The sequence below is a fragment of the Streptomyces sp. NPDC099050 genome (assembly GCF_044759865.1).
Lineage (GTDB): Bacteria > Actinomycetota > Actinomycetes > Streptomycetales > Streptomycetaceae > Streptomyces.
Window position 1 is genome coordinate 1 of the sequence record NZ_JBIWAE010000014.1, and the last position, 57,008, is coordinate 57,008.

Genomic DNA, 57,008 nt, shown 5'->3' on the forward strand with positions numbered 1-57,008 from the left:
GGCCGCCGCGATCTGGCACAACCACAAGACCCGCCAGCCGGTCACACGATCACTGATCGCCTACGACCACTGATCATTCGGAATGACTCGTCTAGGCTGGCGGGTAGGGGCTGGCCTTGAGCTGGCGGGCGAGGTGGGCGGTGTTGGCGGCCAGGGTCTTGGTGGTCGTGGCGGTCTTCTCGGGGGTCTTGTCGAGGTCCTGATAGTCGGTCTTCTGCATGGCTTCGCCGACCCAGTAGGTAACGGCGTTGGGAGCGAGGGAGAACCCGGCGTCGTTCAGCCCCTGGTAGAGGTCGGCGCTGACCTTGTGGGCGCCGTCCTCGTTGCCGACGACGCAGACCGCGGCGACCTTCCCGTAGGTGAGCATGCGGCCTTCCTCGTCGGTTTCGGAGATCTCCGCGTTGAGCCGCTCCATGACCTTCTGGGCGATGCTGGAGGGGTGTCCGAGCCAGATCGGTGTCGACAGGACGAGGATGTCGGCGCCCAGGATCGTGTCGCGGATCCCGGGCCAGGCGTCGCCGTCGCCGAGGTCGGTGCTGATTCCGGTCTTCACGTCGTGGTCGGCGATCCGGATGGTGTCGCCCACGACTCCGTGTTCGGCGAGCGCGGTCATGGTCTGCTCGGCCAGCAGCTGGGCGCTAGACGGCTTCGGCGACGGGGACAGGGTGCAGACGAGGGCGACAGCCCGCAGGGGTGTGTTGTTCATGTATGCCCGGCTACCCCGTCCCCCGAGGGTGATATCAGCCCAGCTCCGAATTGGTCCTTTCAGGTGTCTTGCCAGGTCTGGGCGCTGCCCAGAGGCCTGAGGAGCGTGGCGGGGGGAATACGGCGATGCCGAATGAGCCCGGGATCCGCCGGGCAGGAGCATGTGCCGTCGGTGCGGGGGTACGCGTGCGGCATGCACGGACATCATGCGCGTCCCACGAGCACCTTGTTCCGTACGACTCAGTCCCGCGAGGAGCCCCCGGCGGGCGCGGGTCGGCACGCGGGCGGGGGAGGGATACTCCGCCGGCTGCGCCGCCGTATCCTCGCCTACCAGCACGTCGAGTTGCTGTCCTCACGCATCCCCGGGGACACCGGCACCGGCGACGAGGTCCTGCTCCTCGTCCACATCCGCAAGGTCGTCGGGGAGGTCCACTACCGGATGTGCCTCACGTGCGCCAAGGCCGTGATCGCCGCAGTCGACATCGACCCGCGCTTCCTCGGCACGGGCCTGGACACCCGAGCCCTGTCGCACCTGCGGGTGCGGCATCCGGGCCTCGCCTGGCACAGCACCCTGAACCTGCGCGGCACCCGCGACCTCCTGCGCCGATCACGCATCCTCGACGGCAGTGGGGTGTGCCACCACCTGCACGACGTCCAGACGGTCCAGACTCAACTGGCCTCCTGACCGCAGCGAACCAGGGACTGCAAGCTGCGGTGTCCCCAGCCAGCCACCGGCCCGACTGCCGCCGAGCTGAGGGCACGCACGCATCAGGCGTTCAGGTGATCAGGTGGGGTCCTTCTTGACGGAGCTGCGCACCGGCCTTCGTCCGTCGGACCTGCCATGTGCGTGGGCGACCATCGTCTCGATGTCGAACTGGTCCGGTCCGCTCGCCTGCTGGTCGGGCCGGTCCCTGGGTATCGGGTGGGCTTTCGCATGGGCTGATCGCCGGCTGGTCACTACAAGCTCCCTTCTTGGAGATGTTGCCAACGCTTCTGCCCCGAACGGTCAGAGCCAACGGCCCAGATGTTTTCCGGTGCTCGAATCATCGACGGACGTCCCGGATCAAGTTCGTACGCATGGTCAGGCGCTGGGTGGGCATGCGATGTCTCGGAGGTTGATAAATATGGTTCCCCTGCTTCTTGTTCTTCTGCTGATTCTGATTCTTGCCGGTGCGGGATTCGCGATCAAGATTCTCTGGTGGGTCGCGATCGCGCTACTCGTACTGTGGCTGATCGGATTCGTCGCTCGCCCGAAGAGCGGCAGCGGCCGGTGGTATCGCTGGTAGTCGCTCTGTAGCGGCGCAGTTCAGATGTGGTGGCGGTGGCCCGCCTCCCCCGACCGGGGGAGGCGGGCCACCGCCACGTCGGTGCGCGGGGGCTGTGGTTTTGCGTTGCCGGATGAAATCGGATATCGCGGGTAATCGTGGTGGTGCCGGGACGGTCGCCGTGACGCAGCAGGGGACCTGCTCACCTCCAAGGATCGACGGCCGTCTCGGTCCGAATGCGGCCGAGTGTGTGTGGATGAAAATCCGGGGCATGCGATGGTCAGGAACGGAACGGGAGTTCCGTTGTGTACGCGGCATGGAAAATGGAGGGTCGACGGGGAATTGGTTTCCCTTCCGCCTCCTGTGGACCGAAGGAGTTGTTTCGCATGACTGAGAATGTATGGGGTTACCGTGAGACGTCCGGCCGTCTGTCCGGCGCCGATCTGACGGGGTACAAGGTCGAGGCGACGGACGGTTCCATCGGCAAGGTCGACAAGCACTCCGATGAGGTCGGGTCCTCCTACATCGTGGTCGACACCGGTCCGTGGATCTTCGGCAAGGAAGTCCTGCTGCCCGCAGGCACGATCAGCCGCATCGACGCGAGCGACGAAAAGATCTACGTGGACCGGACGAAGGAGCAGATCAAGAACGCTCCCGAGTTCGACAAGGACAAGCACCTCGGCGACGCCGACTACCACCGTCAGGTCGGCGGCTACTACGACGGGCCGCACCGTCTGTGACCCGAGCGGAAACAGATGCGCGAGGCGGGGCGGCAACCAGTTGGTTGCCGCCCCGCTTTTGTCGCGTCCCGATCCCTCGTTCACCTCGGCGGCGGGCATCAAGCTGTGGCCTGAGCCGTGGCAGAAATCCGATGCCCAAAGGTGGTGCCCGGTAGGTTTGGAGCGGGTGCCGTTGGGCGTGGACGGGGTCCGCGTCATCGTGTGAGTGGGCGACTCCGGTCGGGAATCACTGCACCTCCTCAGAGCAGCTGACGACGACCTCGGTGTACGCCGGATCGTCCTCGACGTCAGCCGGGCGACCTTCGCCGACTCGACCATGCTGATCCTGCTGCGCACCGGCCGCCTGGTCCTAGCGGGCCCCGTGCCGCCCCGGCAGGGCCGGGTCTTGGGCCTGGCCCAGGCCTGAGATGTCTTTCACGTCGCAGATGGCGTAGAGGCCGCACGCACACTGCAGACGGGTGGCGAAGCCGTGGTTCTCCCCGCGATGTACGAAGCCCCTGCGATGCTTTGAGCACTCTAATAGTGCTCAGTTACCTGGATTTTGAGGGTTCCTAGAGTCCTCAAGGGTTTCGTTGGCTCGCGTGACCAGGAATTTCCACGGGGACTCGGCGACCTAGTGGGTGCGGACGCCTCGTGCTGAACGACGCGAGGCCGAGCGGCGTGGGCTGCCGGCGTCGCAACGGCTTGTGCCACCGACCGGACCACCGCATTCCTTTCGGTGTTCCGGTCGGCGCCCCTCTTGGTTCGGAATTGCAAGGCGAAGGGAATTCTCGGGCATGACCAGAACTCTCATTACCGGCGGCCTTGTCATTACGGCTTCCGACGAGTTGCATGCGGATGTTCTGATCGAGGACGGCCGTGTCGTGGCGATGGCGACAGCGGGCAGCCAGCAGTGGACTGCGGACCGGGTGATCGACGCCTCGCGGAAATACGTGATCCCGGGCGGTGTCGATGCGCACACGCATATGGAGCTGCCGTTCGGTGGCACCTTCGCGTCGGACACGTTCGAGACCGGGACCCGAGCCGCAGCCTGGGGCGGCACGACGACAATCGTCGACTTCGCGTTGCAGACACCCGGGCGCTCCCTCCGAGAGGGCTTGGACACCTGGTACGCGAAGGCCGACGGGCAATGCGCGATCGACTATGCATTCCACATGATCGTGTCCGACGTCAATGAACACTCCCTCAAGGAAATGGATGGACTCGTCGAAGAGGGCGTAAGTTCGTTCAAATTGTTTATGGCGTATCCGGGAGTCTTCTATTCGGACGACGGGCAGATCCTGCGCGCGATGCAGCGGGCTTCGGGCAACGGCGGGCTGATCATGATGCACGCCGAGAACGGCATCGCGATCGACGTCCTCGTCGAACAGGCCCTGGCCCGGGGGGAGACGGACCCGCGCCACCACGGCGAGGTCCGGAAGGTGCTCCTGGAGGCGGAGGCCACGCACCGGGCGATCCAGCTCGCCCGGGTCGCGGGCTCCCCCCTCTACGTGGTCCACGTCTCGGCGGAGGAGGCGGTCGCGGAGCTGGCGGCGGCCCGGGACAAGGGCCTGCCGGTCTTCGGCGAGACCTGCCCGCAGTACCTGTTCCTGTCCACGGACAACCTGGAGGAGCCGGACTTCCAGGGTGCGAAGTACGTCTGCTCCACCCCGCTGCGGCCCCGCGAGCACCAGGCGGCGCTGTGGCGGGGCCTGCGTACGAACGACCTCCAGGTGGTCTCCACCGACCACTGCCCCTTCTGCTTCCGCGGCCAGAAGGAGCTGGGCCGCGGCGACTTCTCGAAGATCCAGAACGGGCTGCCGGGGGTGGAGAACCGCATGGACCTCCTCCACCAGGCGGTCCTGGACGGGCACATCAGCCGCCGCCGCTGGATCGAGATCGCGTGCGCGACCCCGGCCCGGATGTTCGGCCTCTACCCCAAGAAGGGCACCATCGCGCCGGGCTCCGACGCCGACATCGTCCTCTACGATCCGCACGCCGAGCAGGTCATCTCCGCCGAGACGCACCACATGAACGTGGACTACTCGGCGTACGAGGGCAGGCGGATCACCGGACGCGTCGACACGGTCCTCTCGCGCGGCGAACTCGTCATCGACCGCCGGGAGTTCACCGGGCGGTCCGGTCACGGGGCCTTCGTCCACCGCTCCACCTGCCAGTACCTGTAAGCAAGCCGCAACTTCGCACGCAGCAGCAAGGAGCCATGCATGGACTTCGGCCTCGTCCTGCAAACCGACCCGCCGGCCTCCCAGGTCGTCAGCCTCATGAAGCGCGGCGAGCGCAACGGTTTCCGCTACGGCTGGACCTTCGATTCGGCCGTGCTGTGGCAGGAGCCGTTCGTCATCTACAGCCAGATCCTGGCCAACACGCAGCGGATGCACGTGGGTCCGATGGTCACCAACCCGGGCACCCGCACTTGGGAGGTGACCGCCTCCACCTTCGCGACGCTGAACGACATGTACGGCAACCGCACGGTGTGCGGGATCGGCCGCGGGGACTCGGCGATGCGGGTCGCCGGCCGGGCGCCGAACACGCTGGCCCGCCTGGGCGAGGCCATCGACGTCATCCGGGACCTGGCAGAGGGTCGCGAGGCCGACGTCGACGGCAATGCGATCCGGATCCCCTGGATCAAGGACGGGAAGTTGCCCGTCTGGATGGCGGCGTACGGGCCGAAGGCCCTGGCCCTGGCCGGGCAGAAGGCGGACGGGTTCATCCTGCAGCTCGCCGACCTCTACCTCACGGAGTGGATGATCAAGGCAGTCCGGCAGGCGGCGGTCGAGGCCGGCCGGGATCCGTCCGCGATCACCATCTGCGTGGCGGCCCCGGCGTACGTCACGGCCGACGGCTCGGCACAGGCACTGGCCCACGCCCGCGACCAGTGCCGCTGGTTCGGCGGCATGGTCGGCAACCACGTAGCCGACCTGGTCTCCCGCTACGGCGAGCACTCCTCGATGGTTCCCGAGGAGCTGACCGAGTACGTCAAGTCCCGGCAGGGCTACGACTACAGCCACCACGGCCGCGCCGGGAACCCGTCCACCGAATTCGTCCCCGACGAGATCGTCGACCGCTTCTGCCTCCTGGGCCCGGCCGAGGCCCACATCGAGAAGCTCCGCGCCCTGCGCGACCTCGGCGTCGACCAGTTCGCGCTCTACAACATGCATGACGCCCGGGAAGCGACCATCGACGCGTACGGCTCCGACGTCATCCCGTTGTTCAGCTGACTCCTGCGCGTGACGCGGGGCCGACCGGCAGGCGGGCCCCGTCATCGCCGCCTGTACACGCCCGCCAGCTTCTCCTCGAAGGGCGTGACGTCCTCGAATTCGTCGGCCGTTGCCCGCTTGTGCCCGCGGCCCCCGGCGAGCTGGTCGGCGAGTTCTCCGGCGGCGCGCTCGATCCGGGGCACGAGGCCGTCGGTGTTGCCCCAGTCCTCGGAAGCGGCGTACACGGCGGTCGGGACGACGAACGCGCGCAGGTAGGCGAACAGGGGGCGCAGCGCGTGTTCCAGGGCGAGGGAATGGCGGGCGGTCCCGCCGGTCGCGGCGATGACGACGGGTGTGCCGGCGAGGGCGTCTTTGTCGAGGATGTCGAAGAACGACTTGAACAGCCCGCTGTAGGACGCGGTGAAGACCGGGGTCACGGCTATCAGACCGTCGGCCCGGGCGACCGCGTCCAGGGTTGCCCGTAGGCGTCCGGCGGGGAAGCCGGTGGTCATGGCGGTGGCGATGTCGACGGCGAGGTCGCGCAGTTCGACCGTCTCCACCTCCGCCGTCACGCCGCGCTCCGCAAGGAGTCGTTTCGTGGATCCGGCCAGGCGGTCGGTCAGTAGACGGGTCGAGGAGGGTCGGCTCAAGCCGGCGGTGATCGCGACCAGTCGCAGCGTGCTCATGGGGTTTGCTTTCCTGGGACGGGGGACGGGGGGCGGGAGATCAGCGTGTGACGGGAGCCTTGGCGTCGCGCGCCGCGACGAGGGAGGCGTGCGTGGGCGCATCCGGCGCACTGGCGGGCCGGCCGATCGCGAACTCCTTGCGCAGGACCGGTACGACCTGTTCGCCGAGGATGTCGATCTGCTCCAGTACGGTCTTCAGCGGCAGACCGGCGTGGTCCACGAGGAAGAGCTGACGCTGGTAGTCACCCGCGTAGTCGCGGAAGGACAGCGTCCGCTCGATGACCTGCTGGGGCGATCCGACGGTGAGCGGCGTTTCGCGCGAGAAGTCCTCCAGCGACGGCCCGTTGCCGTAGACCGGGGCCCGGTCGAAGTACGGGCGGAACTCGCGTACCGCGTCCTGGCTGTTGGCGCGCATGAACACGTGGCCGCCGAGGCCGACGATCGCCTGTTCCTCTGTGCCGTGGCCGTAGTGGGCGTAGCGGCGGCGGTAGAGCCGGACCATCTTCTCGGTGTGCTCCTTGGGCCAGAAGATGTTGTTGTGGAAGAACCCGTCTCCGTAGAACGCGGCCTGCTCGGCGATCTCCGGGGAACGGATGGAGCCGTGCCAGACGAAGGGCGGTACGCCGTCCAGCGGGCGCGGGGTCGAGGTGAACGACTGGAGCGGCGTACGGAACTTGCCTTCCCAGTCCACCGAGTCCCGGCGCCACAGCTGATGCAGCAGCTCGTAGTTCTCCAGCGCCAGGTCGATGCCGTCGCGGATGTCCTTGCCGAACCACGGGTACACCGGTCCGGTGTTGCCGCGCCCCATCATCAGGTCCACACGGCCGTCGGCCAGGTGCTGGAGCATCGCGTAGTCCTCGGCGATCTTCACCGGGTCATTGGTGGTGATCAGGGTCGTGGACGTCGACAGCAGGAGCTTGTGGGTCCGGGCCGCGATCCACCCGAGCATCGTGGTCGGTGAGGAGGGGACGAACGGCGGGTTGTGGTGCTCACCGGTGGCGAACACGTCCAGGCCGGCCTGCTCCGCGTGGAGGGCGATGGTGACCATGGCCTTGATGCGGTCGCGCTCGGTTTCCGTCGTGCCCGTCGTGGGGTCCTCGGTCAGGTCGCCCACGGTGAAGATGCCGAACTGCATCCCGCTCATTCTTCCCACTCCCAGACTGGTTGACTGTTGAACTATGCGTGCTAACCGAGGACCCCACGGCTAAATTCCCGGGGTCAGGAGGAGACGAAGACCTCGTCCTGCCGGTCGACGTACGGCTGGAAGAGTTCCGCGGGCCAGTTGGGGTCGATGTCCGAGATCCGGTCGATCACCTTCCACGCGCCCGCACGCCGCTCGAACCGGTCTCGGTAGGTGCCCGTCGACACCACCCCCTGGTTGCCTTCCTTCCAGTGGACGAGCCAGCGCCAGGACACGACGGCCGTGTCGCCCCCGCCGTCGATCTCGAACCAGCCGACGTCGTGGAACCACTTGTCCAGGGGGAACACGCTGTGCGCGTAGTCGTAGAGGCTCTTGAGCCCCTCGGGTCCGGTGAAGGTCTGTGTCCTCAGATCATGAACGGTGAAGGTGGCCTCCGGCCAGTAGAGGCCGACGTACCTGTCGGCTGAAGCGCGGCTCGCGTCGTTGTCGATGTACCGCTGGTGACGCACGAGCTGCTCGTAGATCTCGAACCGGTCCGCTGTCGTGAGGGGAGCGAGGGCGGCGAGCGCCTCGGTCCGGTTCGCTGCCTTGCCCAGCGCGCCGAACTCGTGGAGATCACCGAAGACCTCGATGCGGATCGACTGGTCGAGGCCGCCGATCCGGACGGGGTCGAAGCCGGCCGCGGCGATCAGCCGGGCGACCACGTCACCCGCGGCCGTGTCGTCCGCGGCGTAGAAGCCGACCGCGGGCTCCGGGGTCCTGCGGGACGCGGCGGACAGGGTGTCGGCGGAGAGGGTGCCGAACGCCTTCACGAGCGTGGTGCCGACGGGGGTGAGGGCGGCCAGGAGCCGGCCGGAGGATTCCTCGGCGCCGATCGTCTTGACGAAGCCGCCGTTGCCGTCCGGGGCGATCGGGTTGGACGGGTCCACCAGGATCTTGCCCGAGAGCCTGTCGCCGTACTGGGCGAGGAACTCCTTGGCCGCGTCGAGCCAGATGGCGAGGACGATCACGTCCGCCTTCGCGACGGCCTCGTCGACCGTCACTGCCGTCGCGTGGTCCCCCAGCGAGTCGGCGAGGGACGTCGCGCTTTCGAGATCACGGCCGGCGAGCAGGACCGGCACCCCGCCCGCGACCAGGTCGGCCGCCAGGCGTCCGCCGATGTTTCCGGTTCCGACGATGGCTGTGGTCGTGGCCGTGCCGGTTGATGCAGTGGCTGTTGTGCTCATGGAATTCTCTTTCTACTGCAGGAGGACGGGGGCACTTGGGCTGAGCCAGCGGCGCAGGATCCGGGTGACGAGGGGCATCGCGATGTACGTCATCAGTACGCTGAACAGCGCGGCGAAGACGGCTGTCCGCGCCACCTGGGGCAACGCCGTCAGATGGGGTGTGAGGAGCGCGCTGCCGAGGAGCGAGACCGGAAAGATTCCGATGGCGGAACTCACCGCCGTCTTCCAGCGCGGCGGGGTGGCGGCCGTGCTGCCCGGATCGGCGAACCAGCCTTCCAGACCTGACAGTTCACGTCGTGCGACCTCGGCGTGGCGATGCCCCTCGTGAGGGGCGAAGAACTTCGCACGCTGTGGGGATCCGATCCACCCCTGGAGTGTCCCGTGGTCGCGGAAGCGGTGTACGAAGATCCACGGAGCGCCGTCCACGGCCGGATGGAAGAGGCCGCCCCCCAAGTTGCCGGGGGCCGCGGCAGCCGCGGCCAGAATGTCCCGCGCCCACTGCTGGAACGGCTCCTCGTGGCCCGGTTCGACCACACGCGCCGCGATCAGTGCCACGTCGGCCCGCCCGGCGCGGACGATACCGGGAGAGTCGCCGGAGGCGAGGCGCGACCGGTCAGGCACGCGGCGCGGCGTGGACGTAGTGCTTGGTCTCCTGGAACTCCTCCAGGCCGCGCATCCCGTTCAGCCGGCCCATGCCGGACTGCTTGAAGCCTCCCTCCTCGAACATGTCGTGGACGATGGCCCAGGTGTTGGTCCACACCGTTCCGGCCTGGATCTCGCGCCCGACGCGCAGCGGACGGTCGACGTCACGGGTCCAGACCGACGCGGCCAGGCCGAACTCGGTGGCATTCGCGCGGGCGACCGCCTCGGCCTCGGTCTCGAAGACCTCGAAGGTGGCGACCGGGCCGAACACCTCCAGCTGCACGATCGGCGAGTCGACGTCCTCGACCTCGATCAACGACGGGTGCAGGAACGCGCCGTCGCGCCTGCCCTGGACGAGCAGCTTCGCGTACGCGGCCGCATCGGCGACGACGCCCTCGACGCGCCGGGCGTTGCGCTCGTCGATCAGCGGGCCCATTTCGCTGGCCGGATCGTCGCCGGGGCCGACCTTCACGGCCTCCAGCGCGGCGGTCATCCGGCGGCGGAACTCGTCCGCGACACCGCTCTGGACCAGGATGCGGCTGCCGGTCATGCAGAACTGGCCGGTGAAGGTGGTGATGGCCTTGGTGAGGACGGGTACGGCGAGGTCCAGGTCCGCGTCGTCGAAGACGATCATCGGGCTCTTGCCGCCGAGCTCCAGGGAGAGCGCCTTGAGGGTCGGAGCGGCGTTCGCCGCGATGGTCCGGCCGACCACGGTCGAGCCGGTGTAACTGATGACGTCCACATCCGGCGAGGTGATGAGCAGCGGGGCGCCGTCGTTGCCCGATTCGGTGAATACGTTCATCACGCCGGCCGGGAGGCTCTTTGTCTGCGCGACCAGTTCGCTGAGCAGGCCGTTGACCAGGCCGGTCTGGCCCGGGAGCTTCATGGCGACGGTGCAGCCGGCGGCGAGGGCCGGGGCGAAGGACCGGACGGCCAGGACGACCGGGGAGTTCCACGGCGCGATGACGGCGGCGACGCCCGCGCCCTCGCGGAGCGTCATGGAGTACAGGCCGGGGCGGACCTCGCCCGAGCTGCCGTGGTCACTGAGGGCCAGTGCGGCGTAGTAGCGCAGCTTGGGAACGGTGAGGTCGATCTCGAAGGCCGCCTCACCGAGGATCTTGCCGTTCTCCCGGGCGAGCAGGCTGACGAACTCGTCGCGCCGCGCCTCCAGGTGGTCGGCCATCTCGAACAGTGCCCGGGCGCGCAGATTGCGGTCACGCGCCCAGTCGGTGGTGTCGAAGGCACGGCGAGCGGCGGCGATCGCGGCCGCGGCCTCCACCGCTCCGGCGTCGGCGAAGGTGCCGAGGACCTCACCGGTGGACGGGTTGAGGGACTCGGTCCTCTTGACGGAGTCGACCCACTGGCCGTCGATGAAGTTGCGGGCGTGCTGCATCGCTGTAAGTCCTTAAGTGGTGGGAAGAGGGGGGCTGGGACGGGGGATTTCGCAGGAGTTCGGGAGTCAGAGCTGGCGGGCGATGTGCTCGGCCGCCGCTATGACGGTGAGGTTGGTCGCGGCCGACGGGACGTCCGGGAAGATCGAGGCGTCGACCACGCGCAGTCCTGGCACCCCGCGCACCGCGCCGAGCCGGTCGGTCACGGCCGTCGGGTCGTCGTCCGCGCCCATCGGAGCGGTAGAGGTGGGGTGGTGGTAGGTGTCCAGGGTGGCGAGCATCGAGGCCTCGATCTCGGCATCGGTCCGCGTCTGCGGGCCCGGGTTGAGTTCACGCTCGACGAGGGCGGCCAGTGGCTGGGTGGCACCGAGCCGACGGGCGAGCTTGATGCCCTCGGTCAATCGGCGGCGGTCGCCCGGCTCGGCGAGGAAGTTGAGGTCGATGCGGGGTGCGTCCTGCGGATCCCGGCTGACGAGGGTCAGCGTGCCCTGCGACTCGGGGCGGACCAAGGCGACCGCCAGGACGAAGCCGACACCGGTGGGGCTGTTGGCGTGGTCGAAGAGGTGGGTGGCGGTGATGTGCAGGTCCAGCTCCCCCTCGGCGGCTTCGGAACTGGCGGTCCACACCTTCGCGCCGATCACCGGGGTCTGTTCGCCCACCCGGTCGGGGTGGGCGGCGTACGCGTTGTAGTAGAAGGGGTGGTCCTGGAGCCGAAGCCCGACGGGGAGGTCGGCGACGACCGGGATGTCCAGGGCTTCTAGGTCCTCGGCCGGGCCGATGCCCGAGCGCAGCAGGATCGCCGCACTGCCGTAGGCACCCGCGCTGAGGATCACTTCACTGGCGGGGACCTCGGTGCCGTCGGCGAGGACGACACCCACGGCCCGCCCGTTTTCGAAGGCCACCCGGTCGACGAGGACCTCGGGTCGGATGCTCAGGTTGGGCCGGGCACGAACCGCCCCGGTCAGGTAGGCCATGCCCGTGTTGACCCGTACGCCGTCCCGCACGTTCATGGGATACGGGCCCACCCCCTCGGGGTCGGCGCCGTTGAAGTCGTCCACCGCGCGGATGCCGTCCGCGAGTGCCGCGTCCACGAAGGCCCGCTCCATGGTGCTGATGTCGTCGCGGGTCAGCTGGACCACGGGGAGCGGGCCGGTGCGGCCGTGCAGGTCGTCGTCGCCGGTCCCGGTGGACTCCAGCGCCCTGAACGCGGGCAGGAGGTCCTCGTACGACCAGCCCTTCAGCCCGCGCTCGGACCAGCGGGCGAAGTCGGAGGGCAGGGCGCGGACCGCGACCGAGCCGTTGACGGCCGAGCTGCCGCCGAGGACCTTGCCCCGGTAGGCGGCGACGGCGTGACCGATGTGACCGGGCTCCGAGAGGTAGCCCCAGTCGTGGCCGGTGTAACCGCCGAGCACGCTGCTGCTCGCGACCTCCGCGGGGTACGCGTCCGGTTCGTACGCGGGGCCCGCCTCCAGGAGAAGTACCTGGCGGTCGGGGTCCTCGCTGAGGCGAGCGGCGAGCACGGCCCCGGCCGAGCCGCCCCCGACGACGAGGGTGGGGAGGGAAGGTGTCCCGGGCTTCGGATCGTTGTTCATGGGGGCCACGCTAGGAAATTCCGGTCGCCTTGGAATCGGTCACGGTATGGGTCATCGCCCAGGTCACCGGCCTGTCGTTGCCCGGAAGGTCAGCCGAGCAGCCGCAGTCCGTTGTCGAAGTCCACCCGGGTCAGTTCGGCGCGCGCCACGATTCCCAGCTTCGGGAAGACATTGGACAGGTGGTGGCCCACCGTCCGGGGACTGATCAGGAGCTGGGCGGCCACCTCGCGGTTGGTGAGACCGTCGGCGGCGAGTCTGGCCACCCGGAGCTCCTGCGGGGTGAGGAGAGGTTCCGCACTGCTGCCGTACGGCTCGGTGCGACGCAGTCGCTGGCCCGTCAGTTCCTGTTCGTGCAGGCTCCGTTCGAGCAACGGGGTGGCGCCGAGCCGCTGGAAGACCTCCGCCGCCTCGGCCAGCTGAACCCTGGCGTCGGTCCGTCGGCGGGCCCGACGCAGCCACTCCCCGTAGAGGAGCCGCGTCCGCGCATGGGCGAAGGGATGATCCGCCGCGCCCGGAACCGACAGGGCTCCCAGGAAGAGCTCCTCCGCGCCCTCCTCCGCCAACAGCGCCTCGCCGCGCAGCGCCGCCGCCACGGCCCAGGCGGCCCCGGTTCCCCGCGCCCACTCCTTCAAACGGCGCAGTGCGTCCGCGCCCTCCTCGGGCCGGCCGGCGCTGCTCGCGGCCTCCACGGTGTCGGGTGCCGCGAGCAGCGCGAACGTCGCGTGCGCCGCACGGTGTCCGGGCTCGGCCAGCCGTACGAGGACCCCCAGGGCCTCCTGCGCGCGCCCGGCGAACAGGGCCGCCATGCCCCGGTTCCAGTAGGCGGCGGCCGTCAGCGCGTGCACCCCCCGCGGTTCCGACAACTCCAGTGTCCGGGAGGTGAGTTCGGTGACGCTGCCCTCGTCGCCCCGCAGGGCGGCGAGCCAGGCGAGGGAATTGCGGCACTGCGAGGCCGCATGGTCGGCGCCGATCTCCTCGGCCACCCGCAGCGTGTCCGCCGCGTTGGCGGCCGCCTCCGTCCACCGCCCGCGGACGATGTCGATCGTCGCCGTCTGCGGAACGGTCAGCACCAGGGGGCTGACCGCTCCCGTCCGGCGCAGCGCCTCCAGCTCGCGCTCGTACGCCCGGATCAGCGGCTGCTCCGCACCCCATGCCACGGCCAGCGGCGCGGGCGGCATCAGGTGCCAGGACGCGCTGCCGATCCGTGCGAAGTCTTCGTCCGCGCGGGGCGGCGTACCCGTGCCCGGCCCGGTGCCCCACCACTGCTTGATCATGGGAAGCAGCCCGGTGCCGGTGCAGTCGGCGCCGACCGCCAGCTCCTCCAGCCGCTGCACTGCCTCGGCCTGCCGGTCGGCGGACCCGCCGGACCAACCGGCCCGAACGGCCAGGCACGCCAGTTGCACGGCTTTCTCCGGCTCGGCCACCGACCGGGAGGCGTGCAGCAGCAGCCGGTGCGCCTGCTCCTGGTCCCCGTGCGCGAACTCGATGATGCCCCGCAGCCCTTCGCTCTCACGGACCACCGTCTCCACGTCCGACAGTCGGTCCGCCCGGTCGAGCAGCTCCCGCGCCGTGTTCACCTGTCCGTTGCCCCATGCGGCCTGCGCCCCCAGCGCGAGCCGGCGGGCCGCGTCCGCCGGTACGGGCGACAGCTCGGCCGCCCGGCGCAGCGCCCGCGCCGCCGACGCGTACCCCCCTCGGGTCCAGCCGCTCTGCGCGCTGTGTTCGAGGAGTGCGGCCACCTCCTCGTCGGCCGTGTCGGCCGCCGCCGCCAGATGCCAGGCCCGCAGGTCGCTGCCGTCCACGCCGTGCAGGGCTTGCGCCAGTGCGCGGTGCACCGACTGCCGCTGCGTGAAAAGAGCCTCCTCGTACACGACGGCAGCGATCAATGCCGTGCGGAACCGTATCCGTCCCTCCGCGATCGTGATCAGCCCGGAACGCAGGGCTTCGTCCCAGGCCGCGGTGCCGGCTCCGAGCGCGATTGCCGCCTCGCGCACCGTGTGGTGGTCCCCGAGGTCCTCGGCCGCCGCGACGAGGAGCACCATCTGCGCGAGGTGCGAGAGCCGGGAGGTCCGAGCGCCGAAGGCGCGACGCAGCAAGGGGCCGACGGGGATGCGTTCCGTGCTCTCGCCGGACTCGCCGCCCGCCTCGCCGACGGAGGGAAGCTCGCGGAGCGCCAGCGGGTTTCCGGCGGCCAGACGGACCGTGCGGTGCACGTTCTCCGCGTCCGCCCCGGGCATGGCATGGCGTACGAGGTCACTCGCATCGGTGTCGGACAGCGGGGTGACCTCCAGGCCGGGCAGCAACTCCCAGAGGCCGTCGGTCGCCGGATCACTGTGCCCGGTGAGCAGGAGCGCGACCGGTTCGGTGCGCAGCCTGCGGACCACGAAGGCCAGGCACTCGGCAGTCGGCTCGTCGATGAGGTCGGCGTTGTCCACGGTGATGAGCACCGGCTTCCCGCAGGCGAGTTCGGAGAGCAGCGTGAGGGTGGCCACCCCGATGAGGAAACGGTCCGCCGCATCCCCGCTGTGCCCGAGCGCCCCCCGCAGCGCGGCCGCCTGAGGCGCGGGCAGCGCGTCGATCCGGTCCGCGGCCGGCCAGAGCAGCTCGTGCAGCGCGGCGAAGGCCAGCCCGGACTCCATCCGGGTACCGCGGCAGCTCAGGACCGTGAAGTCGGCCGCTGCGGCGGTCGCGTAGTCCAGCAGCGCGGTCTTTCCGATGCCCGGATCCCCCCAGAGCATCAACGCCGAGCCCGCGCCCTTCCGTGCCCCGTGAAGGACACCTTCGATCTCCGCCTTTTCCACGCCTCGACCAAAAAGAATCATTTCTCGCCATCCGTGCACATCATCCGTACAACATCATTTCGCGTGCTTTTCGGCGACCGATACGGTGACCGATGCGCCGGCCGGAGTCCTGTCCCTACGGTCGTTGTCATGAACAGCAATACGCAGGCCGAAGGCACCCACCTCGTGGAACAACTGGCAGCGGCCGCCGGCGAGGAGCCCGGGCGGAGGCTTCTGCACGCCCGTGGCGTCTGGGTGAAAGGTGCCTTCACCCCGTCCCCCCACGCCGCCGGAATCAGCACGGCCGGGGTCTTCTCCGCCCCCCGCACGCCGGTGACGGCCCGCTTCTCCACCACGCTGGGCGGCTCCGGCGGGCACGACGGCGACCCGGGTGACCAGGGCCTCGCGATCCGTGTCGGGGACCTGGACCTCGTCACCTTCACGCTGCCGGTCTTCTTCGTCCGGACCGGACCGGACCTGATCGACTTCTTCCGGGCCACCCGGTCCGATGACCCGGCCGTCTTTCCTGCGTTCCTGCGCGGCCACCCGGAGGCCGCCACCGCGCTGGGCCTCGCGGGGAAGGCCCGGCCCGCCGCGAGTTTCACCGGAGTCACGTACCACGCGGTGCACGCCTTCGGGCTGGTGGACACGGCGGGCACCACCCGCTGGGCACGGCTGAGCCTGCGCCCGCTGCGCCCGCTGCCGTCCCTGGACCCGGCGCTGGCCCGGACCCTGCCGGGCGACTACCTCACGCGGGACCTCACCGACCGCCTTCCGGCCGGTTTCGAGCTGACGGCCCACCTCCCGGGCGCGGCGGACGAGGTTCATGACCCGACCCGGCTGTGGACCGGTACCGAGACGGTCTCGCTCGGCACTCTCACCCTCACGCGGTCCCACGTACCCTCCACGGAACCGGAGTTCGACCCACTGAGGCTGCCGCAGGGCATCGAGGCCCCGCAGGACCAGTTGTCGAAGGACCGCAGCACGGCATACGAGGCGGCGCGTCGGCGTCGGGCCTCCTAGAACCGCGTCGGCGGCCGCATTACGTTCCCCCGTGGCCGGTGGAGATCCCACGGATCTCCACCGGCCTTCGCCGTGCAGACGGCCGTACGCGCTCAGCGCCGCCTCGCGCGCGCTACAGGGGCCGTGGACGGGGCGGCGAAGACGGTCGCCCAGACGAGGACTGCGCAGGCAAAGGCGGCGGCGGCGAACACCAGTGGGCGTCCCAGGGCGTCGTCGCGGGAGCCGGCCAGCAGCGCACCGGCCGCGGCGACGGCCAGCGGGACCAGAGCGCGCGGCCGCGAGGCTTCCGGCACGCTCGCGGGATTCAGGAGACGGACCGCGATGCCGTAGCAGGCACAAGCGAGGAGCGTCGCGCCGAGCACGTCGCTGGGCCGGTGCCAGTAGAGCGACTGAACACCACCCGCGATGACCGCGGTCCACAGGGCGCCGACGGCGGCGACGTACGGGCGGGAGCGTGCGGAGGAGACGAGGGCGCAACCGAGTGACAGTGCCGCGACGATGGCGACGTGACCGCTGGGAAAGCTCGGCGCGAGCAGCGGTTGCGGTGCGGAGACGAGATCGGGGCGGATGAGGACGACCTTGCTCAGGAACTCCGTGACGGCGAGCGCGACCAGCACCGTGGTGAGAGCCGCGCATCCCTCCCGTGGGCGTCGGTGCACCGCGGCGACCACGGCGATCAGCGCCGTGCCCGCGATCAGGGTCGCCCATTCCCCCGTGAGGGGAGGCGGGCCCCAGGACCAGGCCAGCGCGGAGATCCGGGCACCGTCGGCGTAGCCGCGCACGAGTGAGTTCTCCGCTGCCTGACCGATGGGTGTCCACACGGCGGTGAGATGGATGACGGCGAACGCGATGAGGAACGTGCCCGGAGAGGCGCGGTGCAGCCCACGCAGCTCAACCCTCCGTCGGAGAGGGGCGGTAGCAGGTGGTTCGACGGGGGCCGGGCTGTCGGCCACGGCGTCCGGTGTAGTGTGGCGGGCTGGTTGCGGCACGGCGGTTTCCGTTTCCTCGGGTTCACGAAGGGGTCAGCGAGCGGGCCCGCTCGGCGCGCTCGGCCAGGACGCCGGCCCGGTTGTCGCGCATCTGCGACAGGGACCGCTCCCTCTCCTCGGGCGCGAGCCGGTCGAGGTACAGGACGCCGTCGGTGTGGTCGGTTTCGTGCTGGAGACAGCGGGCGAAGAGGCCGGTGCCGGACACGGTGACGGGCTTCCCCCGCCAGTCCTGGCCGTGCACGGTGACGCTCGCCGGACGGGTCAGCTCCCGGGCGGCGCCGGGGACGGACAGGCACCCTTCGCGGCGGGTGATCCGGTCTTCTCCGGTGACGTGGAGCTCGGGATTGAGGATGTGCCCGATGTGGCGCTCGCCGCGCCCGCCGGGGCAGTCGTAGACGAACAGCCTCAGGTCCAGGCCGATTTGGTTCGCGGCCAGTCCGACGCCGTGGGCCACGTGCATCGTGAAGAACATGTCCTTGAGGAGCTGGGCCAGTTCCTTGGTACCGAAGTCGGTGACGTCGGCGCAGCGCTGGTGGAGTACAGGGCTGCCGAACTCGGTGATCTCGCGGCAGAACCCGCCTGAAGCCTCTGACGGCAACGTACGCTCGACGGCGCTGTGAGGTGGTGTCTGGGGCATGGGAGCGAGGCCTTCCATACGGTCGGTGGTCGTCGGATTTCCCGGACGGGCTTTCACCTGGGCGCGCGAGCGCCCCTCGCCCGGCGTCCGCCAGGTGAGGGGGACGCCGGGCGAGGGGCGGGGAGCCGGGGCGGGTCTGTCGTTCAGCGGCCGGGGCCGCCGATTCAGCGGGTGCCCTGGTCCGCCTGCTTGATGATGCGGCTCACGGCGTCGGGGTTGCTGACCATGACGGCGTGGGAACCCCGGACCTCGGTGATCCGGGCACCGGCCCGCTTGGCCATGAAGCGTTCCAGGCTCGCGCCGATGGCCTGGTCCTGAGTGGCGACCAGGGCCCAAGAGGGCAGGTTCTTCCACGCGGCCTGCTTGGTGGGCTGGCCGAAGGCCTCCACGGAGATGGGACGCTGGGAGGCGGCCATGAGGGCGGCCTCCTCGGCGGGTACGTCGGCGGCGAAGGCCGACCGGAATTTCGCCGGGTCGAGGAAGACGTCGGTCCCGGTGGTCGAGTCGGGACGGGTGTAGGAGAAGGTCTGCCTCGGCAGGGGCGGGATGGTGGAGTCCGGGTGCTGCTCCATCAGCGCGCCGAGTGCCTCGTCCTTGTCGGGGATGAAGGCGGCGATGTAGACAAGTGCCCTGACGTCGGGCACGCCCGCGGCGGCGTTGGTGATGACGGCGCCGCCGTAGGAGTGGCCGACCACGATCTTGGGGCCCTTGACCGCCTTGAGCTGGCTCGCGATGTAGGCGGCGTCGTAGTCGAGGCCGCGCAGTGGGTTCGCGAGAGCCACCACCGGGTACCCGGCGCAGCGCAGGCGGGTGACGGTGGCGTTCCAGCCAGAGGCGTCGGCGAAGGCGCCGTGGACGAGAACGACGGTCGGCTTGGCGCCGGCCTGCGCCGCGGGGCCCTGCTGGGGTGCCGCCGCCGCGGAGGGGGCGAGTACGCCCAGGGTGGCTGCCGCGGCGAGTGCTGTGGCGCGGAGGGCGGCGGGGCGGGGGATTTTCGGGTGCGTCATGGAACTGCTCCGTAAGAAGTGGCGCGTTGAGGTGGAGACGTACGGGTGCACATGGGCGCACCCGAGGGGCCGCCAGTGGGCGGGCCAAGGGCCTTGGTTCCACCGCTGGCGGCTTGCGGGTCCCGAGCACGCAGGGTGCGGGAGAACCACTCGGTGGGGGAGTCCGCGCGGAGGCGGACGCCGTTCACGCGTCGTGGGTGAGGACGGCCTTCACGGTGCGGCCCGCCCTGACGTCCGCGACGGCGCGGTTGATGTCGGCCAACGGGTACGTGGTGACCAGACGGTCCAGGGGGAAGCGGCCCTGGTGGTGGAGGTCCAGCAGGCGTGGGATCAGGACGCCGGGGGCCTGGTGGCCCATGACGGATCCGGTGACGCTGCGGCCCTTGAGCAGTTCGAAGGCGTTGGCCTTGAGCTCCGCATCGAGCCCCGCGACGCCGAGAACGGCTGCCGATCCGAGCGGGGCGAGGACGCCTATGGCCGTGTTCATCACGGGAACGGCGCCGGTGGACTCGACGCTGTGGTCCACCCCGCGTCCCCCGGTCAGCTCCATGACGGCCCGCGCCGTGTCGACGGCCGAGGCGTCGACCACATCGGTGGCGCCCAGTTCCCCGGCGAGACCGAGGCGTCCGGGCACGCGGTCGACCGCGATGATCCGGGTCGCACCGGAGGCGGCGGCGGCCATGACGGCCGCCAGACCCACGGCGCCGAGGCCGAAGACCGCCACGGTGCTGCCCGCCCGTACCGCGAGGGAGTTGAGCACGGCGCCGGCGCCGGTGATGATGCCGCAGCCGAGGGGCGCCAGCGTGGTCGGCGGCAGATCGTCAGGGACCTTGACCAGGCCACGAGGATGCGCGAGGCCGTGTGAGGCGAAGGAGGACTGGCCGAAGAAGTGGTCGTGGACCCCCTTCCCGGCCGTGTCCCGCAGACCGACCGAGCCGTCCGTCCGGCTGGAGGCGAAGTTGAGCGGGATGTGCTGCTCGCAGTACGCGGGCTGCCCGGCCAGGCAGCTACGGCAGGCGCCGCACGAATCCAGGCTGAGGACGACGCGGTCGCCCGGCGCGAATCCGGTGACCGCAGAGCCGACGGCCTCGACGGTGCCGGAGCCCTCGTGGCCGAGGACCACCGGGAGCGGGGTGGGCAGGCGTCCGGCGGCCGCCTCCAGGTCCGTGTGGCACAGTCCGACGGCCGTGTAGCGGACCAGGACCTCGTCCGGGCGTGGGTCGTCGAGTTCCAGTACTTCGATCCGGAACTCCCCGTCGGCCGCGCGAGAGACGGCGGCGGTGACTGAGGTGGGCATGTGGTGGTTTCCGTTCGTGGCGGTGGGAGGACTACGACGCGCTGCCGAGGCCGAGCAGGAGGTCGGAGGCCTTCTCGCCGATCATGATGCTCGGGGCGTTGGTGTTGCCGCTGGTCTCGTGGGGCATGACCGAGGCGTCGGCGACGCGCAGGTTGGCGATCCCGTGCACCCTCAGCTCGGGGTCGACGACGGCCATGGCATCCATGCCCATGCGCGCGGTACCGATCTGGTGGTGCCCGGAGACCACGGTGGCGCGTACGTGGTCGCGCAGCTGAGCGCGGGTGGCGGTACCCGGTCCGGGCAGGGCTTCGCCGTCGTTCCACGCCTTGAGGGCACTCTGCGCGGCGATGTCGCGCAGGGCTTCCAGGTTGTCGACCAGGGTCTCCAGGTCGCGGGGGTCGGAGAACGCCTTCGGGTCCAGGACCAGCGGCGCGGTCGGGTCGGTGGAGCGCAATCGCACTTCGCCGCGGCTGAAGGGGTGCAGCAACTGGCCCACCGCGGAGAAGCCGTGCTCCGGCAGGTCCGCGCCCGGGACGGGGTAGACGAACGACAGGAAGAGGGGCTGGACGTCCGGGGCGACCAGACCGGGCCGGCTGGTGGCGAAGTACTGAGCCTCCAGACCCTGCGCGGCCCAAGCGGGGAGCGGCCGTGCGGACTTCCAGACCAGCGGGGCCGACCAGTGGTCCTGCAGGTTCTGTCCGACCCCCGGCAGGTCGGCGCGGACGCGCAGGCCGTGCGAGCGCAGGTGGTCGGCAGGGCCGATCCCCGACAGGAGCAGCAGCTGAGGGGTGCCGAAGACACCGCCGGACAGCACGATGTCCGCTCCGCTGCGGGCCACTGTCTCCTGCCCGTCCAACTGGTAGGCGACGCCGACCGCACGCTCGCCCTCCAGGACGATCCGGGTGACCAGAGCGCCGGTGACGACGGTGAGCAGCGGGTTGTCCTGGACTTCCCGCCCGTACGCGACCCAGGTCGACTGCCTGCGGCGGTCCTTGATGGTGTGCTGCGTGTAGCTCACGCCCAGCTGGTCGCCGCTGTTGTAGTCCTCGTTGTACGGCAGGCCGTACTCCTGTCCGGCCTCCACCCACGCCCGGACCAGGTCGTCCGGGCCCGGGTTGCGCTGGACGTGCAGCGGGCCACCGACGCCGCGCCCGCCCGTGGCGCCACCGTCGAAGTCCTCCATCCGCCGGAAGTAGGGTTCGACGTCCTTCCAGGCCCAGCCCGCCGCGCCCTGGTAGGCCCACGCGTCGTAGTCGGCCGCGGCCCCGCGCACGTAGATCATGCCGTTGAAGGAACTCGAACCGCCCAACGTCCTGCCGCGCGGCCACGGCAGTCGCCGACCGTCGGCGTGCGTCTGCGGCTCGGTCTGGAAGGCCCAGTCCCAGGCACTGTTCCACAGCCGGACGGAGCCCGTCGGGTCGTGGATCGCCTCGGTGTCGTCCACCGGCCCGGCCTCCAGGAGCAGGACGCTGCGACCGGCGTCCACCAGCCGCCGGGCGATCACCGCCCCCGCGGAGCCGGCGCCGACGACTATGTGGTCGTAACTCATCTTTTCCACAGGTTCACTCCGAAGAATTGCCGGTCAGGAAGCGGCGAGGCCGATTTTCAGGGCGGACGCGATTTCGACCGCGCGACGGGTCTGGAATGAGATGGCGGAGAGCTGGGTTTCGCCGGGCGGAATTTTTCCGTTGTCCGAAATGTGGCTGGTCCCGTACGGGTTTCCGGATATGTGCTGCACGGGGTCGGCGTAGCCGGGCGCGACGATGATCGACCCCCAGTGGTAGAACGTGTTGTTCATTGCCAGGATCGTGGTCTCCTGGCCGCCGTGTGCCGAACCGGTCGACGTGAACGACGAGGTGACCTTGTTGACCAGGCCGCCGCGGGCCCACAGTCCACCCGCGGTGTCGATGAACTGCTTCAACTGGGCGGCCGGGAGGCCGAAGCGGGTCGGGCTTCCCAGGAGGATCACATCGGCCCAGTCCAGGTCGTCGACGGCGGCCTCGATGACGTGCCCGGTCTCGGCGTGGTGCGCCGACCACTGGCTGTTGGACGCGATCGCCTGCTGCGGAGCCAATTCCCGCACCTTGCGCAATCGGACGCGCGCACCGAGCTGTTCCGCGGTATCGGCGGCGGCCGCCGCGAGCTTGTGAATGCTGCCGGTGGCCGAGTAATAGATGACCGCGACATTGATGTCAAGACTCATTTAATTCCTACATGAATAACGGATGGGCGTGAGCGGGATTGATGTGCGGGGGAATGCGGAGAGGTCGGGCAGGAATAAGCCGCACGGTGCGGTCGTTCCGGATGCTGACGTCGGCCGGGACCGGGTGGAGAGGTGTGCGCCCTGCCGCCGGTGCTGGTGATCAGCGCCGCTGTGGGTGCTGCGTACGTCACCGCTCCTTGTCGCAGCGGAAGGGAGCCGCACTCCGCTTGTGTTGACCACTTTGGTCGGCTCGTACAACGAACGTGCAACAGGGGGTAAATGCTCATGACATACCATGCCGGGGCAGACATGTCCGGTTCTGCGTCACGGGACAACACGGGGATAAACGGGATGTCTGCTGGCAATTCGCATCATGTGGTGCAGTTCGCGCTGCTCAACGGCGTGACGGCAACCCGTGGCGAGCACGCCATAGCGCTCGGCCCTCCCCAGCGACGGGCTCTGCTGTGCGCTCTGGCCCTCCGTCGCCGCCAGTGGGTGTCCATGAACACCCTGGTCGACGCGTTGTACGAGGAGGACGCCCCGGCCGGCGCGACCAAGGTGATCCAGACCCACGTATCCGCGCTGCGGGGCGTGCTGGAACCTCCCCGTCCCGCCGGAGCCCCACCCGTCTTCCTGCTGTACGGCCATGGCGGCTACCAGCTCCGCATCGCCGACGAACAGCTCGACCTCGCCGTGTTCGACCGTCTGGTCGGTGACGCGGAACGGGCCCGGGCCCGTCAGCAGTGGCAGGCCGCCGACGCGTCCTACACGCGAGCCCTCGCGCTGTTCTCCAGTGAGCCCCTGGCCGGGGTTCCGGGCCCCTACGCCGAACACCAGCGCACCGCCCTGCTCGCACGCCGACTGGTGGTGGTCGAGGACGCACTCGAGGCCGCGGTCATGGGTGGACGCGCCGGGCAGGTGATCGACCAGCTCAGGACGTTCACCGCCGAACATCCCCTGCGGGAGCGCTTGCACGCGTTGCTGATGCAGGCGCTCCATGCCGGTGGTCGGCCATCCGAAGCGCTCCAGGCGTACACCCGGGCCAGGGAAATCCTGGTGGACGAGCTGGGTGTGGAACCCGGCAGCGAACTCCGCGCCTTGCACGCCCGTGTACTCGCCGGTGAGCCCCCGTCGACCCCGCTCGGCCCGCTACCGGCCGCCCTGGCTCCCGCCGCCGAGCTGCCCGTCCCCGTCGCATCCGCTCCGGGGCACGTCGTCGGCTTCCCGATGGTGGGCAGGGAAAGGGAACTCCACCAGATCACCGGACTTGCCGGAGAGCTGTCGTCCGGGCAGGGCGGACTCGTGGTTATCTCGGGAGGTCCTGGCATGGGCAAGTCGCTGCTGCTGCGCGAGGTGGGCCGTCAACTGCCCTCCAGCCGAAGGCTGCCGCTGACAGGCGGAGTCGAACCTGCCCTCGTCAGCGGTCTGCGCGAGGCACTGGGGTCCTTCTCGCAGCCCGCCCCGGCGTCCGAGGCCGACGCCCGCACCCTGGCCGACTGGGCCTGCCGCGAGCTGGCCGACGCCGGCCGCCCGCTCGTCCTGCTCGCCGACGACGCGGGCGACGCCGACGACGGCTCCCGGCAGGCGCTGGTGATCCTGGCCCAGCGCCTGCGACACCAGCCGGTCCTGTGGGTACAGGTCGCGCCCGGAACCCATCACGATGCTTCCACGGCCGAATGGCACGCCGAGCTGGAAGCCCGCTCCGCACTTGCCGTCTCACTGGGACCGCTCGACGTGCCGGCGATCGTCGCACTCGCCGGGCGGGTTCTGGCCGCGCCGGATTCCGTACCGCTGGCCACCGTTGTCCATCAGGTCACTGGTGGCGTTCCGGTGCTGGTGCACGCCCTGCTCGCAGACCTCAAGGGGCTCCACCACCAGGACGGCCTGCCCGGGGACCTCATACCCGACCACTTCACGCGCGCGCTGTCCTGTCTGCTGCACCGCCAAGATCCGGTGGACGCGCGACTCGTCAGGGCGCTGGCCGTCCTCGCCGAGCACGCCCCGTCGGCCGTTCTGCTGGCGGCGGTCTGCGCGCAGCCGGTCGAGGAGACGCGCCGACGCTGTGCCGATCTGACCCGTCGCGGCATCCTGGCCTCGGCGGAGCCTCCACGGCTGCGACACCCGCTCATCGCTTCGGCGCTCTTCAACGGCTGTTCGTCCGTGGAGAAGACCTCCATCAGGGTCGCGGCGGCGGAGTGTGCCCAGATGGCGCTGCGGCCGGTCCGCGAAGTAGCCGATCACCTGGGCGAACTGGCCGGGGCGCAATGGGCGCGCTGGGCGACCGTCCTCATCGACGCGGCGAACGAATGCCTGCGCGAAGGAGCCGCCGCACCGGCGATCGGCTACCTGGAGGCCGCCTTGCGCGTCACCGAACCAGACGAACGCGCCGCCGTGCTCCTGCGCCTCGGGCAGGCCGAACTGCAGACCAACCCGAACGCGGCTTGCATCCACCTCCAAGAGGCGCTGCGGCTCCAGCGAGACCTCGGACAGGCACCGACCGCGGTGGTTCCCCTGGCCTGGGTGCTGGTGTCCCAGGGACGGACGACCGCCGCCATCTCACTCATGGACACGGTGGTCGCCGAGACCGAAGCCGTCGATCCGGGCGCCGCGCGAGCCGTCCGCGCGGCCGGGTGGATGATCTTCTCCCTTACGCCGGGCACGTGGCACACGCTGATCCGAAAGGTCGCCGCGACCCCGCCCACGTGCGCGGCCGACGAGGTGGTGGCCAAGGCTCTGGTGCTCTACGACGACGCGATCAGGTTGCGCTACAGCGCGAAGGAGGCACTCGAACGATGCCCCACCGCCCGAAGCGTCTCCGACTCCGCGCAGCTGCCCCGTCAACTGGTCGGTATGCGGGCCGCCCTGGCGGTGTGGTGCGATGACTACACCCTGGTGGAGCACTTGTGTGACCAGCCGAACGACCACGACTTCGCCGCCGTCGATCTCAGCAGGGTGATGAACCGGGCGGAAGTCGCCCTGCGCCGGGGCGACTACCGACTGGCCCTGGCCGAGTGCCGACTGCTGACGTCGGTACCACTCGACCAGAACGTACGGCGTCCCGCCGCGATGGTGGGCCTCTACGCGCACGCCCTGATCGGCCTGGGCCGCACCGACGAGGCCGAGCAGTGGCTGGACAGCACGCACCAGCACGCGGAGCCGGAGACCTGGCCGTGGATCACCGTGCTGTACGTACGCGGCCTGCTGCGTTCCGCGCAGGGGAACGCGCAACAAGCGGCCGCGCACTTCCTGGACTGCGGCCGTCGGTTGGCCGCCTGGAACATCGAAACCCCGGGCTTCCAGCCGTGGCGCAGCTCGGCTGCGCTGGAGCTGGCCGCGCTCGGCCAGCAGGACGGGGCCCGGGCGCTGGCCGAGGAGGCATTGGACGTAGCCACGCGATGGGGAGCGCCACGGCCTCTGGGCATGGCCTGGCGGGCGATGGCGGCATGCCTTCCCGCCCGGCAGCGGGTGGCTCCCCTGGAAAGAGCCGTGGTCCTCCTTGAGGAGGGCGAAGCCAGGACCGAGCTGGCGGCGGCGTTGACCGACTTGGCGGTGGCCTACTCCGCGGCCGGTGATCCCCGGCATGCCCAGACCCTCTTCCAGCGGGCGCGCGACCTGGCCGAGGAGTCGGAGGCCGTACTGCTCGTCCGGCGCATCGACGACTGCGTACGCCGTGAGTCTGCCGACCGCGAAGAGGCGGAGGCTCGGGAGCGGAGCGACCGTGAGGATGCGGCTGGCCTGGGACCTGCCAGGATCTGACCATCCTGAGCGCTGCCTCCAGTACGAACTCGTAGCTGAGCCTTCTGACGAAGGGGGACCTGGAGAGCGTCCCGCCGCCGAGCGGCGGTCATCGCGCCCGCCCCTGCTCTGCCGTCTCGTAACACCCAACTGCACGGCTTTTTAGGGTTCTCCATTCAGTCAAGCTGTTCATGGCCTACCCGGGGGTCTTCTACAGCGACGACGGCCAGATCCTGCGCGCGATGCAGCGGGCCTCGGGCAACGGCGGGCTGATCATGATGCACGCCGAGAACTGCATCGCGATCGATGTCCTGGTCGACAGGCCCTGGCGCCGATCACCGGACGCGTCGACACGGTCCTCTCGCGCGGCGAACTCGTCATCGATCGGTGGGAGTTCACCGGCCGCGCCGGTCACGGTTCCTTCATCCCCCGCTCCACCTGCCAGTACCTGTAAGCACCGCACGCAGCAAGGAGCAGCCAGCCATGGACTTCGGCCTCGTCCTGCAAACCGATCCGCCCGCCTCCCAGGTCGTCAGCCTCATGAAGCGCGGCGAGCGCAACGGATTCCGCTACGGCTGGACCTTCGACTCCGCAGTGCTCTGGCAGGAGCCGTTCGTCATCTACAGCCAGATCCTGGCCAACACCCAGCGGATGCACGGAAAGTTGCCGGTGTGGATGGCTGCCTACGGCCCGAAGGCGCTGGCCCTGGCCGGGCAGAAGGCGGACGGGTCCATCCTCCAGCTCGCCGACCTCTACCTCACCGAGTGGATGATCAAGGCGGTCCGCCAGGCCGCCGTGGAGGCCGGCCGCGACCCCGGCTCGATCACCATCTGCGTGGCGGCCCCGGCGTACGTGGGGGACGACCTGGCGCACGCCCGGGACCAGTGCCGCTGGTTCGGCGGGATGGTCGGCAACCACGTCGCCGACCTGGTCTCCCGCTACGGCGAGCACTCCTCGATGGTCCCGGACGAGCTGACCGAGTACGTCAAGTCCCGCCAGGGCTACGACTACAGCCACCACGGCCGCAGCGGCAACCCCTCCGCCGACTTCGTCCCGGACGAGATCGTCGACCGCTTCTGCCTGCTCGGCCCGGCCGAGGCCCACATCGAGAAGCTCCGCGACCTGCGCGACCTGGGCGTGGACCAGTTCGCGCTCTACAACATGCACGATGCCCGGGAGGCCGTCATCGACGCCTACGGACAGCAGGTCATCCCGGCGCTCGACGGCTGACCGGCACTCGCCGGCCGTAGGCCCCGGTCCGGAGCGATTCACGATCAGGGCAGGAACTCCCAGAACGGCCGGTCAGGTGCGAGGTTGCGAGAACACAGCGTCACGTCTCTGCCCCCGAGATAAGCCAGCAGCCACTCGCTGAACGTCATCTCGTAGAGAGTCCACGACGGACTGTCCATCTCTTGCACCAGGACGCGCCACGGCGACGATGTTTCATCAGGAACACGAAGGAAGATCATTTCCCCCGTCGTGGCCGTCGCCACCGGCATCAGCTCGCCGGGGTTCGCCCCCACCGGACCGGGCAGGAACTCGGCCATGTCCTCCTCGCTCCAGAACTCGAGATCCAGCCTGATGCTCCTTCCCAGGTTGTGCAGAAGATGGCCGGCGGGGTGCTTCAGATACAGCTGCCCGTTGATCGAGACCGAACCGTAGGCGTCCACGATCTCGCGGAAGTCCGCAGGGAACTCGATGCCGAGTTCCCGCTCCAGTTCGATCCATGGTGCCGGTTCGGGCCAGGTGAACTTCGGTTCACCCAGCAGGGCTTGTATCTCTGAAAGCGCCGCCACCAGTAGGTCCCCTTCTTGGAACGTCATTCCGCTGCCGGGGGCGGATCGCGGTGCCCGTCCCCCCGATCGCCTGAGCGTATCGGGCGCGTGTGGGGCCGGCCCGGTGCTGGGAAACAGCGGGCCGAGGCGCGGCCGGCGTGCGCCAGGGGAGGTTTGAAACCGCGGATTGTGTCAAGGGTGACCTGCATGGCCGTTTCGGCACACGAAACAGAGGCGGAACCACGATGACCGAGGACCCGGCGAACGAGCCGCACACCCCCTCCGACGCGGAGCGTGCGGCTCGCGCCGACGTACGGGAGCGGGCCACCGGCCTTGCCCACCACGACGCCGAGTCGGCGCTCGAAGCCGCGGAGGCGGCCGCCGCCGAGGGGGCCGGGGGTGATCTGGAGCTCGCCGACGCCGCCACCCGCGCCGCCGTCGCGGAATGGCGGCGCATCACGGAGCTGCTCTTCGACCACGGCGGCCCGTACTCGCCCGGTACGGACGCGTTCGTCCAGGGCCAGCTGGCGGCGCGCGAGGCCCACGCCGACTCCGGGCAGGACCCGGTCGGGTCGTGAGGGTGCGAAGGTCCCCGGTCCGCAACCCCCGTCAGAACAGGGAGTTGTTGCCGTGCAGCCGACGTCGCAGGAAGGTGGCGAAGGTCTGCTCCTCGAGGTGCGTCAGGGAGCTGCCGTCCGGTTCGATGTAGGCGATGCGCCAGTCCTGGGGGTCGCTCTTCATGGTGAGCCAGCCGATGAGCCTGCCCTCCACCTCGCCCCACTGCAGGAACTGACGCTCCTCGTCCAGCCAGATGGTCCCCGCGACGGGGAACACCCGGGCGCCCGCGATGATCCCGCCGGGGAATTCGCTCATGATCGCCAGGTAGTCCTCCGGGAGGGCGGTGGGCGACTCGTTCCGAGCCCGGTCCACCAGCTCCCTCGCGTACTGCCGGATGCCCGGGACGCCGAGGCTCCGCAGCTTGACGAGGACTTCGTCCAACGCGGCGATGTCCCGGTCCGCCAGGGCCCTGGCCGTCGCCCGCTTGGCGTCCTTGAGCCTGTGCCACGAACCTGCCCTGTATTGCGCGTCCGTCTCGAACGCGGGAGTCCCCTCGGCGCGCCCCGTCACTTCTCGTGCGATGAACTCCGATGTGGTGAAGGGGAGTTCCAGCCAGAACTGGAAATCGGAATCCGTGAGGACGGTCGTCCATTCCGCGGTGCCGGGGGCGGTGGTGTCCCAGAGCAGCACGCCGTCATCTGCGGTGCTGCCCCACGGGACCAGTCCGCCGGGCTCGGGGAAGAGGGACTGCGGAAGCTTTTGTTCGCGCGAGCGCAGGTAATACCGGATGTCCCCGAGGCGCAGCGCCGCATCCGAGGCGAACTCCGTCAGGGAACGCACGGGAAGTTCGGAGTGAGTGAGCCTTGCGGAACCCGCGATCACGCCCCGCGGCAGGGCGTTGACCAGCAGCTCGAAGTCCTCGGGCACGACCTGCCCGTATCCATCGCCCGCCGGAGGCTCGGGAGTGGGTGAGCCGAGCAGCCGGAGGACATCGAGATGGTTCATGGGTTCCTCTCCGAAGGGTGGCGGCGGTGGGGTGGATCAGCCCCTCGGGGCCCGGGCGTGTGCGGGGCTCCCGAACGGCGTTTCATGGCCCGCCGTGTTGAACGCACCCTAAGGGCCGCCACCGACAACACCGGAGGTCACCCGGCTCCCCGCACCTCCACCGCCCCGCTCCACGCGGCATCGCCGGCCGAGCGGCCGACATGGATGTCGAAGGTCCCGGGTTCCGTGCGCCAGGCACCCTCGGTCCGCGACCAGTGCCGTAGGGCCCGCGCCGGGATCTCCACGACGGCGGTGGCCGAGGTGCCGGGCTCCGCGTGGACCGCGGCGTAGCCGGCGAACCAGCGGACGGGCCGCTCGACGGTGGAGTCCGGACGGGCGAGGTACACCTGCACGACCTCGCGGCCGGGCCGGGTGCCCGTGTTGCGGACGGGGACGCGGACCGTGAACGGGGACCCTTCCGCCACATCGGCCGGGGCCCGGACCGTCCCGTACTCCCAGGTGGTGTACCCCAGGCCGTGGCCGAACCAGTAGGCGGGCTCCCGGCCGGTGAGCAGCCAGGCCCGGTGGCCGATGTGCACGCCTTCGTCGTACGCGAGCCTGCCGTCGTCCGGCTGCGCGTGGGTGACGGGTGCGTCGGTCAGCGCGGCGGCCCAGGTGGTGGGGAGGCGGCCGCCCGGCTCGGCGTCCCCGAAGAGGAGGTCGGCGAGCCCGGTTCCGGCCTCCTGTCCGGGGAACCAGGTGAGGAGAGCGGCGCCCACCTCGTCGCGCCAGGGCAGTTCGACCGGGCCGCCGCTGTTGACCACGGCGATCGTGCGCCGGTTGACGGCCGCCACGGCGCGGACCAGCGCGTCCTGGTGGCCGCCCAGGGAGAGCCCGCCCCGGTCGTGGCCCTCGGTCTCGGTGTGTTCGGTGGTGCCGACGACCACGACGACGGCGTCCGCGTCGCGGGCCGCCCGAACCGCTTCGGCGAGCGCGGCCGCCGCCTCGGGCTCCGGCGGCGCCGCCGCGACGATCGTGGCGCGCCCGGCTCCGGGGACCAGTTCGCGCCGGGCCGTCAGGAGAACGGGCCGCGTCGTGTCCAGGGCCGCCCGCACCGTGTGCAGGGGCGGGTTCACATGGACGATGGCCGGGTCGTCGGTGGTGCACGGGAACGCGCCCTCCAGAACGGTCCGTTCGCCGAGGGTGAGGCTCATGCGGCCGAAGCCGGCGATGCCGAAGGTCCATTCGCCGGTCGTCGGCGGCCGCAGGAGCGCGCTGATCTCCACGGTCCGCGCCTCGGGACCCACGGGTGGCTCCAACTGGGTCCCGGAGAACCGGTGTTCCGCGTGGAGTTCACGTCCGGCTTCGTCCAGGACGCGCAGCAGTACGCCCGGCTCTCCCGATCGCGGGTCGGCGCACCAGTCGGCGGCGAGGGGCGCCGGGGGAACGCCCAGTCCCGGACCCGGTACGTGCACGACCTCGACCAGGCCGTCCAGCCGGGCGCGGATCCCGTCGAGGGGGGTGACCACGCGCGAGGGGAAGACCCCCGCGCTGCCTCCGCCCTGCACCCGCGGGGAGGCGGCGTGCACGCCGATGACGGCGACCTTCGCCAGGGATCCCGGGTCGAGCGGGAGCACCTCGCGGTTGGTGAGCAGGACGCATCCGGCGGCCACGGTGCGGCGCAGCAGCGTCCGCGTGTCGTCCGGCCCGTACGCCGCGGTGCGCGGGCGCCGGCCCGGTTCGAGCGCCCCCACGCGTCCGGCCAGCCGCAGCAGGCGCCGCACCTTCTCGTCCACGGCCGCCTCGGGGACGTGGCCGTCCCGCACGGCCCGGACGAGGGAGGCCTCCCAGGGGCCCTGTGGTCCCGGCATCGCCAGGTCGAGCGCGGCGAGAGCCGGCTCCCGGGCCGAACGCAGGGCGCCCCAGTCGGAGACCACCACCCCGTCGAAGCCCCAGTCGCCCTTGAGGGGCTGCGCGAGCAGCGGACTGGCGGTCATGGTGGCGCCGTTCACGCCGTTGTAGCCGGCCATCACCAGCCAGACGCCCGCCTCGACGGCCGCCTCGAACGGAGCCAGGTACACCTCGTGCAGCACCCGCTCGGACACCCGTACGTCCACGTGCATCCGTCCGGTCTCGGAGTCGTTCGCCACGTAGTGCTTGGCCGTGGCCGCCACCCCCGCCCCCTGGATGCCCCGGATCAGGGCCGCTCCCGTACGGCCCGTCAGGACGGGATCCTCCGAGAAGCACTCGAAGTGCCGGCCGCCCAGCGGAGTGCGGTGCAGGTTCAGCGTGGGTGCCAGGACGACGTCCACGCCCTTGCGGACCGCCTCCGAGGCGAGCAGACCCCCCAGCCGCTCGACGAGGTCCTCGTCCCACAGCGCGCCGATCGCGGAAGCCGAGGGCAGCAGCGCGGAGGTGAGCCGCTCGTCCCAGGCCTCTCCCCGCACCCCGGCGGGGCCGTCCGAGGTCACCATCTCGCGCAGGCCGACGGCCTGTTCGCCGGCCGTGCGCCAGGTCGTGGCCCCCGACAGCAGTCGTACCTTCTGCACCAGATCGAGCTTCTCCAGCAGTCGATCGAGCGTGTCCTCGCTGATCCCCACCCCGTCCTCGCGCATCCCCACCCCGTCCTCGCGCATCCCCACCCCGTCCTCGGCCATCCCCACCCCATTCAGGTCGTCCGACCCCCCCGCTTAGGGAGAGCGCTCTCCAAGCTTTGGTGCACACCGCGTGCACCGTCAAGTCCCCCCGGTCCCCGTCCCCGGCAAAAGGAGAAGACCCGGCCCTCCCCGTTGTTCAGGCGGGGAGGGCCGGGCCCGTACGGAGGGCCGACCGGGTCAGGGCGGCCGGTACTCCGCGTTCAGTGCCGCGCCGTCATCGGGTCAGCTGTAGACGCCGAACTCGTGGAGGGAGTAACCCCAGGCGGTGCCGCGCGCGGTCAGGTTCAGTCGCACGTGGCGGGCGTTCGCCGACACGTTGATCGTGTCGATGTCACCGTTGCCGGTCGTGGTGGTGTGCACGGTGCGCCAGTTGGTGCCGTCGTCGGAGAGCTGCACCTCGTAGGACTTGGCGTAGGCGGGGTTCCACACCAGCTGCAGGGTGCGGATCGCCTTGGAGGCTCCGAGGTCGACACCGATCCACTGGGGGTCGCTCCAGTCGCTGGCCCAGCGGGTGCCGGTGTTGCCGTCGGTGGCGTTGCCGGCCGGGCAGGGGCAGTCGCCGTAGGAGGCCTGCGAGGAGGAGGCGGTGGTGGGCTTGTTGAGCGCCAGGTTCGTACCGCTCACGGGCGGGGCGACCACCTTGACGGACTCGGTCTCGATGCCCGCGTTGCCGCGGCCGTCCTCGGCCTGGACGTACACCTTCCACACGCCCAGCTTCTCGGGAGCGGTGACGGCGAAGGTTCCGTTGCCCGTCGCGCGCCACTGCGCCTCGACCAGGCGCTTGTCGCCGTTCGCGTAGTTGCCGCTGAGGAAGACCTTGTACGTCAGGGGGTCGTTCTGCGGGTCCGTGATGTTGGCGCGGACGGTGAACTCACCGCCGGCCGGGGCGTTGGAGGCCTTGTCGACGACCATGTTGCTGATGACCGGCGGCGTGTTGTCGCCCGCGGTCGACCCGGTGTACGCCTTCTTCACCGCGTAGTACGAGAGCCTCTTGAGCCCGTCGGGCAGCAGGTTGAACCAGATGCCGCCGAAGTCGTGCTCGATGCCGTAGTGGAACATCGTGGCACCCAGCGCCACGCCCTGGTGACCGGTGATGCAGTTCCAAGCCGTGGTGTAGCCCTCGGCGGTCTGGACATCGGTCTTCTGGTCGGGGATGCCGTTCGCGTCGTTCGGCACCTCCCACTCGCCGGCCGGGCCCGTCTCGGTGATGATGTAGGGCTTGTTGTAGCCGCCGGACACCCAGTCCTGCTTCACCCCGCAGATGTCTCCGTAGGAGTTCATCGAATACAGGTCGAGGTCCGGGGAGTTGCGCTTGTAGTACGGCCACGCGCCCGTCCAGGCGTCGGTCGAGGTGACCGGGTGGTCCGGGTCGATGGTGTGGATCTTCTTGGCGACGTCGTTCACGAACGTGGCGTAGGCGTTGCGCTGCGCCTCCAGTTCGGTGCCGCTGTAGCAGTTCTGCAGGCCGAGGACGGACTCGTTGCCGACGTTCCACATCAGCGTGGCCGGGTGCGACTTGTAGGTGTCCACCCACTTCGCGAACTCGGTCAGCATGGTGCTCTTGTACGCGGCGTCGGTCACGTAGTTGACGCAGCCGCCCGAGCCGGGGCCGCCGCCGGGCTGCAGCCAGAACCCGTTGATGACCCGGACGCCGTTCGCCGCGGCCGTGTCGAGCAGCGGCTTGCTCGACGCGTCCGTGCCCCAGGTGCGGATGGTGTTGACGCCCATGGACTTCACGTCGGGCATGTACTTCGGGGCGTCCGCGAAGGACGGGCCCCAGGTGAGGCCCTTGACCGTGTACGGCTGTCCGCCGACGGTCAGCTGCCAGTTGCCCTGGGAGCCGGCCACGCGCACGGCGCCCTGGGGCGGGGGCTCCACCGAGGTGGTGCCGTAGACCTGGAACTCCCAGAGGGAGTAGCCGTAACCGCCGGAGCGGACCAGGCCGTTCATCCGTACGTAGCGGCCGCTGCCGGAGATGGCGATCTCGTCGGTGCCGCCGTCGCTGCCGGTGACGGACTTGGCGGTGCGCCAGTTCGTCCCGTCGTCCGAGACCTGGATCTCGTAGTTCTTGCCGAACGCGCCCTCCCACGTGAGGACCACCCGGCTGAGGCTGCGGCTCGCCCCGAGGTCGACCTGGATCCACTCGGCGTCGCGCCACTGGCTGGCCCAGCGGGTGCCGGTGAGGTTCCCGTCGAACGCGGCGGCCGCGGAATAGCCCTCGCCCTCCTGGGAGGAGGCGGTGGCCGGCTTGCCCTGGGAGAGCAGGGTTTCCGCCGCGACCGCGGTGGGGGCGCCGGCCAGGGTGAGCGAGGACGCGAAGAGTGCGCCCAAGGTGACGAGGGCGGCCGCGCCGCGCGTGCGGCGGGGACTGCTTCTGATGGTGGGAGGGGGGAACATGGCGGCTCCTGGTGTCAATTGCGGGGGAGTGCCCCTGGGCCGGGGCGCGGAGGGCGGTTCACCCGGCCCAGGGGAGTTCAGCGCGGCTCCGGCGGGTCGGCGGAGACCGGTCGAGCGGGTGGTGCCCCCGGGCCGCGGCGGCAGGGCGGAAACCGGGCCCGGGGTGTTGTGGGCCGGTTCCGTCGGGTGGGTGGAACCGGCGGGGAGGCAGGGGGGCTCAGGGGTACGAGACCACCGTCGAGGGAACCGTCGAGGTGCCTGCCGGGACCGTGGACGCCCCGGTGTCGTTGATGACGTGCGCGTAGTGGCCGTTGCCGCCGAGCGACACCGTCAGGAGGCTGTGGAACTTGACCCCCGGCTTGACGGGGGCCTTGAAGCCGTGGTCCTGGATGATCGTCGGATCGACGTTGTAGTTGCTGTAGGAGCCCAGGCCCCAGGCTTCGTGGGTGTTGACGGAGTCGTCGACCCGGTAGGCGGCGTAGCCGCGGGTGCTGCCGTTCTGGATGGCTGCCTGGTTGGGGGCGTCGTAGGCCTTCTCGTTCTGGTAGAAGACCGTCTTCCCGCGCTCGCCGAACCACTCCACGTCGTACTTGTTGAAGTGCTCGACGAACAGGCCCGTGGCCAGGACGTCGTCACCGTTCACCCGCACCCCGTAGTCGGCGCGGTTGGTCTCCCAGCCCACGCCCTCGCCGTGGTCGGCGCGCCACACCCAGGTGTGGTCGACGATGGCGTCGTCGCTGTTGACGACCACGCTGGTGGTCGCCTTGCCGGCGCCCGCTCCGCCCACGCGGACGTAGACGTCCTGCACGGTGGTGGGGTTGGCGGCGTGGTCGGCGGAGGAGTTCTGCGGTCCGAGCTCCAGCAGGGTCGGCGAGTTGACCGGTCCGGCATCGATCAGGAAGCCGGCGAGACGGACGCCGTCCACGTCGGCGACCTTCATCGCGGTCACCCCGTTGTCCGGGATGATCGTGGCGAGGCCGAGGCCGAGCACGATGGTGTTCGCGCGGTTCACGTTGATGGTCTGGTCGACGTGGTAAATGCCGGGCGTGAACAGCAGGTGCAGGCCCTGGGTCAGCGCCCGGTTGATCGTGGCGGCCGTGGTGCCGGGCTTGACCACGTAGAACCGGCTGAGCGGGACGGACTCGCCCTGCGGGGTGCCGTTGGCCCAGCTGGTGCCGCGCGCGTTGGTGCGCTTGGCCGGTGCGAACACCTTGTACTCGGCGCCGTCGACGTAGAGGTAGGGCTTCTCGCGGGAGACGGGCGTGGTGTCGAGCGTGGTGTAACGGGGCTCGGGGAATCCGTTGGCCGGAGCGCCCTCGACGCCGGAGAAGGTCTGGTTCCACACGCTGTTGGACCAGCCGCCGATGGAGCTGTCCCGGGTGTACCACTGCTGCTGGGAGTAGTTGCCGACCTGGCCGTCGACCTTGGAGTCGGCGATGTAGCCGCCGCTGGCCCAGCCGTAGCCGTTCGGCGCCAGGTTGAGCGCGCCCTTGACGTGCATGCGGCGGAAGGAGGACGCCTGCGAGACCGCCCATCGGTTGGTGCCGCTGACCGGGTTGAGGGTCAGGCCCTCCGCACCGCGCCAGAAGTTCTGGGTCGCGTTGCCGTTGAACCAGCCCGCGTCGACCGTCACGTCACCGTTGATGGTGGTGTCGCCCGGGCGCAGGCCGAGGCCGGCGATCTGGGTGTAGAAGCCGATCTGGGCGTTGATGTTGTTGTACGTGCCCGGCTTGAGGAGGAAGGCGTGCCGGCCGGTGCCGAACTGCGCCGACTCCTGCTCCTGGAAGACCTGGTCCAGCTTGGCCTGGATGCCGGGCGTGGAGGGGTCGACGATGTGTACGTTCGGCCCCAGGTCGCCGCCGCCCGGGAGGGTCGGGCCGCCGCCGTCGCCGCCGGTGCCTGCGAACACCTTGAACTCCCAGAGCGAGTAGCCGTAGCCGGTGGCCCTGGTGACGCCCTGCATGCGGACGTAGCGGGCGGTCCCGGTGATGTTCACGGTTTCGGTGCCGCCGGCGCCGGTGGTCGTGGAGTGGGCGGTGGACCAGTCGGTGCCGTTGACCGAGAGCTCGATCCGGTAGGCCTTGGCGTAGGCGGCCTCCCACTGCAGGACGACCTTGCTCAGCTCGGTCGCGGCGCCGAGGTCCACCTGCAGCCACTGGGCGTCGGAGGCGGCGCTGGACCAGCGCGAGCCGTCGTTGCCGTCCACGGCGTCGGCCGCGGGGGTGCCGTAGTGCTCCTGGCTGGAGGCCGTGACCGCCTTGCCCTGGGAGACCGGGGCCGGCTCGGCCGAGGCGGCGGGGGACGAGGGTGCCAGCGCGAGCAGGCTGCCGAAGAGGGCGGTCGTGACCGCCCCGGCGATCCCCCTCCGGGGGGAGACGGGACGTCGTCTGCGGGGCGACGCGTCGACAGGTATGCCGGTAGCAGGCATTGGTGCTCCTTTAACGAACATGAAACGGGAGAGCGCTCTCCAGACCTTGCCCGTAACGCGATCGAGCGGTCAAGGAGGTTGACGCCTTTTCTTTCGTCTTTCATTAAGTGCAGAGGTGGGGAGGGGTGGGCGTCGGGGCGGGCGCGTGGGCCGCGAGCGGCGGATGCTTGGTGGCATGGCCGACCAGATACAGGTCACCGTCCACCCCGTCGCCCCCGGCGGCGGCCGGCGGGTGACCGCACGCGTCCACGGCACCGATTCGACGCTCGGCGTGGCCCACGGCATGTCCGACGTGGTCGAGTTCCTGCGGCGGGCCGGCTGGCCCGACGAGGAGGACTGGCCGCCGGTCCTGTGGCGCGGCGGCGGGCCGGCGGTGTGGGCAGACGCGCCGGACGGCGAAGCGTGAGGGCGGGGCCGCGCCGGGGCGCGGCAGGGGCGTGGAGTCCCGGTCGGCGTTGACGCCGGTGCGTGGGGCGCCGGTGCGCGGAGTCGCGTTCACCGTGGCGGGGCCGGACGCGTAGGGGCCCTGCGGGGGCCGGCCCGCGCGCGGACGCACGGCAGCCCTCCCGTGGGGAGCCGGGAGGGCGCTGGGCCCGGGATGGTCCGGAGCCACACCATAAGCACCGGAACGTGCGGGCCGGTAGGCATATGACAGCGGCCGTTCCGGATGCTTCATCCGCTGCGCAGGGGGCGCCTGGGACGCCTGGGCCGCCTGGGGCGGTCCGGGGGCGATGGGCCTCCCGCTGGACGCAGTGCCGGGAATCCGGCCGTCGACGGCACTCGCCACCGTGCGCGCCCCTTGAAGTGATCGCCGGGGAGCGGGGTGGACGGGCGTACGTCCGGGACGGCCGGACGCCCGGCTGGGTTGTGCCGACCGGGCGTTCTGCGGGGGCGGGGGACCGCCGATTGGCCTGCGGGGCTTGCCGGGCCTGCGGGGGTACGAGGCCTGCGGGGCTTGCCGGTCCTGCCGGTCCTGCCGGTCCTGCCGGTCCTGCCGGTCCTGCCGGTCCTGCCGGTCCTGCGGGTCCTGCCGGTCCTGCGGGTCCTGCCGGTCCTGCGGGTCCTGCCGGTCCTGCGGGTCCTGCCGGTCCTGCGGGTCCTGCCGGTCCTGCCGGACCTGCCGGTCCTGCCGGTCCTGCCGGTCCTGCCGGTCCTGCCGGACCTGCCGGTCCTGCCGGACCTGCCGGTCCTGCCGGACCTGCCGGTCCTGCCGGACCTGCCGGTCCTGCCGGACCTGCGGGGCCCGCCAGGCCTGCCGAACCCGCGGGGCCTGCCAGGCCCGCGGACCTGCGGGGCTCGCCGGGCCTACGAGGCCTGCCGGACCTGGCGGACCTGCCGGGCCTACGAGGCCTGCCGGACCTGCGGGGCCCGCCAGGCCTGCCGAACCTGCGGGGCCTGCGGGGCCCGCCAGGCCTGCCGAACCTGCGGGGCCTGCCGGGCCTGCCGGGCCTGCCGGGCCTACGAGTCCTGCCGGGTCTGCCGGGCCTGCCGGGAACGGGATGGTGGCCGGGCCGGCCGTTGGGTTAGGCGTGGAGGCGGCCGTGGTCGCGGACGATGTCCGCGTAGCGGTGGCCGCTGGTCTTCATGGTGCGCCGCTGGGTCGCGTAGTCGACGTGGACGAGGCCGAAGCGCTTGTCGTAGCCGTAGGCCCACTCGAAGTTGTCCAGCAGGGACCAGGCGTAGTAGCCGGCCAGCGGAGCGCCCTGGCGGGCGGCGCGGGCGCAGGCGGCCAGGTGCTGTTCGAGGTAGGAGGTGCGCCCGGGGTCGTCGACCGAGCCGTCGGGGCCGACGGTGTCGGGGAACGCGGAGCCGTTCTCGGTGACGTAGAGCTTCCGTACGCCGTAGTCGTGGGTCAGGCGCAGCAGCAGGGATTCGATGCCGGCGGCGTCGATCTGCCAGTCCAGGCCGGTGCGCGGGACGTCCGGGAGGCGGACCTCGCGGGCGAAGGGGACCGGGCCGTCGGCGTCGTTGGTGACGGTGGCGGGGAAGTAGTAGTTGAGGCCGTGCCAGTCCAAGGGCGCGGCGATGGTCTCCAGGTCGCCGGGCCGCTCGGGCAGCTCCACCCCGTACAGCTCGCGCATGTCGGTGGGGAAACCGCGTCCGTAGACCGGGTCCAGCCACCAGCGGTTGGTGTGGCCGTCCATCCGGACGGCGGCGGCGAGGTCCTCGGGATCGTCCGAGGCGGGTACCACCGTGGAGTGGTTGGTGACGAGGCCGATCTGCGCGCCGGGTGCTGCGGCACGCAGGGCCTGGGTGGCCAGGCCGTGGCCCAGCAGGAGGTGGTACGAGGCGCGGACGGCGGCGGTCAGGTCGGTCAGGCCGGGGGCCATGCGGCCTTCCAGGTGGCCGATCCAGCCCGAGCAGAGCGGTTCGTTGAGGGTGGCCCACTGGGTGACGCGGTCGCCGAGGCGCTCCGCGACGGCGGTGGTGTAGGTGGCCAGGTGTTCGGCGGTCTCGCGGACGGTCCAGCCGCCGCGGTCCTGCAGGGCCTGGGGGAGGTCCCAGTGGTAGAGGGTCACCGAGGGGGTGATGCCGGCTTCCAGGAGCCCGTCGATCACCTTGTCGTAGAAGTCGAGGCCCCGGGCGTTGACCGGTCCGGAGCCGTCGGGGACGATGCGCGGCCAGGCGATCGACATGCGGTAGGCGCTGGTGCCCAGCTGCTTCATGAGGGCGATGTCCTCGGGCCACCGGTGGTAGTGGTCGCAGGCCTCGTCACCGGTGTCGCCGTTGTCGATCTTGCCCGGGGTGTGCGAGAACGTGTCCCAGATGGACGGCCCCCGGCCGTCCTCCTTGACGGCTCCCTCTATCTGGTACGCGGAAGTGGCCGTGCCCCAGGCGAAGTTCGGGGGGAAGGCGCCGAGGTCAATGGAATCCGAATCCGACACAGCAAGCCTTTCGAAGAGCGTTGGTTGGGGGGCTACTTGACGGCGCCGGCGGTCAGCCCGGTGACGAGGTAGCGCTGGAGGAGGAGGAAGCCGCCGACGACGGGCAGGCTCACGACGAGCGAGGCGGCCATGACCTGGTTCCAGTACACGTCGTTCTGGGTCGAGTAGCCCTGCAGGCCCACGGCGAGGGTGCGGGTCGCGTCGTTGGTCATCACCGAGGCGAACAGCACCTCTCCCCAGGCCGTCATGAAGGCGTAGACGGCGACGGCGACGATGCCGGGGATCGCGGCGGGCACGATGACCCGGAAGAGGGCGCCGAGCGGACCGCAGCCGTCGACCTTGGCGGCCTCGTCGAGGTCCCGGGGGACCGAGTCGAAGTACCCGATCAGCATCCAGATCGAGAACGGCAGCGAGAACGTCAGGTAGGTGAGGATCAGCCCGGCGCGCGAGCCGAACAGCGCGATGCCGGTGGCGTTGCCGATGTTGACGTAGATGAGGAACAGCGGCAGCAGGAAGAGGATGCCGGGGAACATCTGCGTCGAGAGCACCGTGACGGTGAAGACCCGCTTGCCGCGGAAGGAGTAGCGGCTGACGGCGTAGGCCGCGAAGATCGCGATGATGACGGAGAACACGGTCGCCGAACCGGCCACGATCAGCGAGTTCATGAAGTAGTCCCCGAGGGGGACGGTCTTCCAGATGTCGAAGTACGGCTGGATCGTGAGGCCCGAGGGGATCCACTGGAACTTCCCCGACACGTCCTGCAGCGGCTTGAGCGAGCTGGAGATCATGACGTACACCGGCAGCAGGACGAACCCGGTGAGGAGCGTCAGGAAGACCAGCCGGCTCACGAGGAACGACTTGGGGGGCGCCATGGGCGACCGGGACTGCACCGCCTGAGTGTGCCTAGGCATCGCTGGCGCTCCTTCCTCGGGAGGTGAGCAGGAGGTAGAGGCCGGTCACCACGAGCAGGAACAGCAGCAGCAGGACGGACATCGCGGAGCCGGTGCCGAAGTTCCAGGTCTGGAACGAGGACTGGTAGATGTGGATGGAGATGAGGTCGGCCGAGGCCGGCGCCGATTTGCCGAACAGGACGAACGGCGTGTTGAAGTCGTTGAACGTCCACAGGAACAGCACCAGGATCAGGACCTGGTTGACGGGGCGCAGCGAGGGGAGCGTGATGCGGCGGATCTGCTGCCAGACGCCGGCTCCGTCCAGGGCCGCGGCCTCGTAGATCTCGCGGGGGATGTTCTGCAGGCCGGCCATCATGATGAGGAAGGCGAAGGGCCAGCCCTTCCAGACGGAGACGACCAGCAGGGTGACGAAGGCGTTGTCCCCGATGAGCCAGAACGGCGGGCTGTCGGTGAGCCCGAGCTGGTCGTGGATGACGTGGTTCACCAGGCCGTTGTCGCGCTGGAACATGAAGGCCCAGGTGATGACGGCGGCGTAGACGGGCAGTGCGTACGGCACCAGGAAGATGGTGCGCAGGATGCCGCGGCCCCTGAACGTCTCCTGCATGAAGATCGCGGCCGCCGTGCCGATCAGCCAGCACAGGCCCACGGAGAAGAAGGTGAACAGGCACGTGGTGAAGAAGGAGCCGAGCAGTGCCTCGCCGACCGGTGCGTCGAAGTCGACGGTCAGGGCGTAGTTGTCCAGGCCGGACCAGGGCGCGCTGCCCCAGTCGCGCAGGTAGAACTGGGTGAGCTCCTTGAAGCTGACCACGATGCCGATGACCATCGGGATCAGGTGGACCAGGAGTTCGAGGACGAGTGCGGGGAGCAGGAGCAGGTACGGCAGGGAGATGCGGCGGAGCCGCCCGGAGCGGCGCTTGCGGGGCGCCGCTCCGGGGTGGTTCTTACCTGCCGTCCGCTTGCCCGTACGAGGGGGTGCGGTGGTGGTCATGAGGTATCCGGTATCCGTGCCTACTTCTTGGGCATCTGCTGCTGGGCCTTCTCGAGCTTGGCCTTCACCGACTCCACCGTCACCGGCCGGCCGGCCGCCGCGTCGGCGAAGAGCTCCTTGACCGCGGTGCCCACCACCGTCTCGAACTGCGACTCCTCGGGGACCTGCGGGAGGGCGGAGGCGCTCTTGGCGAGCGTGTCGCGCAGGACGGACAGGCCGGGGGTGTTGAACGCGGGGTCCGTCTGCGCGGACTTCACCGGCGGGATCGAGCCGTAGGCCTTGTTGAGGACCTTCTGCTCCTCGTCACCGGTCATGAAGTTCACGAACTTCGTGGCGCCGTCGAGGTTCTTGGTGTTCTTGAAGACGGCCATGTTGATGCCGGCGACCATGGAGTTGGTGGACGTGCCCGTCCCCGGCGCACCGGACTGCACGGGCGCGGGGACCACGCCCCACTCGTCCTCCTTCATGCCCTGCGCGGCGAAGGTGGCCGACGCGGTCTGCCACAGCACCATGGCGGTCTTGCCCTTGGCGAAGTCGCTCAGCGACTGGTTCTGGGAGTACTCGGCGTTGCCCTTGGCGACGATCTGCGCGTCGGCCATCAGGTCGACGTACTGCTTCACGGCCTTGACCGCGCCGTCGGAGGTGAAGTCGGCCTTGCCGTCCGGGGTGAAGAAGTCCGCGCCGTGCTGCTTGCCCAGGACGAACACCTGGTGGATGTTGTTCGACAGGTTGGAGCCCTCGACACCCAGTCCGGCCTTGCCGTCCTTGGTCAGCTGCTTGCCGGTGGCGATCACCTCGTCCCAGGTGGTCGGCGGCTTGGTGACGCCCGCGTCGGCGAACGCCTTCTTGTTGTAGTAGAGCGCGTAGGCCATGGAGTACAGCGGTACGGCGGCCGGGTCCTGGCCCTGAACGCCGGTGGACCCGAGCGCCGACTCCACGAAGCGGTCCTTGCCGCCGATCTTCTCGAAGTTCTTGGCGTCCCACGGGAGCAGCGCGCCGCTGGCCTGCAGCGAGGCGCTCCAGGTGTTGCCGATGTTCAGGACGTCGGGGCCCTGGCCGGAGGTGGTCGCGGTCAGGATGCGGTTGAGCAGGTCGCCCCACGGTACGACCTCGAGCTTGACCTTGATGCCCGTCTGCTTCTCGAACTTGTCGAGCTCGGGCTGGAGGACCTGCTTGTCGACCTCCAGGCTCGATCCCTGGTTGGAGGCCCAGTAGGTCAGCGTCTTCGGCTGCTCGTTGGACCCGCTCCCGTTGGTGGAGCCACCGCCACCACAGGCGGCCGCCCCGAGGACGAGGGAGAGGGTGACGGCGCCTACCGCTGCGACTCTGATTCTGCGCATGGCTCCATGGGCCTTTCAGGAAGGAACGGGATGCCGACTGCGGGGTGGGGGGCGGACGTTCCGCGGCTCGCCCCCAAAACCACATGGCTTAATTTAGGATGTGAGTTAAACCTCAAGCGAAGGACTCGTCAAGAGCGTTCACGCAGGTATCTTGCAGGTACGGGCATCGACGACAGGGGACAGAGTGCGAGTACGTAGCGGCCGGACAGTGCGTGACCTGCGGCGGGAGAACCGGACCGCCGTATTGCAACGGTTGTATTTCGACGGTCCCCTGAGCCGCTTCTCCCTGGGTCCCGCCACGGGGCTGAGCTCCGGATCCATCAGCAACGTGGTCGCGGAGCTGGTCGGCGACGGCCTGGTGGAGGAAGCCGGGAGCGTCGAGTCGGCCGGCGGGCGCCCCCGTACCCTGCTCCGCGTCAGCCCGGAGAGCGGCTACATGATCGGCGTGGACGTGGGGGAGACCCGCATCCGCATCGAGCTCTTCGACCTGACCCTGACCGAGCTCGCACGCGTGGAGCGGCCCCTGGAGGCGGCGGGACCCCGCCGCATCGACCGCTACGACGTCGCGGTCGTCGTACGCCACCTGCGCGAGGGCATCGCCGAGGTCCTGGACGCGGCCGGCATCGCACCCGAGCGGCTCCTCGGCGTCGGCATCGGTGTTCCCGGCATCGTCGCCAGGACCGCGGACGGCGCCGTCGTCCACGGCCAGACCATCGGCTGGGACGCGGTACCCCTGGAGCGGATGCTGCGCGACTCCCACCTGCTGCCCGAAACCGTCACGTACTACATCGACAACGGGGCCAAGACCCTCGGCCAGGCCGAAATGTGGTTCGGCGCCGGACGCGGGGCGCACAACGCCGTCGTCGTGCTCTTCGGCTCCGGCGTCGGCGCCTGCGTGGTCAGCGACGACACCCGGACCGGCCGCGCCATCGAGTGGGGCCACCTGACCGTCCGCGTCCGCGGGCGCCGCTGCCGCTGCGGCGCCCAGGGCTGCCTGGAGGCGTACGCGGGAGCCGAAGCGCTCCTGGAACGCTGGGCCGAGGCGGGCGGGCGCCCGCCCGCCGACGCCGACGAGGAGACCGCCCTGACCGCGATGCTCGCCGCGGCCTACCCCTCACCGGACGCCGAAGGCGCCACCCCGCAGGCCGACGCGACGGCCCTGGCCGTCCTGGAGGAGACCGCCGAGTACCTCGGCGCGGGCTTCTCCGACCTGATCAACCTCTTCCAGCCCGAACGCATCCTGGTCGGCGGCTGGGCCGGCCTGCAGCTCGGCACCCGCTTCCTGGACTCCGTACGGTCCTACGCCACCTCCTACGCCCTGTCGTACCCGGCTGCCAACGTCCGCGTCGACCTGGGCACCTTCGGCCCCGACGCCGTCACCGTCGGCGCCGGAATCCTGCCGCTCGCCGACTTCTTCGCCCGCGGCGGCCACCGCGCGGAGCCCGAACGCGAGGAGCCGCTGCCCGCCTGGCGCACCACGCTGCAGGAGCGGGCCGCGCACTGAACCTCCGGCCCGCGCGGTCGGCCGGGCACGCCGGGGCGACAGGCCCCGGGCCGTCTCCTTCGGATCTTGCCGGGCCCGCGAGATCCGAAGGAGACGACCTACCGCTCCAGCGGCGCGAGCCCGTCCCCGGCCGGAGACACCCGGCGCCCCGCATGGTCGAAGACGTACAGCTGCGCGAGATCCACCAGCAGCGGGATCTGGGCCCCCACCCGGACCCGGACGTGCGGCCCCGTACGCACCACGAGGTCGCTGCGCACCGCCCCCAGCCGTTCGGGAGCGGGGCTCGCGTCGGGTCCCCGGGTGGATTCGGGCCGCCCGTCCAGGACCGCCACCGACCCGGGGTCAGACCCGGGGTCAGACCCGGGCCCCGGCCGCGCCCCCGACCCCGACCCCGACCCCGACAGCCGTCCCACGGCCCGGTCCCTGAGCCGGCCGAGGCCGCTCTGCTGCCGCCTGAGGCGGCGCCGGGGAGCGCCCGGCTGCCGCGCCGACTCCAGCTCCGCCACCCCTGCGGGGCGCGAGCCCGTGTCCACGTGGACCAGGGCCTCGTGCCCCTGGTACTCGACGTGCTCGACGATGCCCGTCATCGCCACCTCACCCGGCCGTGCCTGGCTCGGCGGGGCGATCCTGACCGCCTCCGAGCGCAGGCCGACGATGACCGGACGCCCCTGCTGGATCCGAAGCAACTGGTGGTCTGCGCTGAGGGGTTGGGGCAGGGCGAGCCGGTGGCGCCCCAGATCGATCCACATGCCCGCGCCCAGCGGCGCGTGGACGACGGCCTGGAGCAGGCTGATGCGGGGCGTGCCGATGAAGGCCGCCACGAACACGTTCGCCGGCAGGGCGTAGGTGTCCCGCGGTGAGCTGACCTGCTGAAGGACGCCGCCGCGCATGACCGCCACCCGGTGTCCGAGGGACATGGCCTCCGACTGGTCGTGCGTGACGTAGACCGTGGTGACACCCAACTCGGCCGTCAGCCGCGCGATTTCGGCCCGCAGATGGCCGCGCAGTTTCGAGTCCAGGCTGGAGAGGGGCTCGTCCATCAGGAACACCGACGGCCGGCGGGAGATGGCCCGGCCCATCGCCACCCGCTGGCGCTCGCCGCCGGAGAGCTGCCCGGGGAAGCGGTCCAGGAGCTCCTCGATGCCCAGCATCCGCGCCGTGGCCTCCACCTGCGGCTCGTGGTCCCCGCGGGGGTCGCGCAGCTTCAGCGGGAAGCCGATGTTCGCGCGACCCGTCATGTTCGGATAGAGCGCGAAGCTCTGGAACACCATCGCGATGTCCCGCTCGCTCGGCGGCATGTGGTTGGCGTACTCGCCGTCGAGGTAGAGCGCGCCCTCGGTGACCTCCTCCAGCCCCGCGATCATCCGCAGGACGGTGGACTTGCCGCAGCCCGAAGGCCCCAGCAGAACCAGGAACTCGCCCGGTTCGACGGTGAGGGAGACACGATCGACGGCGAGGGAATCGCGCCCGTATCTCTTGCTGACATCGCGCAACGCGATGGAACGACTCATAGCGATCCGCCCGGGGCTGGGATGGGGAGGGAGAGGGGGGTGGGGGAGCTGAGGACAGAAGCTAGCTCAGGGCCACCCCGTGAGGGAACGCCTTGGCGCAAGCTCGCGGAATCCGGCCACGGTTCGAGTGGGCGGCGTGGGTCGCATGCTGGGTAAACTCACCCTTTTCGTAGGCGAGTTGATCGCCGGTTCCTTGACCCCGGCCGGGAGCGGGCGTTAGGTTCCCACCATGGGAGAGCGCTCTCCAGTTGTCGTTCCGCCCCCGAGGGCGGATGGCTGCTCACCGGCCGGAGGATTCGCGCGATGAAGCGGACGCTGACCGGCGAGCAGATCGCGCGCGTGGCCGCCCACGCCCTGGGCCCCGGCACCAAGGTGCTGAGCAGCCGTGAACTGGTGGGCGGCACCTTCGATTCCGTCCACCTGCTGGCCCTGTCCCCGCCACCCGGCGAGCAGCGGACGCCGGTCGGCGGGGGCGGAGATCCGCCGGCGGGAGGGGAGCGGGCCGTCCTCAAGGTCGCACCACCCGCCGGTACCCCCTCATGGCTGACGAGAACGAACTGATGCGCACGGAAGCCGAGTTTCACCGTCGCGCCTCGGCCGTGCCGGGCCTGCCCGTGCCCGGAGTCATGGCTGCGGGCCTCGACCGGAGCGCGATCGACGGCGACTACCTGCTGATGACCTGTCTGGAAGGCGTGCGCTGGAGCCAGTTGCGCTCCGCAATCGCCGCCGAGGAGCAGGCCAGGCTGCGTACCGACCTGGGCCGCCTCCTCCGCGGGCTGCACCCAGGTGCGGGGTTCCTCCTTCGGCTACCCGTACGGGAATCCGCCGGCCGGTGGCGCGGCGAGCTGGCGGACCGCCTTCGAGGGCATGCTGGCCGACGTCTGCGCGGACGCCCGCCGCTTCCGGCCCCCGCTGCCCTTCGACCCCGACGAGGTCCTCCACCTCGTCCGCGCCCGCGGCCCGCTCTTCGACCAGGTGACGGCCCCCTCGCTCGTCCACTTCGACCTGTGGGAGGGCAACATCCTGCTCGCGGAACGGCACGGACGCCTGGAGATCACGGGAATCCTCGACGGCGAACGCTCCTTCTGGGGCGATCCGCTCGCCGACCTCGTCTCCACCGCGCTCTTCGACGACATCACCCGGGACCCGGCCTTCCTGTCCGGCTACCGCCCCGCCCCGCTCACGCCCGGCTACCGCCCCGCCCCGCCCCGCTCACGCCCGACGAGCGCCGCCGGATCGCGATGTACCGCGCCTACCTGGCCTTGATCGTCCTCGTCGAAGCCGTCCCCCGCGGCCACGACCCCCGGGCGCGGGCCCCCCTGACCGCCCTGGCGACGGCAGACCTGCGCGCGGCCCTGGACCTCTTGCGGTAGCACGCCGTGCGGCGGCCCTCGGAACCCACCGGCCGGGCCCGCGGGGCCATCGCTCCGGTGCCCACGTAGTCGAGGGCGAGGCCCCGGGCGAGGCCGATGCCGAGGCCCTTGAGTACCTCGGCCACGGTCGATGCCGCGGGCAGCGTCTCCAGGTGGGCCCCCACCGGCACCGGGCCCACGGCGAGCAACGCGAGCCGGTCGCTGTGCGACAGGGAGCTGGACGGGCCCGCCTCGGACACCGGCCGGCCTTGGGGCCCGCCGCACCCGGGGCAGGGCGCGGAGCGCGGGTGATCCCGGCAGGCCCCGCCTCAGTGCGCCGCGTTCTTCACGAGGATGCCGATCACCGCTTCGTCGGCGGCCGTGAGCCGCGGCAGGGCGAAGGAGGTCGGCCACATGGAACCCTCGTCGAGGTGCGCCTGGTCGCTGAAACCGAGCGTCGCGTAGCGGGCCTTGAACTTCTCCGCGCTCTGGAAGAAGCAGACCACCTTGCCGTCCCGGGCGTACGCGGGCATTCCGTACCAGAGCTTCGGTGCGAGACCGGGTGCGCTCGCCTTGACGACGGCGTGGATCCGCTCCGCCATGACCCGGTCGGAGTCCCGCATTTCGGCGATCTTCGCGACCACGGCGGCTTCCTCCTCAACCGCCTTGTCGGTGCGGGATCCGCGGCGCGCGGACGACGCCTTCAGGTCCTTGGCGTGCTCCTTCATCGCGGCACGCTCCTCGTCCGTGAATCCCTCGAACGTGCTCTGCGCGGGCTTGCGGGTGTTCGTCATGGCGGGTTCCTCCCGGGAGTCGGGGTGATGAGGCGTCGGGGTGATGAGGGGATGGGATGGGGTGCGGGGCTGGACTGTCGTACCTGCGGGGGCCGGGCCCGTCAGCCCCAGGCGCCGGCGATCTGACGGGTGGTGGCGTTGAGCCGGTTGAACATGTTCGTGACGCTGATCATCAGGACGATCGCGGCGAGCTGCTTCTCGTCGAAGTAGGTGGCGGCCGTGTCCCAGACCTCGTCGCTCACCGCGTCGGGGCGGTCGGCCAGCCGGGTCGCGGCCTCGGCCAGCAGCAGGGCCGCCCGCTCCTCCTCGGTGAAGTACGGGGTCTCGCGCCAGACGGCGACCGTGGCCAGCCGCTCGTCGCTCACCCCGGACTTGCGGGCGGCCTTGGCGCCGCCGTCGACGCAGGCGCTGCACCCGTTGATCTGGCTCACCCGCAGGTGCACCAGCTCCAGCGTCTGTCCGTCCACTCCACCGGAGTGCACGGCCTTGAAGATCTCCTGGATGGGCTGCATCGCGCCGGACAGGACGACGGCGGGGTTCTGCATGCGGGACTGCATCTCGGTGTGCTCCTCTTCTCGTGTTCCGGTCCTCCGGTTTCCCGGTCTTCCGGTTCCCCCCTCGGGGTGTGACTCCATAACAGCCGCAGCGGCCCGCGGCGGCGATGGCGGTGGGACACCCTGGGACAGGCGGAACATCCTTGACCAGCGAAGACGCGGTCCCGGATAATTCGGGCGCGGTGGGACAGGGATACGGGGGGAACCGTGGACACGGAACGACGGTCGGCCGAGGCCGACCCGCATGACGAGCTGGCCGCACGGCTGCGGCTGCTCCAGGAACTGTCCGGGCTGGGCGTACGGGCCCTCGCGAGGGAGCTGGGACTGAGCTCCTCCTCGCTCTCGCGCTACCTCAGCGGCCAGACGGCGCCGCCCTGGACCGCGGTGGTCGCCCTCTGCCGACTGGTCAAGCGCGACCCCCGCCCGCTGCGGCCCCTCTGGGAGCGGGGTTCCGCCCAGGCGCTGCCGGCGCCCCCGAAGGCCAGCCGCCAGGTCCAGCCGAGGCCCCGCAACGATCTGCCGCGCGACGTAGCCGACTTCACCGGACGCGAGGCCCAACTCGCTTCCGTGATGGTCGCGGTGGACAGCCACCGGGGCGTCGCCGTGGACGGCATGGCGGGCGTGGGCAAGACCTGTCTCGCGGTGCACGCCGCGCACCGGCTCGCCGCCGACTACCCGGACGCCCAGCTGTACGTGGACCTGCACGGCTTCACCGAGGGCCGGGACCCCCTCGCTCCCGACTCGGCGCTGCGGATGCTGCTCGGGGCGCTCGACGTGCCGTCCGAGAGGGTCCCGCAGGAGGGCCTCGAGCAGCTGGCGGCCTGCTGGCGCGCGGAACTGGCGGGCCGCCGTGCCCTCGTGGTGATCGACAACGCGGCCGACGCGGAGCAGGTCCGCCCGCTGCTGCCCGGCGCCGGTGACTCCGTCGTGCTGATCACGAGCCGCAACCGGCTGCTCGGCCTGGACGAAGTGCCCCCGGTGTCGCTGGAGGTGCTCAGCCCTCTCGAGAGCGCCGAGCTGCTCGCCCGGGCCAGCGGGGACTCCGGCGGCCCCGAAGGCCGTCTCGCCCGCGAACCGGAGTCCGCCGCCGAGGTGTTGAGACTGTGCGGCCACCTGCCGCTGGCCCTGCGGCTGGCCGCGGCCCGGCTGCGGCACCGGCCGGGCTGGACGGTGGGCATCCTCGTGGAGCGGCTGGCGGAGGGCTCGAGCGAGTTCGACACCGCGTTCGCCATGTCCGTACGGCAACTGGACCGGAACCAGGCCCGGTTGTTCCGGACCCTGGGCCTGCTGCCCGGCGGCTCCTTCGACGCGTACGCCGCCGCGGCCCTGGCGGACGTACCGCTGCGCGACGCTCGGGAGATGCTGGAGGACCTGGTCGACGCGCACCTGGTCCAGCAGCCCACGGCGGGCCGCTACCGGCTGCACGATCTGGTGCACCAGCACGCGCGGGGCGCCTGGGCCCAGCAGGACCCCCCGGCCGAGCGGGAGCGGGCACTGGGCCGCTTTCTCGACTACTTCGTGCACGCGGCGGCCGCGGCGGACGCCGCGATGCCGGTCCTCTCGCCGGGCCGGGCGCCCTCGGCGGGCCGGCCCCCGGCCGCACTGCCGCACTTCGCCGACAAGCACGCGGCCTGTGCCTGGCTCGCCTCGGAGTACGAGACCATGATCGCCGCCTTCGAGACGGCGGTCGCCGTCGGGGCGGACGCGCACGTGTGCGAGCTGCCGCGGTTCCTGCGGGCGTACTTCGCGCGGCGCTGCGGTACGACCCACCTCAATCACCTCTTCGAGCGGTCGCTGGCAGCCGCCGAACGCCTGGGGGATCCGCTGCGCCTGGCGGAGGCCTACAGCGACTTGGGCTTCGCGCGCTACAACGCGGGCCGGATGACCGAGGCAGCCGCCGCGTACGAGGAGGCCGGACTCCGGGCGGCCGAGGCGGGGGACGCCCGCTCGGAAGCCGAACTGGCCCTGCGCCGCGGCTATCTGAGCTGGGACCGGGGGAGCGCCGGGGAGCCGCTCGAACTCTTTCGGCTGGCCGGGAAGTTGTACGGGGACGCCGGTCTCCCGGCGGGCGCGGCCCACGCGGCCGCCTCGGAGGCCTGGGCGCTGCTCCAGCTGGGGGAGCGCGAGGAGGCGGCGCGCCGGGCCCGGGACGTGCTGGAGGTGTCCCACCCGGACCCGGCGTGGCCGCCCGCCCTGACGGCCCGCATCACCCTCGGCGTGGCCATCGCGGCGGAGGACCCCGAGGAGGCGTCGGAGCACTTGCACCGCGCGCTGGCCCTGGCCCGCGAGGACCGGCACGTGAACAACGAGGCGTGGTCCCTCAACTGCCTGGGCATCGCGCTGAGCCGGATGGGCCGCTACGAGGAGGCCCTGGCCAGCCACCGCGAGGCGTTCGCGCTGCTGGACGAGCTGTTCGAGGAACACTGGAAGGTCCGCTTCCTGGGCGGCTACGCCGAGACCTGCCGGCTCGCGGGACTGCCCGAGCAGGCCCTGCGCCTGCACCGCCGGACCCTGGAGCTGGCCCCCGGGCTCGGCTGCCGGCACGAGGAGGCGCTGGCGCACGAGGGGATCGCGGCCCTGCTCGACGACACGGACCCGACCGCGGCGGCGGAGCACCGCACGGCGGGACGCTCGGTCCGGGAGGAGCTCGCGGCGGGGGCGCGCTGAGCGGACCGCGGCGCGGTCGCGGCCCGAACGCGCCCGCGCCCCACCCCTCGTACGGCCGGGAGGCGGGACGCGGCAGCGGGCGGAGCGGTCAGGACACGGTGGCGCGGACGCTGTCCCCGATCAGCCCGTCGGTGTAAGTCACCGTCTTCGCCGTGAAAGCACCCTTGCCGGTGATCGTGCCGGTGATGTTCTCGCCCGGCGCCAGCTCGACGGTGTCGATCTGGTCCTCGGCGGCCGCGAGTTCGGCCACGTGCTTGGTTCCCTTGGTGTCGGTGATCGTGAAGTACAGCGGGTTCACGTTGATCGCCTTCGAGCTGTTGTTGGTGATCGTCACCGACACGCTCGTGTAGTCGCTGCCGTCCGCGAGGACGCCCTTCTTGAACTTCGTCTTCTTCGCGACCACGACGACCGGGGACTTCTTTTCGGGCTTTGCCGACGGCGCGGCCGCCGGGGCCTTCGCCGGAGCGGACGACGCGGACGACGCGGCCGGAGCCGGCGCCTGGGGGGCGGTTTCCTTCCCCGCCTTCGGGCTGCTCTCGCCGCCGAGCAGCGCCCCGGCTATGCCGAGGACCACGACGAGGCCGACGATGCCGAGGCACGAGAACCCGACGATCTTTCCGGCACTGTTCTTCTTCGGCTGCTGGGGCGGGGGCGGGTACCCGTATCCGGGCTGCTGAGCCGGGCCGGGCGGCGGGTACCCGTATCCGGGCTGGGGCTGCGGGCCGGGTTGCTGACCGGGCGGCGGGAACTGGTTGGACATGCGGGACCCCCACAGGACTGGTGCGAATCAGGTCACCGTATGGGTACATGGGTGCGCATGGGGTGCAGTGTCCGAACTGTGATGTTGCAGCCTCAACTGCTGTCCCTGCGTAGACCGTTGGGCAGGGAACTTGGTTCTTCACCCTGTACTTCGACTCCACGGGGACCGAGCTCCTGGCATGCAGCGGCGTCAAGAACGAGGGGCCCTCGCAGGGGAACGGTCAGGAGCTCCAGTTGTAGAGGCCGCCACCCATGTGTCGATGGCACTGTCCGGCTCAATGAAGCGGCAGGTCACTGACTGAAAGGCCCCATCAGGCCCCATCAGGTCCCCGCAGGCGCGTGGCAGTAGTGGCATCGTCGTCGACGGGGAGAGAGAACGCCATTCCGTGGGCCGTCTGAGCCGGCGGCGGGCGGGCAGTCCGGCCTTGGCGCGCCAGTAGTCCGCGTCGCGCGGGTCGGCCGGCCATCCGATCAGACGTTCGGCCCCCATGCGGAAGGCCCGGGGAAGACCGCGTGCACCTTGCTTCATGTGCCGGTCATCGGGCCTCTCCGGATCACGGGCCAGGCGTCTCTGCTCCGAGGCTCCCTCGCCCCCCACCAGGCGGCGGCCGGGTGGATGCGGAGCCGAGCACGTTTCATCGGCCCTGGCGCTGATCTTGTGACGGCCGCAGCCGGCGGGCATGGGGGATGCCCGGTGGTGGTCGACGATGATGCGGGGATGACGGATCAGGGCTCCGCCGCAATTCCGGCGCCGGCGTTCGACGAGGAGCGCACGCCCGTGCTCGCCGGTGGCTCGGTGATCGCCAGACCGTTCTCGGTGGGGGCGACGGCATTGTCGTCGGCCAGGCGGCAGTGACCGATTGTGGATAGGGAATCAGCCTGAAACGTTCGGCGGCGAGCTGACAGACTGTTCCCGAGCCGGTCCGACCAGGGGCCGGCCGGACCCGGGGGGACCAGCATGAACGTCAGAGCCGCCGCCATAGCCGCCACCGCCGCCTTCGCCCTGGCCGGGCTGGGAGCGGGCCCGGCCTTCGCGGACAACCACATCAGTGTCGCGCCGCAGGGGCAGGACCTGGCCGTCGAGCAGCTGAACCCGCAGGGCCAGTACCTGCGGGGTGAGCAGGGCCCGCAGTACCACCTGGGCCAGGACGGTGCGTTCGAGCACTGATCTCGCGGCTATGGAGTCTGCGGGCCCCCAGCCGTTGGGGCAGGGGTCCGCGGACGCCGTAGCGGGGCCGTAGGCGTAGGCCACGAAGTCCTGGAGCTCCGGGCCCCGGTAGGGCCGCGCGTGGTCGCCCGCGCCCCGGCAGTAGCGGTGATTGACCTGGCGGTCGGTCCTTCAGGTCCTGGTGGAGCGCCACGGTCATCGCGCCGATCTCCGTCTCGCCCGTACCTCCCGTACCGCCCGCGTACAGGGCCAACTTCCCGCCGTACGGGGCGTACGTGCCGTCGCGTGCCAGGTTGACCGGGTTCTGCCCGGGCCAGGTGCTCGGCGGGCCGAAGACCGTGGCCATCCGGTACGGGGTGTCGCCGGTGCCCGCCTTGCCTCCCTCCGGCATCACGACGATGCCCTTGAAGGCCGAGTCCCTCAGATTCGCCGTGACATTGCCCTCGTCGGTCTTCGGCCACTGCTCCACGTCGCCCGAGCCGCCGTGCAGCAGGTACAGCACCGGGTGGGGGTGCGCCGGGTTCCGCTGGTAGTCCTCCGGCAGCAGGATCCGTACCCGCACCGGGACCTGGACCGGACCGATCGACGGGGTGCCGCCGTGCGCGGTGAGGACGGCGGGGGTGGTCACGGAGGCATCGCCCATGCGTTCGATCTGTCCCGCGGCCGCCGACCAGGTTCGCATGGTCAGCCCGGCGGCATCGGGCGCGGGCAGCGAGGGCGGGACGCACGTCGCGCCCGTGGGGGTGGCGGGCACCGCCGAGAGCACGAGCGCGGCGGTGGCGGTGGCGGTGGCGGCGGTCGCGAGCAGGGCCGCGGCGCGGCGCGGCGGACGGGGAGGGGGAGGGGGAGAGGGCGGGGGTGTGGGGGAGGAGGGTGCCGGTCCCGGCCGGTGTGACACGGGCCGCCGGGGCCCACCAGGAGGTGGACCGGTTCCGGTCCACCCGGCGGCGCGTTCACCCGCGGTCCACCCGGGGTCCGGCCGCCCGCCGGGTCCGGCGGTGGGGTTTGTCAGCCGGGCGTGCTTTGCTGGATGCATGATCGATGAATTCCTCGCCCGGAACCTGTCCGACGTCGACGAAGCCGTGCGCAAGGCGGCGGCGATCGAGATCATGCCGAGGTTCCGCCGGCTCGCGGAGCACGAGGTGGACCAGAAGAGCGGCCCGCACGACCTGGTGACGGACGCCGACCGCATGGCCGAGGAGTACCTCACCACCACCCTGACCCGGCTGCTGCCCGGTTCGGCGGTGGTGGGCGAGGAAGCGGTGCACGCCGACCCCGGTGTGTACGGGGCGCTGCGCGCCGACGCCCCGGTGTGGATCGTGGACCCCGTCGACGGGACCCGGCAGTTCGTGCACGGGGACCCGGCGTTCTGCACCCTGGTCGCGCTCGCGCACCGCGGGGAGCTCCTCGCCTCCTGGACCTTCGCCCCGGCGCTGGAGGAGATGGCCACCGCCGTGCGCGGGCAGGGCGCGTACGTCAACGGCGAGCGGATCCTGAGCGGTTCGCCGGATCCAGGCGCCGAGCTGCGGGTCGCGACCGCGCACCCGCTCTACACCACGGAGGAGGAGCGCCGCGTCCTGGCGCGCCTCGACGTGCCCGGGGTGGCCTCCCGAGCCTGCGGTTCCGCGGGCCTGGAGTACCTGAAGGTGGCCCGGGGAGAGATGGACGGCCTGGCCTTCAACTGGCCCTCCGCCTGGGACCACGCGGCCGGGCTGCTGCTGGTCGCCGAGGCGGGCGGCTCCCAGAGCACCGTCGACCGCGTCCCCTTCCGGGTGGACCGGGACAACGCCCTGCCGTTCGCGGTCGGCCGGGACGAGGCCACGGCCGTACGGATCCGGGAACTGCTGCGGGGCGCGTGACACCGCGGCCCGGCCCCGCCCGACAACCACGGCCGGGCCCCGCCCGACAACCACGCCCGGCACCCGGCCGAACCAGCGCCCGGGCCCGCGCCCGGCACCCGGCCGGGCCCGCGCCCGGCACCCGGCCGAACCAGCGCCCGGGCCCGCGCCCGGCACCCGGCCGGGCCGGCGGTGAGCCCGGGGCGAACGGAGTCGGCGCGGATCGCGAAGCCGCCTATGGACAGGCGCAATACCCTGGGGGCGGTGGCGCCGCCGGACGAAGGAGTCGCAAGTGCCGTCGATCCTCGATGCGGTCGTGGTGGGGGCCGGCCCCAACGGGCTGACGGCCGCCGTGGAACTGGCCCGGCGCGGCTTCTCCGTGGCCGTCTTCGAAGCGGCGGACACCGTCGGCGGCGGGGCCCGGACCGAGGAGCTCACCCTCCCCGGCTTCCGGCACGACCCCTGCTCGGCGGTGCACCCGCTGGGCGCCGGTTCCCCGGTCTTCTCCACGATGCCCCTCAAGCGGTACGGGCTGGAGTGGCTGCACGCCCCGCTGCCCATGGCGCACCCCTTCGACGACGGCACGGCGGCCGTGCTCTCCCGCTCCGTCGCGGAGACGGCCGCGTCCTTCGGGGCCCGCGACGCGGGCACGTACCGGCGGCTCGTGGCGCCGTTCCTCGGCAAGTGGGACACCCTGGCCCGCGACTTCATGTCGCTGCCGGACACCGCGCTGCCCCGTGACCCGCTCACCCTCGCCCGCTTCGGGCTGGCCGGGCTGCCGCCCTCCACCTGGCTGCTGAGCCGCTTCCGCGACGACCGTGCCCGCGCCCTCTTCGCCGGACTCGTCGCGCACGTGATCGCCCCGCTCGGCGGGATCGGGACCAGCGCCGTCGGCCTGGTCTTCGCCCTCGCCGCGCACGCGAACGGCTGGCCGATGCCGCGCGGCGGCTCCCAGTCGATCTCCGACGCCCTCGCCGGGTACCTGCGCGACCTCGGCGGGACCGTCCACACCGGCTTCGAGGTCAAGCGGCTCGACGAGCTGCCGCCGGCCCGGGCGTACGTCTTCGACACCTCCCCGACCGCGCTGGCCCGCATCGCCCGCCTGGGCCGCGTCTACGACGGCTACCGCTACGGGGCCTCCGTCTTCAAGCTGGACTACGCCCTGGACGGCCCCGTCCCCTGGACCGCCGAGGAGCCCCGCCGGGCCGGCACCGTGCAGATCGGTCCGCGCACCCGCGACATCGACGCGGCCCTGCAACTGGCCTCCGGCGGACGGGTCCCGCGCACCCCCTTCCTCATCGCCGCCCAGCCCAGCCTGGTCGACCCCGGCCGGGCGCCCGAGGGCAAGCACACCTTCTGGGTGTACGGGCACGTACCGGCGGGCTGGGACGGGGACCTCACCGACGCCGTCGAGCGCCAACTCGAGCGCTTCGCCCCCGGGTTCCGCGATCTGGTCCTCGCCCGCGCCACGGCGGGCCCGCCGCAGCTCGCCGCCCGCAACCCGAACTACGTCGGCGGCGACATCGCCTGCGGAGCCGCCTCAGGCCTCCAGCTCCTGCTGCGCCCCAAGCTCACCCTGTCCCCGTACAACACGGCGCACCCGGCCGTGTTCCTGTGCTCCTCGGCCACCCCGCCGGGCCCCGGCGTCCACGGCATGTCGGGCCACAACGCAGCCAAGGCCG

General features: G+C 71.0%; 47 protein-coding genes and 2 pseudogenes (1 of these 49 running past the window's edge). 21 read left to right on the top strand and 28 right to left on the bottom strand.

All coding sequences use genetic code 11. The features are described 5' to 3' along the window. Positions 1-91: 91 nt before the first annotated feature. Positions 92-706, bottom strand: a complete 615-nt coding sequence (locus tag ACIQV3_RS23095; RefSeq protein WP_403714608.1) for a flavodoxin family protein — start codon at positions 704-706, stop codon at positions 92-94. Between the two features lie 225 nt (positions 707-931). Here ACIQV3_RS23095 and ACIQV3_RS23100 point away from each other — a divergent pair, with 225 nt between their 5' ends. The 6 genes from ACIQV3_RS23100 to ACIQV3_RS23125 all read left to right on the top strand — a co-directional run bounded on the left by ACIQV3_RS23100 (position 932) and on the right by ACIQV3_RS23125 (position 5,928). Further along, entirely contained in the window at positions 932-1,390 is a 459-nt protein-coding gene (locus ACIQV3_RS23100) for a hypothetical protein (protein ID WP_403714610.1), read from the top strand. 439 nt (positions 1,391-1,829) lie between these two features. After that, positions 1,830-1,991, top strand: a complete 162-nt coding sequence (locus ACIQV3_RS23105; RefSeq protein WP_403714948.1) for a hydrophobic protein — start codon at positions 1,830-1,832, stop codon at positions 1,989-1,991. A 365-nt stretch (positions 1,992-2,356) separates the two neighbouring features. Beyond that, positions 2,357-2,710, top strand: coding sequence for a PRC-barrel domain-containing protein (locus ACIQV3_RS23110; protein WP_403714612.1), 354 nt, complete (start codon positions 2,357-2,359; stop codon positions 2,708-2,710). 205 nt (positions 2,711-2,915) lie between these two features. After that, on the top strand, positions 2,916-3,116 hold the full coding sequence (locus tag ACIQV3_RS23115) for a hypothetical protein (protein WP_403714614.1): 201 nt from the start codon (positions 2,916-2,918) through the stop codon (positions 3,114-3,116). Positions 3,117-3,486: 370 nt separating this feature from the next. Then, entirely contained in the window at positions 3,487-4,875 is a 1,389-nt protein-coding gene (gene hydA / locus ACIQV3_RS23120) for a dihydropyrimidinase (protein ID WP_403714615.1), read from the top strand. Positions 4,876-4,914: 39 nt separating this feature from the next. Beyond that, the gene (locus ACIQV3_RS23125; protein WP_403714617.1) at positions 4,915-5,928 is read left to right on the top strand and encodes a TIGR03842 family LLM class F420-dependent oxidoreductase; all 1,014 of its coding nucleotides are present in this window, start codon (positions 4,915-4,917) and stop codon (positions 5,926-5,928) included. Between the two features lie 41 nt (positions 5,929-5,969). On the opposite strand, the gene ACIQV3_RS23130 is transcribed toward ACIQV3_RS23125, so the two are convergent. From ACIQV3_RS23130 to ACIQV3_RS23160, 7 genes are all read right to left on the bottom strand, one after another. After that, positions 5,970-6,593, bottom strand: coding sequence for an FMN reductase (locus tag ACIQV3_RS23130; protein ID WP_403714619.1), 624 nt, complete (start codon positions 6,591-6,593; stop codon positions 5,970-5,972). Positions 6,594-6,633: 40 nt separating this feature from the next. Next, complete coding sequence (locus ACIQV3_RS23135) at positions 6,634-7,728, bottom strand: LLM class flavin-dependent oxidoreductase (protein WP_403714950.1); 1,095 nt, start codon at positions 7,726-7,728, stop codon at positions 6,634-6,636. A gap of 83 nt (positions 7,729-7,811) precedes the next feature. Further along, a complete protein-coding gene (locus tag ACIQV3_RS23140; protein WP_403714621.1) occupies positions 7,812-8,960 on the bottom strand; it encodes an NAD(P)-binding domain-containing protein in 1,149 nt (382 codons plus the stop codon). A 12-nt stretch (positions 8,961-8,972) separates the two neighbouring features. Then, on the bottom strand, positions 8,973-9,581 hold the full coding sequence (locus ACIQV3_RS23145; RefSeq protein ID WP_403714623.1) for an antibiotic biosynthesis monooxygenase: 609 nt from the start codon (positions 9,579-9,581) through the stop codon (positions 8,973-8,975). Next, the gene (locus tag ACIQV3_RS23150) at positions 9,574-10,995 is read right to left on the bottom strand and encodes an aldehyde dehydrogenase family protein (protein ID WP_403714625.1); all 1,422 of its coding nucleotides are present in this window, start codon (positions 10,993-10,995) and stop codon (positions 9,574-9,576) included. The genes ACIQV3_RS23145 and ACIQV3_RS23150 overlap by 8 nt, the downstream gene beginning before the upstream one ends. A gap of 66 nt (positions 10,996-11,061) precedes the next feature. Continuing rightward, positions 11,062-12,585, bottom strand: a complete 1,524-nt coding sequence (locus ACIQV3_RS23155) for a GMC family oxidoreductase (RefSeq protein ID WP_403714628.1) — start codon at positions 12,583-12,585, stop codon at positions 11,062-11,064. Between the two features lie 89 nt (positions 12,586-12,674). Beyond that, entirely contained in the window at positions 12,675-15,407 is a 2,733-nt protein-coding gene (locus ACIQV3_RS23160; protein ID WP_403714630.1) for an AAA family ATPase, read from the bottom strand. Positions 15,408-15,515: 108 nt separating this feature from the next. On the opposite strand from ACIQV3_RS23160, the gene ACIQV3_RS23165 reads away from it, so the two are divergent. Beyond that, positions 15,516-16,388, top strand: coding sequence for a catalase (locus ACIQV3_RS23165; protein WP_403714632.1), 873 nt, complete (start codon positions 15,516-15,518; stop codon positions 16,386-16,388). Positions 16,389-16,480: 92 nt separating this feature from the next. Here ACIQV3_RS23165 and ACIQV3_RS23170 read toward each other — a convergent pair whose 3' ends face one another. From ACIQV3_RS23170 to wrbA, 6 genes are all read right to left on the bottom strand, one after another. Beyond that, the gene (locus ACIQV3_RS23170; protein ID WP_403714634.1) at positions 16,481-17,209 is read right to left on the bottom strand and encodes a phosphatase PAP2 family protein; all 729 of its coding nucleotides are present in this window, start codon (positions 17,207-17,209) and stop codon (positions 16,481-16,483) included. Positions 17,210-17,399: 190 nt separating this feature from the next. After that, positions 17,400-18,014: a peptide deformylase gene (def, locus tag ACIQV3_RS23175; RefSeq protein WP_403714636.1), complete on the bottom strand. Its 615-nt coding sequence runs from the start codon at positions 18,012-18,014 to the stop codon at positions 17,400-17,402. Between the two features lie 164 nt (positions 18,015-18,178). Beyond that, positions 18,179-19,021 (bottom strand): alpha/beta fold hydrolase, encoded by an 843-nt coding sequence (locus tag ACIQV3_RS23180; protein WP_403714638.1) that lies wholly within the window; start codon positions 19,019-19,021, stop codon positions 18,179-18,181. Positions 19,022-19,205: 184 nt separating this feature from the next. Continuing rightward, positions 19,206-20,318, bottom strand: coding sequence for an NAD(P)-dependent alcohol dehydrogenase (locus tag ACIQV3_RS23185; RefSeq protein WP_403714640.1), 1,113 nt, complete (start codon positions 20,316-20,318; stop codon positions 19,206-19,208). Between the two features lie 31 nt (positions 20,319-20,349). After that, positions 20,350-21,867 (bottom strand): GMC family oxidoreductase, encoded by a 1,518-nt coding sequence (locus ACIQV3_RS23190; RefSeq protein ID WP_403714951.1) that lies wholly within the window; start codon positions 21,865-21,867, stop codon positions 20,350-20,352. A 33-nt stretch (positions 21,868-21,900) separates the two neighbouring features. Further along, positions 21,901-22,521 (bottom strand): NAD(P)H:quinone oxidoreductase, encoded by a 621-nt coding sequence (wrbA, locus tag ACIQV3_RS23195; protein WP_403714642.1) that lies wholly within the window; start codon positions 22,519-22,521, stop codon positions 21,901-21,903. A gap of 351 nt (positions 22,522-22,872) precedes the next feature. Between wrbA and ACIQV3_RS23200 the strand changes: the two genes are divergently transcribed. From ACIQV3_RS23200 to ACIQV3_RS23210, 3 genes and pseudogenes are all read left to right on the top strand, one after another. Continuing rightward, a complete protein-coding gene (locus ACIQV3_RS23200) occupies positions 22,873-26,277 on the top strand; it encodes a BTAD domain-containing putative transcriptional regulator (RefSeq protein ID WP_403714644.1) in 3,405 nt (1,134 codons plus the stop codon). A gap of 155 nt (positions 26,278-26,432) precedes the next feature. Beyond that, positions 26,433-26,579, top strand: a pseudogene (locus tag ACIQV3_RS23205) (dihydropyrimidinase); the annotation flags it as partial. Between the two features lie 160 nt (positions 26,580-26,739). Next, positions 26,740-27,486, top strand: a complete 747-nt coding sequence (locus tag ACIQV3_RS23210; RefSeq protein ID WP_403714647.1) for a TIGR03842 family LLM class F420-dependent oxidoreductase — start codon at positions 26,740-26,742, stop codon at positions 27,484-27,486. Between the two features lie 44 nt (positions 27,487-27,530). Here ACIQV3_RS23210 and ACIQV3_RS23215 read toward each other — a convergent pair whose 3' ends face one another. Next, positions 27,531-28,052, bottom strand: a complete 522-nt coding sequence (locus ACIQV3_RS23215; protein ID WP_403714649.1) for an SMI1/KNR4 family protein — start codon at positions 28,050-28,052, stop codon at positions 27,531-27,533. A gap of 224 nt (positions 28,053-28,276) precedes the next feature. On the opposite strand from ACIQV3_RS23215, the gene ACIQV3_RS23220 reads away from it, so the two are divergent. Continuing rightward, on the top strand, positions 28,277-28,609 hold the full coding sequence (locus ACIQV3_RS23220; RefSeq protein WP_403714651.1) for a hypothetical protein: 333 nt from the start codon (positions 28,277-28,279) through the stop codon (positions 28,607-28,609). Positions 28,610-28,640: 31 nt separating this feature from the next. On the opposite strand, the gene ACIQV3_RS23225 is transcribed toward ACIQV3_RS23220, so the two are convergent. From ACIQV3_RS23225 to ACIQV3_RS23240, 4 genes are all read right to left on the bottom strand, one after another. Then, positions 28,641-29,594, bottom strand: a complete 954-nt coding sequence (locus ACIQV3_RS23225) for a hypothetical protein (protein ID WP_403714653.1) — start codon at positions 29,592-29,594, stop codon at positions 28,641-28,643. A gap of 137 nt (positions 29,595-29,731) precedes the next feature. Beyond that, the gene (locus ACIQV3_RS23230) at positions 29,732-32,188 is read right to left on the bottom strand and encodes a glycoside hydrolase family 3 C-terminal domain-containing protein (RefSeq protein WP_403714953.1); all 2,457 of its coding nucleotides are present in this window, start codon (positions 32,186-32,188) and stop codon (positions 29,732-29,734) included. Positions 32,189-32,452: 264 nt separating this feature from the next. Next, a complete protein-coding gene (locus tag ACIQV3_RS23235) occupies positions 32,453-34,627 on the bottom strand; it encodes a discoidin domain-containing protein (RefSeq protein ID WP_403714655.1) in 2,175 nt (724 codons plus the stop codon). A gap of 217 nt (positions 34,628-34,844) precedes the next feature. Beyond that, positions 34,845-37,055, bottom strand: a complete 2,211-nt coding sequence (locus tag ACIQV3_RS23240) for a discoidin domain-containing protein (protein ID WP_403714657.1) — start codon at positions 37,053-37,055, stop codon at positions 34,845-34,847. Between the two features lie 175 nt (positions 37,056-37,230). Here ACIQV3_RS23240 and ACIQV3_RS23245 point away from each other — a divergent pair, with 175 nt between their 5' ends. Beyond that, on the top strand, positions 37,231-37,461 hold the full coding sequence (locus tag ACIQV3_RS23245) for a hypothetical protein (protein ID WP_403714658.1): 231 nt from the start codon (positions 37,231-37,233) through the stop codon (positions 37,459-37,461). 1,117 nt (positions 37,462-38,578) lie between these two features. Here ACIQV3_RS23245 and ACIQV3_RS23250 read toward each other — a convergent pair. From ACIQV3_RS23250 to ACIQV3_RS23265, 4 genes are read right to left on the bottom strand one after another with little or no spacing between them, the layout of a single operon-like run. Then, positions 38,579-39,940 (bottom strand): GH1 family beta-glucosidase, encoded by a 1,362-nt coding sequence (locus ACIQV3_RS23250; RefSeq protein WP_403714660.1) that lies wholly within the window; start codon positions 39,938-39,940, stop codon positions 38,579-38,581. Between the two features lie 32 nt (positions 39,941-39,972). After that, complete coding sequence (locus ACIQV3_RS23255; RefSeq protein WP_403714955.1) at positions 39,973-40,812, bottom strand: carbohydrate ABC transporter permease; 840 nt, start codon at positions 40,810-40,812, stop codon at positions 39,973-39,975. Between the two features lie 31 nt (positions 40,813-40,843). Continuing rightward, positions 40,844-41,839, bottom strand: a complete 996-nt coding sequence (locus tag ACIQV3_RS23260; RefSeq protein ID WP_403714662.1) for a carbohydrate ABC transporter permease — start codon at positions 41,837-41,839, stop codon at positions 40,844-40,846. Positions 41,840-41,859: 20 nt separating this feature from the next. Next, positions 41,860-43,179 carry an ABC transporter substrate-binding protein gene (locus ACIQV3_RS23265; protein ID WP_403714664.1) on the bottom strand — a complete coding sequence of 440 codons (1,320 nt, stop codon included), beginning with the start codon at positions 43,177-43,179 and terminating at the stop codon, positions 41,860-41,862. 184 nt (positions 43,180-43,363) lie between these two features. Between ACIQV3_RS23265 and ACIQV3_RS23270 the strand changes: the two genes are divergently transcribed. Next, positions 43,364-44,683, top strand: coding sequence for an ROK family protein (locus tag ACIQV3_RS23270; RefSeq protein ID WP_403714665.1), 1,320 nt, complete (start codon positions 43,364-43,366; stop codon positions 44,681-44,683). A 98-nt stretch (positions 44,684-44,781) separates the two neighbouring features. Here ACIQV3_RS23270 and ACIQV3_RS23275 read toward each other — a convergent pair whose 3' ends face one another. After that, positions 44,782-46,194, bottom strand: coding sequence for an ABC transporter ATP-binding protein (locus ACIQV3_RS23275; protein ID WP_403714667.1), 1,413 nt, complete (start codon positions 46,192-46,194; stop codon positions 44,782-44,784). Between the two features lie 303 nt (positions 46,195-46,497). Between ACIQV3_RS23275 and ACIQV3_RS23280 the strand changes: the two genes are divergently transcribed. The 3 genes and pseudogenes from ACIQV3_RS23280 (at position 46,498) to ACIQV3_RS23290 (ending at position 47,460) form a co-directional block, all read left to right on the top strand. Next, entirely contained in the window at positions 46,498-46,755 is a 258-nt protein-coding gene (locus ACIQV3_RS23280) for a hypothetical protein (protein ID WP_403714669.1), read from the top strand. Continuing rightward, positions 46,755-46,925, top strand: a pseudogene (locus tag ACIQV3_RS23285) (hypothetical protein); the annotation flags it as partial. The gene ACIQV3_RS23280 and the pseudogene ACIQV3_RS23285, both read left to right, overlap by 1 nt. Positions 46,926-46,980: 55 nt before the next feature. Beyond that, positions 46,981-47,460: a phosphotransferase family protein gene (locus ACIQV3_RS23290; RefSeq protein WP_403714670.1), complete on the top strand. Its 480-nt coding sequence runs from the start codon at positions 46,981-46,983 to the stop codon at positions 47,458-47,460. Here the strand turns inward: ACIQV3_RS23290 and ACIQV3_RS23295 are convergent. The 3 genes from ACIQV3_RS23295 to ACIQV3_RS23305 form a co-directional block, all read right to left on the bottom strand. Beyond that, complete coding sequence (locus ACIQV3_RS23295) at positions 47,447-47,806, bottom strand: hypothetical protein (RefSeq protein ID WP_403714673.1); 360 nt, start codon at positions 47,804-47,806, stop codon at positions 47,447-47,449. The genes ACIQV3_RS23290 and ACIQV3_RS23295 overlap by 14 nt on opposite strands. A 69-nt stretch (positions 47,807-47,875) precedes the next feature. Continuing rightward, a complete protein-coding gene (locus tag ACIQV3_RS23300) occupies positions 47,876-48,340 on the bottom strand; it encodes an iron chaperone (protein WP_403714674.1) in 465 nt (154 codons plus the stop codon). 101 nt (positions 48,341-48,441) lie between these two features. After that, positions 48,442-48,897: a carboxymuconolactone decarboxylase family protein gene (locus ACIQV3_RS23305; protein ID WP_403714676.1), complete on the bottom strand. Its 456-nt coding sequence runs from the start codon at positions 48,895-48,897 to the stop codon at positions 48,442-48,444. A 204-nt stretch (positions 48,898-49,101) separates the two neighbouring features. Here ACIQV3_RS23305 and ACIQV3_RS23310 point away from each other — a divergent pair, with 204 nt between their 5' ends. Then, entirely contained in the window at positions 49,102-51,561 is a 2,460-nt protein-coding gene (locus ACIQV3_RS23310) for a tetratricopeptide repeat protein (RefSeq protein ID WP_403714678.1), read from the top strand. Between the two features lie 88 nt (positions 51,562-51,649). On the opposite strand, the gene ACIQV3_RS23315 is transcribed toward ACIQV3_RS23310, so the two are convergent. Continuing rightward, on the bottom strand, positions 51,650-52,321 hold the full coding sequence (locus ACIQV3_RS23315) for a DUF4352 domain-containing protein (protein WP_403714680.1): 672 nt from the start codon (positions 52,319-52,321) through the stop codon (positions 51,650-51,652). Between the two features lie 693 nt (positions 52,322-53,014). On the opposite strand from ACIQV3_RS23315, the gene ACIQV3_RS23320 reads away from it, so the two are divergent. The 4 genes from ACIQV3_RS23320 to ACIQV3_RS23335 form a co-directional block, all read left to right on the top strand. Continuing rightward, positions 53,015-53,176, top strand: coding sequence for a hypothetical protein (locus ACIQV3_RS23320; protein WP_403714682.1), 162 nt, complete (start codon positions 53,015-53,017; stop codon positions 53,174-53,176). A gap of 102 nt (positions 53,177-53,278) precedes the next feature. Then, positions 53,279-53,488 carry a hypothetical protein gene (locus tag ACIQV3_RS23325; protein ID WP_403714685.1) on the top strand — a complete coding sequence of 70 codons (210 nt, stop codon included), beginning with the start codon at positions 53,279-53,281 and terminating at the stop codon, positions 53,486-53,488. A gap of 1,034 nt (positions 53,489-54,522) precedes the next feature. Continuing rightward, positions 54,523-55,347 (top strand): inositol monophosphatase family protein, encoded by an 825-nt coding sequence (locus tag ACIQV3_RS23330; RefSeq protein ID WP_403714687.1) that lies wholly within the window; start codon positions 54,523-54,525, stop codon positions 55,345-55,347. Between the two features lie 271 nt (positions 55,348-55,618). Next, positions 55,619-57,008 carry the 5' portion of a phytoene desaturase family protein gene (locus tag ACIQV3_RS23335; protein ID WP_403714688.1) on the top strand. The gene runs 32 nt beyond the window's last position, so 1,390 of the gene's 1,422 nt are visible here — the first part of the coding sequence; it begins with the start codon at positions 55,619-55,621; its stop codon lies off the right edge, out of view.

Excerpts from the sequence above, each read along its gene's own strand:
- wrbA (WP_403714642.1), bottom strand. The coding sequence starts at position 22,521 with ATGAGTCTTGACATCAATGTCGCGGTCATCTATTACTCGGCCACCGGC.
- ACIQV3_RS23280 (WP_403714669.1), top strand. The coding sequence starts at position 46,498 with ATGAAGCGGACGCTGACCGGCGAGCAGATCGCGCGCGTGGCCGCCCAC.
- def (WP_403714636.1), bottom strand. The coding sequence starts at position 18,014 with ATGCCCCAGACACCACCTCACAGCGCCGTCGAGCGTACGTTGCCGTCA.
- ACIQV3_RS23325 (WP_403714685.1), top strand. The coding sequence starts at position 53,279 with ATGAACGTCAGAGCCGCCGCCATAGCCGCCACCGCCGCCTTCGCCCTG.
- ACIQV3_RS23180 (WP_403714638.1), bottom strand. The coding sequence starts at position 19,021 with ATGACGCACCCGAAAATCCCCCGCCCCGCCGCCCTCCGCGCCACAGCA.
- ACIQV3_RS23305 (WP_403714676.1), bottom strand. The coding sequence starts at position 48,897 with ATGCAGTCCCGCATGCAGAACCCCGCCGTCGTCCTGTCCGGCGCGATG.
- ACIQV3_RS23160 (WP_403714630.1), bottom strand. The coding sequence starts at position 15,407 with ATGATTCTTTTTGGTCGAGGCGTGGAAAAGGCGGAGATCGAAGGTGTC.
- ACIQV3_RS23315 (WP_403714680.1), bottom strand. The coding sequence starts at position 52,321 with ATGTCCAACCAGTTCCCGCCGCCCGGTCAGCAACCCGGCCCGCAGCCC.
- ACIQV3_RS23155 (WP_403714628.1), bottom strand. The coding sequence starts at position 12,585 with ATGAACAACGATCCGAAGCCCGGGACACCTTCCCTCCCCACCCTCGTC.
- ACIQV3_RS23150 (WP_403714625.1), bottom strand. The coding sequence starts at position 10,995 with ATGCAGCACGCCCGCAACTTCATCGACGGCCAGTGGGTCGACTCCGTC.
- ACIQV3_RS23275 (WP_403714667.1), bottom strand. The coding sequence starts at position 46,194 with ATGAGTCGTTCCATCGCGTTGCGCGATGTCAGCAAGAGATACGGGCGC.
- ACIQV3_RS23105 (WP_403714948.1), top strand. The coding sequence starts at position 1,830 with ATGGTTCCCCTGCTTCTTGTTCTTCTGCTGATTCTGATTCTTGCCGGT.
- ACIQV3_RS23135 (WP_403714950.1), bottom strand. The coding sequence starts at position 7,728 with ATGCAGTTCGGCATCTTCACCGTGGGCGACCTGACCGAGGACCCCACG.
- ACIQV3_RS23130 (WP_403714619.1), bottom strand. The coding sequence starts at position 6,593 with ATGAGCACGCTGCGACTGGTCGCGATCACCGCCGGCTTGAGCCGACCC.
- ACIQV3_RS23260 (WP_403714662.1), bottom strand. The coding sequence starts at position 41,839 with ATGACCACCACCGCACCCCCTCGTACGGGCAAGCGGACGGCAGGTAAG.
- ACIQV3_RS23235 (WP_403714655.1), bottom strand. The coding sequence starts at position 34,627 with ATGTTCCCCCCTCCCACCATCAGAAGCAGTCCCCGCCGCACGCGCGGC.
- ACIQV3_RS23230 (WP_403714953.1), bottom strand. The coding sequence starts at position 32,188 with ATGCGCGAGGACGGGGTGGGGATCAGCGAGGACACGCTCGATCGACTG.
- ACIQV3_RS23300 (WP_403714674.1), bottom strand. The coding sequence starts at position 48,340 with ATGACGAACACCCGCAAGCCCGCGCAGAGCACGTTCGAGGGATTCACG.
- ACIQV3_RS23095 (WP_403714608.1), bottom strand. The coding sequence starts at position 706 with ATGAACAACACACCCCTGCGGGCTGTCGCCCTCGTCTGCACCCTGTCC.
- hydA (WP_403714615.1), top strand. The coding sequence starts at position 3,487 with ATGACCAGAACTCTCATTACCGGCGGCCTTGTCATTACGGCTTCCGAC.
- ACIQV3_RS23140 (WP_403714621.1), bottom strand. The coding sequence starts at position 8,960 with ATGAGCACAACAGCCACTGCATCAACCGGCACGGCCACGACCACAGCC.
- ACIQV3_RS23190 (WP_403714951.1), bottom strand. The coding sequence starts at position 21,867 with ATGAGTTACGACCACATAGTCGTCGGCGCCGGCTCCGCGGGGGCGGTG.
- ACIQV3_RS23185 (WP_403714640.1), bottom strand. The coding sequence starts at position 20,318 with ATGCCCACCTCAGTCACCGCCGCCGTCTCTCGCGCGGCCGACGGGGAG.
- ACIQV3_RS23210 (WP_403714647.1), top strand. The coding sequence starts at position 26,740 with ATGGACTTCGGCCTCGTCCTGCAAACCGATCCGCCCGCCTCCCAGGTC.
- ACIQV3_RS23245 (WP_403714658.1), top strand. The coding sequence starts at position 37,231 with ATGGCCGACCAGATACAGGTCACCGTCCACCCCGTCGCCCCCGGCGGC.
- ACIQV3_RS23255 (WP_403714955.1), bottom strand. The coding sequence starts at position 40,812 with ATGGCGCCCCCCAAGTCGTTCCTCGTGAGCCGGCTGGTCTTCCTGACG.
- ACIQV3_RS23330 (WP_403714687.1), top strand. The coding sequence starts at position 54,523 with ATGATCGATGAATTCCTCGCCCGGAACCTGTCCGACGTCGACGAAGCC.
- ACIQV3_RS23265 (WP_403714664.1), bottom strand. The coding sequence starts at position 43,179 with ATGCGCAGAATCAGAGTCGCAGCGGTAGGCGCCGTCACCCTCTCCCTC.
- ACIQV3_RS23225 (WP_403714653.1), bottom strand. The coding sequence starts at position 29,594 with ATGAACCATCTCGATGTCCTCCGGCTGCTCGGCTCACCCACTCCCGAG.
- ACIQV3_RS23165 (WP_403714632.1), top strand. The coding sequence starts at position 15,516 with ATGAACAGCAATACGCAGGCCGAAGGCACCCACCTCGTGGAACAACTG.
- ACIQV3_RS23200 (WP_403714644.1), top strand. The coding sequence starts at position 22,873 with ATGTCTGCTGGCAATTCGCATCATGTGGTGCAGTTCGCGCTGCTCAAC.
- ACIQV3_RS23220 (WP_403714651.1), top strand. The coding sequence starts at position 28,277 with ATGACCGAGGACCCGGCGAACGAGCCGCACACCCCCTCCGACGCGGAG.
- ACIQV3_RS23110 (WP_403714612.1), top strand. The coding sequence starts at position 2,357 with ATGACTGAGAATGTATGGGGTTACCGTGAGACGTCCGGCCGTCTGTCC.
- ACIQV3_RS23240 (WP_403714657.1), bottom strand. The coding sequence starts at position 37,055 with ATGCCTGCTACCGGCATACCTGTCGACGCGTCGCCCCGCAGACGACGT.
- ACIQV3_RS23125 (WP_403714617.1), top strand. The coding sequence starts at position 4,915 with ATGGACTTCGGCCTCGTCCTGCAAACCGACCCGCCGGCCTCCCAGGTC.